Origin of the sequence: Mesorhizobium carmichaelinearum, assembly GCF_900199455.1 — a bacterium.
Taxonomy (GTDB): Bacteria; Pseudomonadota; Alphaproteobacteria; order Rhizobiales; family Rhizobiaceae; genus Mesorhizobium; species Mesorhizobium carmichaelinearum.
The window spans coordinates 576,437-633,703 of the sequence record NZ_FZQR01000001.1; the positions used below are offsets into that span (position 1 = coordinate 576,437).

At 63.7% G+C, this 57,267-nt stretch carries 49 protein-coding genes and 1 riboswitch (2 of these 50 only partly in view); of the genes, 17 read left to right on the forward strand and 32 right to left on the reverse strand.

Annotated features, from left to right (window positions below; translation table 11 throughout):
* Together mmsB and araD1 are read left to right on the forward strand one after the other, a co-directional pair.
* Positions 1-300: the end of a multiple monosaccharide ABC transporter permease gene (mmsB, locus tag CKW40_RS02395; RefSeq protein WP_095198311.1), read on the forward strand. It extends 993 nt beyond the left edge of the window; the window shows 300 of its 1,293 coding nt (coding positions 994-1,293); its start codon lies off the left edge, out of view; its stop codon occupies positions 298-300.
* A 290-nt stretch (positions 301-590) separates the two neighbouring features.
* On the forward strand, positions 591-1,583 hold the full coding sequence (gene araD1, locus CKW40_RS02400; protein ID WP_095198513.1) for an AraD1 family protein: 993 nt from the start codon (positions 591-593) through the stop codon (positions 1,581-1,583).
* 47 nt (positions 1,584-1,630) lie between these two features.
* Here the strand turns inward: araD1 and CKW40_RS02405 are convergent, their stop codons facing one another.
* Both CKW40_RS02405 and CKW40_RS02410 read right to left on the reverse strand, forming a co-directional pair.
* Complete coding sequence (locus CKW40_RS02405) at positions 1,631-2,404, reverse strand: ABC transporter substrate-binding protein (protein ID WP_095198312.1); 774 nt, start codon at positions 2,402-2,404, stop codon at positions 1,631-1,633.
* 99 nt (positions 2,405-2,503) lie between these two features.
* Positions 2,504-3,598, reverse strand: a complete 1,095-nt coding sequence (locus CKW40_RS02410) for a 2'-deoxycytidine 5'-triphosphate deaminase (RefSeq protein WP_095198313.1) — start codon at positions 3,596-3,598, stop codon at positions 2,504-2,506.
* Between the two features lie 78 nt (positions 3,599-3,676).
* A riboswitch (SAM riboswitch) is annotated at positions 3,677-3,754 on the forward strand.
* 56 nt (positions 3,755-3,810) lie between these two features.
* On the opposite strand from CKW40_RS02410, the gene CKW40_RS02415 reads away from it, so the two are divergent.
* Positions 3,811-5,001: an O-succinylhomoserine sulfhydrylase gene (locus CKW40_RS02415; protein WP_095198314.1), complete on the forward strand. Its 1,191-nt coding sequence runs from the start codon at positions 3,811-3,813 to the stop codon at positions 4,999-5,001.
* Between the two features lie 279 nt (positions 5,002-5,280).
* On the opposite strand, the gene CKW40_RS02425 is transcribed toward CKW40_RS02415, so the two are convergent.
* On the reverse strand, positions 5,281-6,432 hold the full coding sequence (locus CKW40_RS02425) for a ceramide glucosyltransferase (RefSeq protein ID WP_095198316.1): 1,152 nt from the start codon (positions 6,430-6,432) through the stop codon (positions 5,281-5,283).
* 299 nt (positions 6,433-6,731) lie between these two features.
* Between CKW40_RS02425 and apaG the strand changes: the two genes are divergently transcribed.
* Positions 6,732-7,124, forward strand: a complete 393-nt coding sequence (gene apaG, locus CKW40_RS02430; RefSeq protein ID WP_010913396.1) for a Co2+/Mg2+ efflux facilitator ApaG/CorD — start codon at positions 6,732-6,734, stop codon at positions 7,122-7,124.
* 87 nt (positions 7,125-7,211) lie between these two features.
* Here the strand turns inward: apaG and CKW40_RS02435 are convergent, their stop codons facing one another.
* The 3 genes from CKW40_RS02435 to CKW40_RS02445 all read right to left on the reverse strand — a co-directional run bounded on the left by CKW40_RS02435 (position 7,212) and on the right by CKW40_RS02445 (position 10,466).
* On the reverse strand, positions 7,212-8,243 hold the full coding sequence (locus tag CKW40_RS02435; protein WP_095198317.1) for an Hsp33 family molecular chaperone: 1,032 nt from the start codon (positions 8,241-8,243) through the stop codon (positions 7,212-7,214).
* 95 nt (positions 8,244-8,338) lie between these two features.
* A complete protein-coding gene (gene argF / locus CKW40_RS02440; RefSeq protein ID WP_095198318.1) occupies positions 8,339-9,250 on the reverse strand; it encodes an ornithine carbamoyltransferase in 912 nt (303 codons plus the stop codon).
* A gap of 16 nt (positions 9,251-9,266) precedes the next feature.
* Positions 9,267-10,466 (reverse strand): aspartate aminotransferase family protein, encoded by a 1,200-nt coding sequence (locus CKW40_RS02445; RefSeq protein ID WP_095198319.1) that lies wholly within the window; start codon positions 10,464-10,466, stop codon positions 9,267-9,269.
* Positions 10,467-10,823: 357 nt separating this feature from the next.
* Between CKW40_RS02445 and CKW40_RS02450 the strand changes: the two genes are divergently transcribed.
* Entirely contained in the window at positions 10,824-11,345 is a 522-nt protein-coding gene (locus CKW40_RS02450) for a GcrA family cell cycle regulator (protein WP_095198320.1), read from the forward strand.
* A gap of 73 nt (positions 11,346-11,418) precedes the next feature.
* Here CKW40_RS02450 and CKW40_RS02455 read toward each other — a convergent pair whose 3' ends face one another.
* From CKW40_RS02455 to CKW40_RS02465, 3 genes are all read right to left on the reverse strand, one after another.
* Positions 11,419-12,426: a magnesium and cobalt transport protein CorA gene (locus CKW40_RS02455; RefSeq protein WP_095198321.1), complete on the reverse strand. Its 1,008-nt coding sequence runs from the start codon at positions 12,424-12,426 to the stop codon at positions 11,419-11,421.
* Positions 12,427-12,520: 94 nt separating this feature from the next.
* On the reverse strand, positions 12,521-13,246 hold the full coding sequence (phoU, locus tag CKW40_RS02460; protein ID WP_095198322.1) for a phosphate signaling complex protein PhoU: 726 nt from the start codon (positions 13,244-13,246) through the stop codon (positions 12,521-12,523).
* A 114-nt stretch (positions 13,247-13,360) separates the two neighbouring features.
* Positions 13,361-14,626: an ATP-binding protein gene (locus CKW40_RS02465; RefSeq protein ID WP_179297801.1), complete on the reverse strand. Its 1,266-nt coding sequence runs from the start codon at positions 14,624-14,626 to the stop codon at positions 13,361-13,363.
* 119 nt (positions 14,627-14,745) lie between these two features.
* Here CKW40_RS02465 and ppk2 point away from each other — a divergent pair, with 119 nt between their 5' ends.
* Positions 14,746-15,654: a polyphosphate kinase 2 gene (gene ppk2 / locus CKW40_RS02470; RefSeq protein WP_095198324.1), complete on the forward strand. Its 909-nt coding sequence runs from the start codon at positions 14,746-14,748 to the stop codon at positions 15,652-15,654.
* 180 nt (positions 15,655-15,834) lie between these two features.
* On the opposite strand, the gene CKW40_RS02475 is transcribed toward ppk2, so the two are convergent.
* The 3 genes from CKW40_RS02475 to CKW40_RS02485 all read right to left on the reverse strand — a co-directional run bounded on the left by CKW40_RS02475 (position 15,835) and on the right by CKW40_RS02485 (position 18,063).
* On the reverse strand, positions 15,835-16,599 hold the full coding sequence (locus CKW40_RS02475) for an enoyl-CoA hydratase-related protein (protein WP_179297802.1): 765 nt from the start codon (positions 16,597-16,599) through the stop codon (positions 15,835-15,837).
* Positions 16,596-17,234 (reverse strand): acyl-homoserine-lactone synthase, encoded by a 639-nt coding sequence (locus CKW40_RS02480; protein ID WP_095198325.1) that lies wholly within the window; start codon positions 17,232-17,234, stop codon positions 16,596-16,598. Before CKW40_RS02480 ends, CKW40_RS02475 begins: the two co-directional genes overlap by 4 nt.
* A 97-nt stretch (positions 17,235-17,331) precedes the next feature.
* The gene (locus CKW40_RS02485; protein ID WP_095198326.1) at positions 17,332-18,063 is read right to left on the reverse strand and encodes a helix-turn-helix transcriptional regulator; all 732 of its coding nucleotides are present in this window, start codon (positions 18,061-18,063) and stop codon (positions 17,332-17,334) included.
* Between the two features lie 260 nt (positions 18,064-18,323).
* On the opposite strand from CKW40_RS02485, the gene CKW40_RS02490 reads away from it, so the two are divergent.
* Entirely contained in the window at positions 18,324-19,175 is an 852-nt protein-coding gene (locus tag CKW40_RS02490; RefSeq protein WP_095198327.1) for an ABC transporter substrate-binding protein, read from the forward strand.
* Positions 19,176-19,212: 37 nt separating this feature from the next.
* Here the strand turns inward: CKW40_RS02490 and CKW40_RS02495 are convergent, their stop codons facing one another.
* The gene (locus CKW40_RS02495) at positions 19,213-19,626 is read right to left on the reverse strand and encodes a tellurite resistance TerB family protein (RefSeq protein ID WP_095198328.1); all 414 of its coding nucleotides are present in this window, start codon (positions 19,624-19,626) and stop codon (positions 19,213-19,215) included.
* Between the two features lie 173 nt (positions 19,627-19,799).
* Between CKW40_RS02495 and CKW40_RS02500 the strand changes: the two genes are divergently transcribed.
* Entirely contained in the window at positions 19,800-21,446 is a 1,647-nt protein-coding gene (locus CKW40_RS02500; RefSeq protein WP_095198329.1) for a lysine--tRNA ligase, read from the forward strand.
* On the opposite strand, the gene CKW40_RS02505 is transcribed toward CKW40_RS02500, so the two are convergent.
* From CKW40_RS02505 to CKW40_RS02540, 8 genes are all read right to left on the reverse strand, one after another.
* A complete protein-coding gene (locus tag CKW40_RS02505) occupies positions 21,412-22,272 on the reverse strand; it encodes a thermonuclease family protein (RefSeq protein ID WP_369333053.1) in 861 nt (286 codons plus the stop codon). The two genes, CKW40_RS02500 and CKW40_RS02505, sit on opposite strands and share 35 nt — an antisense overlap.
* A gap of 9 nt (positions 22,273-22,281) precedes the next feature.
* Positions 22,282-22,920 carry a S24 family peptidase gene (locus CKW40_RS02510; RefSeq protein WP_095198330.1) on the reverse strand — a complete coding sequence of 213 codons (639 nt, stop codon included), beginning with the start codon at positions 22,918-22,920 and terminating at the stop codon, positions 22,282-22,284.
* A gap of 126 nt (positions 22,921-23,046) precedes the next feature.
* The gene (locus CKW40_RS02515) at positions 23,047-23,592 is read right to left on the reverse strand and encodes a thioesterase family protein (protein ID WP_095198331.1); all 546 of its coding nucleotides are present in this window, start codon (positions 23,590-23,592) and stop codon (positions 23,047-23,049) included.
* 9 nt (positions 23,593-23,601) lie between these two features.
* Positions 23,602-25,821 (reverse strand): 3-hydroxyacyl-CoA dehydrogenase NAD-binding domain-containing protein, encoded by a 2,220-nt coding sequence (locus CKW40_RS02520; protein WP_095198332.1) that lies wholly within the window; start codon positions 25,819-25,821, stop codon positions 23,602-23,604.
* A gap of 14 nt (positions 25,822-25,835) precedes the next feature.
* On the reverse strand, positions 25,836-27,044 hold the full coding sequence (locus CKW40_RS02525; RefSeq protein WP_095198333.1) for an acetyl-CoA C-acetyltransferase: 1,209 nt from the start codon (positions 27,042-27,044) through the stop codon (positions 25,836-25,838).
* Between the two features lie 33 nt (positions 27,045-27,077).
* On the reverse strand, positions 27,078-28,247 hold the full coding sequence (locus CKW40_RS02530) for an acyl-CoA dehydrogenase family protein (RefSeq protein ID WP_095198334.1): 1,170 nt from the start codon (positions 28,245-28,247) through the stop codon (positions 27,078-27,080).
* Between the two features lie 103 nt (positions 28,248-28,350).
* A complete protein-coding gene (locus CKW40_RS02535; protein ID WP_095198335.1) occupies positions 28,351-30,141 on the reverse strand; it encodes an acyl-CoA dehydrogenase in 1,791 nt (596 codons plus the stop codon).
* Positions 30,142-30,422: 281 nt separating this feature from the next.
* The gene (locus CKW40_RS02540; protein WP_095198515.1) at positions 30,423-30,881 is read right to left on the reverse strand and encodes a MerR family transcriptional regulator; all 459 of its coding nucleotides are present in this window, start codon (positions 30,879-30,881) and stop codon (positions 30,423-30,425) included.
* Positions 30,882-31,335: 454 nt separating this feature from the next.
* Here CKW40_RS02540 and CKW40_RS02545 point away from each other — a divergent pair, with 454 nt between their 5' ends.
* From CKW40_RS02545 to CKW40_RS02560, 4 genes are all read left to right on the forward strand, one after another.
* The gene (locus CKW40_RS02545; protein WP_095198336.1) at positions 31,336-35,424 is read left to right on the forward strand and encodes a peptidoglycan-binding protein; all 4,089 of its coding nucleotides are present in this window, start codon (positions 31,336-31,338) and stop codon (positions 35,422-35,424) included.
* A 193-nt stretch (positions 35,425-35,617) separates the two neighbouring features.
* Positions 35,618-36,541 carry a sulfite exporter TauE/SafE family protein gene (locus CKW40_RS02550; RefSeq protein ID WP_095198337.1) on the forward strand — a complete coding sequence of 308 codons (924 nt, stop codon included), beginning with the start codon at positions 35,618-35,620 and terminating at the stop codon, positions 36,539-36,541.
* On the forward strand, positions 36,541-37,332 hold the full coding sequence (locus tag CKW40_RS02555; RefSeq protein WP_095198338.1) for a TIGR02186 family protein: 792 nt from the start codon (positions 36,541-36,543) through the stop codon (positions 37,330-37,332). The genes CKW40_RS02550 and CKW40_RS02555 overlap by 1 nt, the downstream gene beginning before the upstream one ends.
* Before the next feature lie 173 nt (positions 37,333-37,505).
* A complete protein-coding gene (locus CKW40_RS02560) occupies positions 37,506-38,762 on the forward strand; it encodes an Hsp70 family protein (protein ID WP_095198339.1) in 1,257 nt (418 codons plus the stop codon).
* A gap of 137 nt (positions 38,763-38,899) precedes the next feature.
* On the opposite strand, the gene CKW40_RS02565 is transcribed toward CKW40_RS02560, so the two are convergent.
* Positions 38,900-39,793, reverse strand: a complete 894-nt coding sequence (locus CKW40_RS02565) for a LysR substrate-binding domain-containing protein (protein WP_095198340.1) — start codon at positions 39,791-39,793, stop codon at positions 38,900-38,902.
* Here CKW40_RS02565 and CKW40_RS43645 point away from each other — a divergent pair.
* From CKW40_RS43645 to CKW40_RS02580, 4 genes are read left to right on the forward strand one after another with little or no spacing between them, the layout of a single operon-like run.
* Entirely contained in the window at positions 39,743-40,075 is a 333-nt protein-coding gene (locus tag CKW40_RS43645; RefSeq protein WP_179297773.1) for a hypothetical protein, read from the forward strand. The two genes, CKW40_RS02565 and CKW40_RS43645, sit on opposite strands and share 51 nt — an antisense overlap.
* A complete protein-coding gene (locus CKW40_RS02570) occupies positions 40,072-42,999 on the forward strand; it encodes a molybdopterin oxidoreductase family protein (RefSeq protein ID WP_095198341.1) in 2,928 nt (975 codons plus the stop codon). Before CKW40_RS43645 ends, CKW40_RS02570 begins: the two co-directional genes overlap by 4 nt.
* Positions 42,996-43,730, forward strand: coding sequence for a 4Fe-4S dicluster domain-containing protein (locus CKW40_RS02575; protein ID WP_095198342.1), 735 nt, complete (start codon positions 42,996-42,998; stop codon positions 43,728-43,730). Before CKW40_RS02570 ends, CKW40_RS02575 begins: the two co-directional genes overlap by 4 nt.
* Before the next feature lie 3 nt (positions 43,731-43,733).
* Entirely contained in the window at positions 43,734-44,669 is a 936-nt protein-coding gene (locus CKW40_RS02580) for a dimethyl sulfoxide reductase anchor subunit family protein (RefSeq protein WP_095198343.1), read from the forward strand.
* A gap of 2 nt (positions 44,670-44,671) precedes the next feature.
* Here CKW40_RS02580 and pdeM read toward each other — a convergent pair whose 3' ends face one another.
* The 5 genes from pdeM to CKW40_RS02605 form a co-directional block, all read right to left on the reverse strand.
* Positions 44,672-45,388 (reverse strand): ligase-associated DNA damage response endonuclease PdeM, encoded by a 717-nt coding sequence (gene pdeM, locus CKW40_RS02585; protein ID WP_095198344.1) that lies wholly within the window; start codon positions 45,386-45,388, stop codon positions 44,672-44,674.
* A 16-nt stretch (positions 45,389-45,404) separates the two neighbouring features.
* Positions 45,405-47,924, reverse strand: coding sequence for a ligase-associated DNA damage response DEXH box helicase (locus CKW40_RS02590; RefSeq protein ID WP_095198345.1), 2,520 nt, complete (start codon positions 47,922-47,924; stop codon positions 45,405-45,407).
* A gap of 224 nt (positions 47,925-48,148) precedes the next feature.
* On the reverse strand, positions 48,149-49,009 hold the full coding sequence (locus tag CKW40_RS02595) for a C40 family peptidase (protein ID WP_244571063.1): 861 nt from the start codon (positions 49,007-49,009) through the stop codon (positions 48,149-48,151).
* Positions 49,010-49,040: 31 nt separating this feature from the next.
* Entirely contained in the window at positions 49,041-49,391 is a 351-nt protein-coding gene (locus tag CKW40_RS02600; RefSeq protein ID WP_010913361.1) for a MarR family winged helix-turn-helix transcriptional regulator, read from the reverse strand.
* A gap of 71 nt (positions 49,392-49,462) precedes the next feature.
* Positions 49,463-50,827: a leucyl aminopeptidase family protein gene (locus CKW40_RS02605; protein WP_095198347.1), complete on the reverse strand. Its 1,365-nt coding sequence runs from the start codon at positions 50,825-50,827 to the stop codon at positions 49,463-49,465.
* Between the two features lie 130 nt (positions 50,828-50,957).
* Here CKW40_RS02605 and CKW40_RS02610 point away from each other — a divergent pair, with 130 nt between their 5' ends.
* Positions 50,958-51,779 carry a tetratricopeptide repeat protein gene (locus CKW40_RS02610; RefSeq protein WP_095198516.1) on the forward strand — a complete coding sequence of 274 codons (822 nt, stop codon included), beginning with the start codon at positions 50,958-50,960 and terminating at the stop codon, positions 51,777-51,779.
* A gap of 144 nt (positions 51,780-51,923) precedes the next feature.
* Here the strand turns inward: CKW40_RS02610 and CKW40_RS02615 are convergent, their stop codons facing one another.
* The 5 genes in view from CKW40_RS02615 to CKW40_RS02635 are tightly spaced (at most 37 nt apart) and all read right to left on the reverse strand, a layout consistent with a single transcriptional unit that may run on beyond the window.
* The gene (locus CKW40_RS02615) at positions 51,924-52,949 is read right to left on the reverse strand and encodes a type II secretion system F family protein (protein ID WP_095198348.1); all 1,026 of its coding nucleotides are present in this window, start codon (positions 52,947-52,949) and stop codon (positions 51,924-51,926) included.
* 9 nt (positions 52,950-52,958) lie between these two features.
* The gene (locus tag CKW40_RS02620; RefSeq protein ID WP_095198349.1) at positions 52,959-53,972 is read right to left on the reverse strand and encodes a type II secretion system F family protein; all 1,014 of its coding nucleotides are present in this window, start codon (positions 53,970-53,972) and stop codon (positions 52,959-52,961) included.
* Between the two features lie 29 nt (positions 53,973-54,001).
* Positions 54,002-55,507: a TadA family conjugal transfer-associated ATPase gene (locus CKW40_RS02625; protein ID WP_095198350.1), complete on the reverse strand. Its 1,506-nt coding sequence runs from the start codon at positions 55,505-55,507 to the stop codon at positions 54,002-54,004.
* Between the two features lie 23 nt (positions 55,508-55,530).
* Entirely contained in the window at positions 55,531-56,820 is a 1,290-nt protein-coding gene (locus CKW40_RS02630; protein ID WP_095198351.1) for a CpaE/TadZ family protein, read from the reverse strand.
* Between the two features lie 37 nt (positions 56,821-56,857).
* Positions 56,858-57,267, reverse strand: partial view of a CpaD family pilus assembly protein gene (locus CKW40_RS02635; protein WP_095198352.1) — the 3' portion only. It continues 328 nt past the right edge of the window; 410 of the gene's 738 nt are visible here — the last part of the coding sequence; its start codon lies off the right edge, out of view — the gene reads right to left on this strand; its stop codon occupies positions 56,858-56,860.

Below are 57,267 nucleotides of genomic sequence, written 5' to 3' on the forward strand. Positions count from 1 at the left end.
AACATGGGCGTGCTTTCAGCGCTTGGCGGCCTGATCATTGCAGCGCGGCTCGGACAGGCCGTACCGGCGGCGGGCCTCGGCAGCGAGCTCGACGTCATCGCCGCCGTGTTCATCGGCGGCGCATCGGCCATGGGCGGCGTCGGCCAGGTGATCGGCGCAGTGGTCGGCGGCTTCATCATGGGCGTCATGAACAACGGCATGTCGATCATGGGCGTCAATGTCGACTGGCAGCAGGTCGTGAAGGGCCTGGTGCTGCTCGGCGCCGTGGTCTTCGACGTCTACAACAAGAACAAGGGCTGACAGGAGCAATTCCAGGAAAAGTGCATCGCGGTTTTCCCGCAGGAATTGCGTAGAAACAAAATACTGGGAGCGGGTCGAACCGCTCCGGCGAGGCAACAAGGAAGGCATACGGGTCACATCGCGGCGCTGCCGGCAACCGACCGGCACGAAGAAGTTCCCTCAAGGAACCAGGCCCCGCGAGCGCAATCCGAACGGAGAATTTCACCCGTGGCATGGGCGACGTCCCGGCCGCGCTTGGGAAGGTTTGCCGCGGCGGCAGCCATGCCAAGGCACATGAGAGAGGACTGATCATGCTGATCTCGCAGATTCTCGACGACGCCGAGACCATCCGTGTCGTTGCCCGCAATGGCGGCAAGACCCGGATCATCAACGGCGCTCGCAGCGTCTACTCTCTGGCGATGGAGGCTGCCCGCACCGGCGTCGGCCTCGCCACCCTGATCGAACGCAAGGGGCTCGGCGAGGCGATCGATCTCGATGCCGCCTACAAGAAGGGGCGGCTGTTGTCGCCGATCAATCACCCCGATCCTGCTCACCTGCACCTGACCGGTACCGGACTGACCCATCTCGGCTCGGCGGCGACGCGCGATTCCATGCACAAGAAGCTCAGCACCGATGGCGAGGAACAGCTCACCGATTCCATGAAGATGTTCCGTATGGGGCTGGAGGGCGGCAAACCCGCCAAAGGCCAGGTCGGCGTGCAGCCGGAATGGTTTTACAAGGGCAACGGCACGATGGCCGTGGCGCCGGGTGCCGCACTGCTGTCACCGGCCTTCGCCAAGGACGCCGGTGAGGAACCCGAAATCGCCGGCATCTATGTCATCGGCGATGACGGCGCCCCCTTCCGCGTCGGCTTCACGCTGTCGAACGAATTTTCCGACCATGTGACCGAGCGCGTGAACTATCTCTTCCTCGCCCATTCCAAGCTGCGCAACGCCTCGTTCGGGCCGGAGATCCTGATCGGCGACCTGCCCTCCGACATCCGCGGCACCTCGCGCATCGTGCGCGACGGCAACACGCTGTGGGAAAAGCCGTTCCTGTCGGGCGAAGCGAACATGTCGCACACCATCGCCAATCTCGAACACCATCACTTCAAATATTCGGCGTTCCGCCAGCCGGGCGACGTGCATGTGCATATGTTCGGCACCGCGACGCTGTCCTTCGCCGACGGCGTCAAGACCGAGGCCGGCGATGTGTTCGAGATCGAGGCCGGGGATTTCGGCCTGCCGCTGCGCAACCCGCTCGAGATCGAAAAGCCGGTGAAGGTGGCGGTGAAGGCGCTGTGAGAGCGTGATCTCCCCCCACGAGGAGGGAGATTGGCAGCTTCAACGTCTCAATAAATATCGAAGTCGAAATACTTGGCCTGGATCTTCTTGTAGGTGCCGTCGGCGACGATCGCGTCTATGGCCGCGTTGAGCTTGTCGCGCAGGGCAGTGTCGTCGAGGCGGACGGCGATGCCGGCTTGCGTCTCGGTGCCCTTTACGTCGCCGATCAGCTTGCAGCAGCCGTCGCTTGCCTTCTTCAGCCAGTCCACCAGCACGAACTTGTCCGAGATCACGGCATCAAGCCGGCCGTTGGTGAGGTCGGTGATCGCCTCTTCCTGGGTTGGGTAGAGTTTTGCCTCCGCACCTGCCTTGCCATAGGTGTTCTGGGCATAGTCGGCCTGCGTGGTCGAAGCCTGGGCGCCGACTGTCTTGCCGGCAAGGGCCGCCGGTTCGGTGGAGGTCAGCTCGCTGTCCTTCGGCGCCACCAGAGCGAGCGGCGTGGTGTAGTATTTGTTGGTGAAGGCGACCTGCTTCTTGCGCTCTTCAGTGATGCTCATCGAGGCGATGATGGCATCGAATTTCTTGGCCTGCAGGGCGGGAATGATGCCGTCCCAGTCCTGGGTGACGATCTCGCACTCGACCTTCATCTGCGCGCACAGCGCATTGGCGATGTCGATATCGAAACCGACAACCTTGCCGTCCGAGGTGATGGTGTTGAACGGCGGATAGGCGCCCTCGGTGCCGATTTTCAATTTCTCGGCGGCCTGCGCCGACAGAGAACCGGCGGCCATCGCCAACATGGCAGCGCCTGCCGCCGACAGGATCCATTTTGAAATCTGCATTTTCTCGTTCCCCTTGAGCGCCGCATCGCTGCGACCGACAAGTCAGCCAAGCATGATGTGCCGGCACAGGCAAGTATTTTGCCTGGCGGCAGTCGAGGCTTAGCGCGCGGCGCGGAAATGCTTGGAGAGCTTCAGGCCCTGCGCCTGGTAGTTGGAGCCGAGATCGGTGCCGTAGAGCGCCTGCGGCCGCTTCAGCATGTGCTCGTAGACCAGCCGGCCGACGATCTGGCCATGGTCGAGGATGAACGGCACTTCGTGGCTGCGTACTTCAAGCACCGCCCGGCTGCCGGTGCCGCCTGATGCCGAATGGCCGAAGCCCGGGTCGAAGAAGCCGGCATAGTGGACGCGGAATTCGCCGACCAGCGGATCGAAGGGCGTCATCTCGGCGGCATAGAGCGGCGGCACATGCACCGCTTCCTGGCTGACGAGGATGTAGAATTCATCGGGATCGAGCACCAGTTCGCCGGCGCCGCTCTTGCGGATCGGTTCCCAGAAATCGACGACATCCTGCGCCGCGCGCTTGTCGACATCGACGAGGCCGGTGTGATGTTTGCCGCGATAGCCGACCAGCCCGTCCTTGTCGCCATTGAGATCGATCGACAGCGCGATGCCGCCGCCCGAAATATTCGGCGGTTCGGTGGCGACCAGCATCTGCGCGCGATGCAAGTCGTGCAGTTCGGCTTCCGAGAGCAGCGCATTGCCGGTGCGGAAGCGGATCTGCGACAGCCGCGAACCGGTGCGCACGACGATCGGGAAGGTGCGCGGGCTGACTTCCAGATAGAGCGGACCGTTGTAGCCGGCGGCGATCTTGTCGAACTCATGGCCACGGTCGGTCATGACACGGGTGAAGATGTCGAGCCGTCCGGTCGAGCTCTTCGGATTGGCGGAAGCGGAAATCTCGACCGGCAATGCCAGGCTTTCGAGCAGCGGCACGATGTAGACGCAGCCGGTCTCCAGCACCGCGCCTTCGGCCAGATTGATCTCGTGCAGCTTCAGCCTGTCGAGCTTTTCCGAAACCTTGTGGTTGGGGCCCGGCAGGAAGGAGGCGCGCACCCGCCAGGCCTTGTCGCCGAGCCTGAGATCGAGGCTCGCCGGCTGGATCTGGTCGGCATCGAGCGCGCGCGGCGACTTCAGCGCGCCGGACTGGAACAGCGCCGCAATGTCCTGATCGGGAAGAATGCCTGTCTGCCGCAAGGCTCCGCTCCTTAGCCGCTGGTACAAACCTCTTAATGAAGCCGGCAATTGACGCAAGCGTGGTACGGGTCTAAAGGGTCGTTATCCCGTGGTGATTTGGCCGGTCGGCTTGCAGCCACGTTAAACAAGTCGCTAAAGGACCGTTGGCCGCGAGGCCGTATGGACCGGTTGCGACTTTCGCGGCCGGTTTTTTTGTGTCTGGAACAAAAGCGATGAGCAGCAAGAAGCGCAACTGGAAGCCTCAGACAGCCCTCGTGCACAGCGGAACCCTGCGTTCCGGCTTCGGCGAGACCTCCGAGGCGATGTACCTGACCCAGGGCTATGTCTATCAGACGGCCCAGGCCGCCGAAGCCCGTTTCAAGGGTGAGGAACCCGGCTTCATCTATTCGCGCTACGCCAATCCGACCGTCGACATGTTCGAAAAGCGCATGTGCGCGCTGGAAGGCGCCGAAGACGCACGCGCCACGGCATCGGGCATGGCGGCAGTGACGGCGGCGCTGCTGTGCAGCGTCAAGGCCGGTGATCACATCGTGGCGGCGCGCGCTTTGTTCGGCTCCTGCCGCTGGGTGGTCGAAACGCTGGCGCCTCGCTACGGCATCGAGGCGACGCTGGTCGACGGCACCGACATCACCAACTGGGAAAAGGCGGTCAGGCCAAACACAAAACTGTTCTTCCTGGAAAGCCCGACCAACCCGACGCTGGAAGTGGTCGACATCGCCGCTGTCGCTTCGCTGGCCAACTCGATCGGTGCGCGGCTTGTCGTCGACAATGTCTTCGCCACCCCTTTGCAGCAGAAGCCGTTGCAGCTTGGCGCGCATATCGTCGTCTATTCGGCGACCAAGCACATCGATGGCCAGGGCCGCTGTCTCGGCGGCGTCATCCTGTCGGACAAGAAGTGGATCGACGAGAATTTGCACGACTATTTCCGCCACACCGGCCCCAGCCTGTCGCCCTTCAACGCCTGGACTCTGCTGAAAGGCCTGGAGACGCTGCCGCTGCGCGTACGCCAGCAGACGGAGAGCGCCGGAAAGATCGCCGACTTCCTCGCCGAGCAGCCGCAGATCGCCCGCGTCATCTATCCCGGCCGCGCCGACCATCCGCAGGCCGAGATCGTCAAGAAGCAGATGTCGGGCGGCTCGACACTGATCTGCCTCGACGTCAAGGGCGGCAAGCAGGCGGCCTTCGCGCTGCAGAACGCGCTCGACATCGTGCTGATCTCGAACAACCTTGGCGATGCCAAGAGCCTGATCACCCATCCGGCGACGACCACGCACAAGAATTTGAGCGACGAGGCACGCGCCGAACTCGGCATCGGGCCAGGTACGCTCAGACTGTCGGTTGGTCTGGAGGACACCGACGATCTGCTGGAGGATATCGCGCAGGCGCTGAAGGCGGCTAAATAGCGGAAAGCGGCTAGCTGGAGTTACTTACAGCTGCCTTGCATAGCGCCGCTTCAATACGAGACTGTCCAGAGGCTGGGCATCCGGATCTGAAAGTGCGGCAGCGGTGATCGCTGCATCTTCTTCGTCGGTTATCGCGGCGAGCGTCTTTCTGGCGAGCGCCAATGCATCAGCGCGCGACCGCTTTGGCGGCGCGGCCTTGCAGCGCGCCGTCGTCCTGATGGTTTTCGACATGGTTCGTACTACGACAATTCGTCGTGGAATGAAACCGAGCCGCAGGCGTCACGCGCGCGACGGCGTCTCTTCCAGTTCGGCCGCTTTGGTGCCGATGGTCATTGCATTGCCGCGCCAGTCGACGGCGCCGCCGAGCCAGCCGCGTGCCCACATGGTAGGAAGCATCAAGTCCCGCGCAATCATCGCCGCGACCATGCGCGGCGACAGGTGCCATCCCTTGGACCAGGCCAGGGCACATTCCGGGAGATAGAAGGCCGCCATCACGGCGATGGCGGTCAGCGGCAGGCTGAAGCCGGCGCCTGCCGCCGCAACCAGCGCAAGCGCCAGCGGCACCACCGCGCCGGTCAGGATTTCAGGCGCGAAGAACAGCGGAAAGGTGACGCGGCGCAGGCGCGCCCAGCGGGCCTGACGCGACCAGATCTCGCCAAGCCTGCGCCGGCCGAGCGGCTGCTCGAAGGGCGCAGCGACGAGATTGACGCGCAGGCCGAGGCTGTTCACCAGCTTGGTCGCGGCCGCGTCCTCGGCGATTTCGGCGGCCAGCGCGCGGATGCCGCCATTGGCATCCAGCATCGGCTTGTTCCACAGCATGCTCTTGCCCTGGGCAAAGCCAAGGCCGAGCGCCTCGCCGGCATACTGCCAGCGGGCCTGCAGCGTGTTGAGGAAGGCGCATTCGACCTCCGCCCAGAAGCCGTCCGGCCGTGAGCCGATCGGCGTCGAGCAGACAAGGCCAGTATCCGTCCGCCACGCCGCCATCAGATGCTGGATGTAGTCCTTCGGCATCAGCACGTTGGAGTCAGCCAGGACGACCCAGTTGTGCCGCGCGGCTTCCCAGCCCTTGACGCAATTGTTGAGCTTGGGATTGGCGCTGACGCGGTCGTCACCGATCAACAGCCGGGCCGGCACTTTTGGAAAGCGGCCAATGGCGGCGCGGATCAACTTGACCACCGGATCGTCGGCATGGGCGACGCAGAAGATCAGCTCGTAGCGCGGCCAGTCGAGCGAGAAGGCGCGCTCCAGCGTCTCCTGCGTGAACGGTTCGACGCCGCGCGACGGCACGACAATCGACACCGGCGGCGATTTGCCGGCTGGCCGTGCGATCGTGGTGCGCCGTTTCAGCTGTGAAGCGGCGAGCAAAATGCTGGCAGAGTTTGAAAGGATAAGAGCAGTCGAAAGCGAGGCGGCTATAAGAGTGGGTTCCATCGAGATCCGGTCACTCCAGAAAAGACGGCCTGCGTATGGCCGTTTTCAACAGTTCGACAGAGCGCCGAGTCGCCCGGTTGGTGCACACCATCATTGTCATGTGTCACTTAAATGACATTCTTTGCCGGCACCTGCCTTTCAAGACCAGGCGCGACAAGACGCGCACGTTGACCTGCTCGCCGGGAGCGCCGAAAGGTTCTGTTTGTTGAGCATGATCTCTGGAAAAACGGAAACCCGTTTGTCCGAGAAAACCGGTCCCACTTTTCGGGATCATGCTTGAGATTGTTTTGGAGCCGCTTATGTACCGCGCCGTCACGCGCAACATCGAAGTGCAGGTCAGGCCGTTCTACCTCGAGGACCGCTCGGATCCTTCCGAGAACCGCTATGTCTGGGGCTATCAGATAACGATCGACAACCAATCGGACGAATTCGTGCAGCTTCTGTCGCGCTATTGGCACATCACCGACGGTGCCGGCCGGGTCGAGGAAGTGCGCGGCCCGGGCGTCGTCGGCGACCAGCCCGAGCTTAATCCCGGCGACAGCTATCAATATACGTCCGGCTGCCCGCTCTCGACCCCGTCGGGCATCATGGTCGGGCACTACACGATGCGCAACAAACGAGGCGAGACTTTTGATATCGCCATCCCGGCGTTTTCGCTGGATCTGCCGGGGACCAGGCGGACGGTGAACTGAGCGGGCAGTAGTCGCGGAAAGTTCGCGCTGCCCCTCATCCGCCCTTCGGGCACCTTCTCCCCGTAGAACGGGGAGAAGGAAGAGAGTCTACTGCGCCGCGAATTCCGCCGGGTCGAAGTCGTACTGCGTCGAGCAGAATTCGCAGGCGACGTGGATGCCGCCATCTTCGGTGCTGTCCTTGATCTCCTGCGCGGAAAAACCCTCGAGGATGCCGCGGATCTTGTCCTTGGAACATGAGCACTGGTCGGCGACGGGGGCGCCGCCGAAGACGCGCACGCCATGCTCGTGGAACAGGCGGTAGAGCAGCCGTTCGGCGCCGATAGTCGGGTCGATCAGTTCGGTCGGCTCGATGGTACCGAGCAGCGCCACCAGTTCCTGCCAGGAATTGTCGGCCGGTTCATGCGTCACGTCGCGCGGATCGCCGTCGCCGCCCGAAATGTCGGGCACGCGCATGCGCTCGGGTGACTGCGGCAGGAACTGCGCCAGAATGCCGCCCGCGCGCCACTGCTCACGCGCGCCGCCAACGCCGGGCGTCAAAAGCTTGGCCACAGAGAGCCTGATATCCGTCGGGATCTGTTCCGACTGGCGGAAATAGGTGCGCGCCGCGTCCTCCAGCGTTTCGCCGTCGAGTTGGACGATGCCCTGATAGCGCTGGGTATGGGCGCCCTGGTCGATGGTCAGCGCCAGCACGCCGCTGCCGAGCAGCGTCTGCTGGGACGTCTCGCCGGCAGCAACCAAAGCCTCGAGCCGATCGGCATCGAAGCGCGCATAGGCGCGCAGCGCCGACGGCGTGGTGAAATCCGCCACCAGCATGTCGACCGGCCCGTCGGTGCGGGTCTGCAGGATGAACTTGCCCTCGAATTTGAGCGAGGTGCCGAGCAGCACCGTCAGCACACAGGCTTCCGCCAGCAGGCGGGCGACCGGCTCGGGATAGTCGTGGCGGCCGAGGATGGCGTCGAGCATCGGCCCGAGCTGGACCGTGCGGCCGCGCACGTCGAGCGGGCCGACCTCGAACGGGACAACATGATCGTCGCCGGCATAGCCGAACTCGCCGAGTTTGGGGTGATGTTCAGTCACTTGATGCGTTTCCAACATGACAAAGCTCCAGGGCGCGGCCATGCCGCCCCCTGGGGTGCATGCGTCCAAACGCGCTTGATTTGCGTGATGCGGCGCAGATAGGCATCGCGCCCCCGCAGATCAAGCGCCCGGACACTTCAAGCCCCAAGACACCAGGCAAGCACCGCCTTCTGGGCATGGAGCCGGTTCTCGGCTTCGTCGAACACCACCGAATGCGGGCCGTCGATGACCTCGTCGGTCACTTCCTCGCCGCGATGCGCCGGCAGGCAATGCATGAACAGCGCGTCCGGCTTGGCATGCGCCATCAGCTTGGCATTGACCTGATAGGGCGAGAACACATTGTGGCCGCGGGCGCGATGCTCCTGGCCCATCGACACCCAGCAGTCGGTGACGACGCAGTCGGCCTGGTCGACGGCTTCCTCGGGCGAGCGGGTGAAATGCAGCTTGCCGCCATGCGCCTTGGACCAGTCGATGTGCTTCTGCGCCGGCTCGCTGCCTTCGGGCACGGCGACGTTGAGGTTGAAGCGGAACCGCGCAGAGGCTTCGAGCAGCGAATGCAGCACATTGTTGCCGTCGCCGGTCCAGGCGATGGTCTTGCCGGCCACCGGACCGCGATGCTCCTCGAAGGTCATGATGTCGGCCATCAGCTGGCACGGGTGGGTGTCGTCGGTCAGGCCGTTGATCACCGGCACCGTGGCATTCTCGGTCAGCTCCAGCAACCGCTCATGCGAGGTGGTGCGGATCATGATCGCGTCGACATAGCGCGACAGCACCTTGGCGGTGTCGGCAATGGTTTCCGAGCGGCCGAGCTGCATTTCGGTGCCGGTCAGCATGATGGTCTCGCCGCCGAGCTGGCGCATGCCGACGTCGAAGGAGACGCGTGTGCGCGTCGACGGCTTGTCGAAGATCATCGCCAGCACCTTGCCTTCGAGCGGCCTGGTGCGCTCACCGGCCTTGAGGCGCGCCTTTCGCACCACCGCGTCGTCCAGCATGAAGCGCAGGTCGCCCTCGGAAACAGTGGACAGATCGGTGAAATGGCGAACTGACATCAGCAATATTCCGGAATTACTTCGCGGCGGCCGCGGCGATGGCGTCCGCCAGGCCTTTGGCACCAGCGCGGATGCGGTTGAGCGCCTCGTGGATCTCGGCGTCGGTCACGGTGAGCGGCGGCAGCAGGCGGATGACATTGTCGCCGGCCGGAACCGCCAGCAAATGCTGGTCGCGCAGTGCCATGTTCACCTTGGTGTTGGGCATGGCGCATTTGAGGCCAAGCATCAGCCCGGTGCCCCTGATGTCTTCGACGACATCGGGAAACTCGTCGGCGATCGACGCCAGGCCTTGCTTCATCAGCAATGCCTTGCGCTGGACGTCTTCGAGGAAGCCGTCTTCCAGCACCACATCGAGCACGGCGTTGCCGACCGCCATGGCCAGCGGGTTGCCGCCGAAGGTGGTGCCGTGCACGCCCGACGTCATACCGACCACGGCCTCGTCGGTGGCCAGGCACGCGCCCATGGGGAAGCCACCACCAATGCCCTTGGCGATCGCCATGATGTCGGGCGTCACGCCTGACCATTCATGCGCGAACAGCTTGCCGGTGCGGCCGATACCGCACTGGACCTCGTCGTAGATCAACAACAGACCGTGCTGGTCGCAAAGCTGCCGCAGCCGCTTCAACGACTGCGTCGGGACCGGGCGGATACCGCCCTCGCCCTGCACCGGCTCGATCAGGATCGCGGCGGTTTCCGGCGTGATCGCCTTTTCGGCGGCATCGATGTCGTCGAAGCCGACCTGGTCGAAGCCTTCGACCTTGGGTCCGAAGCCTTCGAGGTATTTATACTGGCCGCCGGCCGCGATGGTGGCCAGCGTGCGGCCGTGGAAGGCGCCTTCGAAGGTGATGACGCGGAAGCGCTCGGGATGCCCCTTGACGAAATGGTAGCGCCGCGCCGTCTTGATCGCGCATTCGAGCGCCTCGGCGCCGGAATTGGTGAAGAACACCTTGTCGGCGAAGGTGGCATCGGCCAGGCGCTCGCCAAGCCGGCTCTGCCCCGGAATCTCGTAGAGATTGGAGACGTGCCAGAGTTTTCCCGCTTGCTCGGTAAGAGCCGCGACCAGATGCGGATGGCTGTGGCCGAGCGAATTGACCGCGATGCCGCCGGCAAAATCGAGATATCGCTCGCCTTTGTCGGTAACCAGCCAAGTTCCTTCCCCGTGGTCGAAAGCCAGGGGAGCGCGAGCAAAGGTCTCGTAAAGCGCCGAACCGCTCATTATATGCGTCTCCGGTACCGGAAAATCAAAAAAGCCGCCAAAGCGGCGGCCTTGTGCGGCTTATCGTGTTTTTCGGCCATGAAGTCAACGAAAACGTCGCGTAGTGGCACGCGATAAGCCCCCTAACTCGACGCCGGCTCATGAGCGACCGGGCAAGTTGGGGAAAACCGAAAAAACCGATTCGTGTTGCACTTGGGACTCTTGTCACCGAGTCAGCGCATAAGGTAATTGTAGTCGAGAAATAACTAGATTTCGTGCGGCGGACCTAATCACCAGATATATGTGGTGTCTGCCCCAGCAAGGTTGCTGGGTCGGGAAGGGATTCCGATTGCGCACGCTTAGCAGGAGCGCGGTCTCATGAACTGGACTGACGAGCGGGTCGAACTTCTCAGGAAACTGTGGTCGGAGGGTCTGAGCGCAAGCCAGATTGCTGCCCAGCTTGGAGGGGTGAGCCGCAATGCCGTCATCGGCAAGGTGCACCGGCTGAAGCTGTCGGGCCGTGGCCGCGCAACGGCGACGCCGGCACGCCAGAAGAAGACGGCTCAGGGGTCGACCGTTCAGAAATCGGTGGCGCGCGCCGCAAGCACGGCTCGCCACGTGACGACTTCGATCGGCGCGACGGCCCTTCAGACGCAGTTCGACGCCGAACCGGTGACACGCCATCATTACATCCGCCCGGTCGAGAACGTCGTGGTGCCGATTTCGAGGCATCTGCAGCTCGTCGAGCTGACCGAGCGGACCTGCAAATGGCCGAACGGCGATCCGCTGTCGGAAGATTTCAATTTCTGCGGCAACGAGGCCGCCGAAACCGGTCCGTATTGCAAGTATCACGCCCGCGTGGCCTTCCAGCCGGCGGCGGAGCGGCGCAGGAACCGGTGAGTAGTGAGTAGTGAGTAGCAAAATCTGGCGCCTAGGGCGCTGTTTCACTACTCACTAATTTCTACTGACTCTCTCACAGCCATCCGTTCTTGCGGAACCGCCAGTAGAGAAACGCGCAGATCGCCGCGATGGTGGCCAGCACGAGCGGGTAGCCATATTCCATCTTCAGTTCCGGCATGTCGGTGAAGTTCATGCCGTAGATGCCGGCGAATGCCGTCGGCACGGCCAGGATGGCGGCCCAGGAGGCGAGTTTCTTCGAGATCGCCGTTTCCTGGCTCTGACCGACCAGAAGGCTGGCCTCGAACGCGAACGCCAGCACCTCGCGCAGACTGTCGATCTTTTCCTGGACGGTGCGGATGTGGTCGGTCACATCGCGAAACAGCGGGTGCATGGCTGAGTGGATCTGCGGCAGCTCGGCGCTGGTCAGCCGGCGGCAGACTTCCACCAGCGGAAGCGCCGCATTGCGCAGGCGCAGGAGATCGCGGCGCAGCATGTAGAGCCGCTCGATGTCGGGACCGGTCATCGGCTTCAAAAGCACCCTGTCCTCGATCGCCTCGACCTCGTCCTCGATCTGCTCAAGCACGGGCATGTAATTGTCGACGATGAAATCGAGAATGGCATAGAGGACGAAATCCTCGCCCTTGGCCAGCGAATGCGGGCAGCTTTCCCAGTGCTGACGCACGGCGGCGTAGGACGTCGAGGGGCCATGCCTGACGCTGACGATGTAGCCCGAGCCGACGAACAGATGCGTCTCGCCGAAGGTGACGCGGCCCTCGATCAGTTGCGCGGTGCGGGCGACGATGAACAGCGCATCGCCATATTGCTCGATCTTCGGCCGCTGGTGCGGATGTTCGGCGTCCTCGATCGCCAGCTCATGCAGATGGAACTGCGCCTTGACGCGCAGCAAGAGGTCACGGTCAGGTTCCAGCAACCCGATCCAGACGACGTGACCCGATTTCTTGGCCCATTCGCCGGCTTCCTCGATCGGAATGTCGGCAATACGCTTGCCGGCCGTATAGACACTGGAGGCAATGATGCCTGATGTCGGCGCCGCGGGCTTGAACTCTCGAACATATTCCATCGCAGCCTCCTGAAAGCAGGACCTTTAAGGCCTGAGAAGCTTAACGCCGGGATAGTTTAGCGCAATATGATCTGGCGTTCGAGAGGACGAACGTTCATTTCGCCGGGGGCGTCGCCGACACGCTGATCTTGTCCGTCTTGTCGCCTTTCGGCCGTTCGGCCGGCATCTGGTCGCCGGTGACGATGTAATAGATGGTCTCGGCGATGTTGGTGGCATGATCGCCGATGCGCTCGATGTTCTTGGCGCAGAACAGCAGATGCGTGCAGGGCGTGATGTTGCGCGGATCTTCCATCATGTAGGTCAGCAATTCGCGAAACAGCGAGGTGTACATGGCATCGATCTGGTCGTCGCGGTCGCGCACGAAACCGATCTTGTCGACCGAGCGCGACGCATAGACGTCGAGCACTTCCTTAAGCTGGGTGAGCGCCAGATTGGCCAGGGCCTCCAGGCCACGAAACAGGCTGGTCGGCTGGCGGCCGTCGGTTACGGCGACCACGCGCTTGGCGACGTTCTTGCCGAGGTCGCCGACCCGTTCGAGGTCGGCGGAAATGCGGATGGCGCCGACGATCTCGCGCAGGTCCGTCGCCATTGGCTGGCGCTTGGCGATGATGATGATCGCCTTGTCGTCGATCTCGCGCTGCCCTTCGTCGAGCACAGCGTCGTCGCGGATGACCTTCTCTGCCAGTCCCGGATCGGCATTGACGAGCGCGGCGACCGCCTGCTCGACCATACGCTCGGCATGGCCGCCCATCGCGGCGATGCGCTTCGACAGATACTTCAGCTCCTCGTCAAAGGCGCTCATTATGTGCACGGACTGCATGGACGAAATGCCTTCCCACGGGTTCTTGATCTTGAGTCGTTTCCTCGAATCCCCGCTGATACGCTAGCCGGATGACAGAAAAAAGAAACGGTCCCGGGGAAAACTAGGGCGTTATCAGTGCGTCGGCAAATGAACCGAGAAGGCAGCACCCTTGCCGACCTCGGACCAGATCGTCAGCCTGGCATTGTGACGCGTCAGGATGTGCTTGACGATCGACAAGCCGAGGCCGGTACCCTTCTGGGTCCGGCTGGTCTCGACATCGATGCGATAGAAGCGCTCGGTGATGCGCGGAATGTGCTCTTCGGGAATGCCGGGGCCGAAATCCCTGATCGTCACGTCGATGCCGGGTTCGGAACCGTCGTCGCCGCGCGCGATCGACACCAGGACGCGGCCGCCCGACTGGCCGTATTTGCAGGCGTTTTCCAGCAGATTCTCGAAAACCTGGAACAGTTCATCGCGATCGCCCGGTACATTGAGAGGCCCCGTGGCGAAATCGCGCTCGATGGTAACGTTGTTTTCGCGTGCAAGCGGGGCCAGCGAGTCGATGACGCTGTCGACGGTCTGGCGCAAATCGACCTCGGTTCCGGGCTTCAGATAGGGCTTCATCTCCAGCCGAGACAGCGACAGCAGATCATCGATCAGCCGCGCCATGCGGCCGGTCTGGTTCTGCATGATCTGCAGGAATTGCTCGCGCGCCGCCGGATCGTTGCGGGCCGGTCCGCGCAGCGTTTCGATGAAACCGGCGATCGAAGCGAGCGGAGTGCGCAATTCGTGGCTGGCATTGGCGATGAAGTCGGCGCGCATGCGGTCGATGCGCCGCGCCTCGCTCTGGTCCTTGAACACCAGCACATAGAGGTCGGTGCCGTGCCCGACAGAGGACGCGCTGACCCGGTAGGCCCGTTCGACCGGCAGCTTCTCGGTATAGTCGACGACATCCGAGGCGATCGTTCCCGACAGCACGCTGTCGAGCAGCGTCTGCATCTCCGGCGCCCGGAATTTCAGCGGCAGCGACAGGCCCGGTGCGATGCCGCCGAAAGCGGCAAAGGCGGCGGCGTTGGCATGGACGATGGTGGCGGAGCGGTCGAAAATGATCAGCGGGTCGGCGACGGCCGCCGCCAGATATTCGCCCGACAGGCGCTGCAGGCCGATCGCCTCGATCGCGGCGGCACTCTCGGCGGACTGGCGCAGGCCGGCGGCGGGCAGCATTGCCGCCACAAGCAACAGGAGCAGTGCCGGTATCAGCACGTAGGCGGAAATACCCGCGAAGGCAAAGGCGATCAGCACCGCCACGACACCGGCCGCCAGCAGCCAGCGGCTGTTCCACAGCCGGGTGGCGACAAGTTGCGCCATGCCTTTCTGCTCTGCGTCCAGGTCAGTCATTCGCTTGCGCGCCCGCGTCCCATGCCTTCGCATCCGCCGCACGGCAACGGAAACTTCCGCTGGACCGGTCCGGAGGCTCCCAATAGCATGAGTCCGCAAGCTGAAAAGGGTTCGTCTCGATGAAAAAAGCCAAGGAAACTTCCGCCGAGCCGGCTCCGGGTCCGCTGAAGATCAAGATCGACGGCAAAGAGCGGGAGTTCGACATCGAGAATCCCGAGCTTCCCAGTTGGGTCGAGGACAACAAGCTGACCGCGGGCGGCTACCCCTATGACAAGAAGATGAAGAGCGACGAGTATGACGAGACGCTCGAGAAATTGCAGATCGAACTGGTCAAGGCGCAGGCGTGGCTGCAGGCCAGCGGCAAGCGGGTGATGGCACTATTCGAGGGCCGCGACGCCGCCGGCAAGGGCGGCACGATCTTCGTGCTGCGCCAGTACCTCAATCCGCGCACGGCGCGCAACGTGGCGCTGACCAAACCGACCCCCACCGAACTGGGCCAATGGTACTACCAGCGCTATGTCGACCATTTCCCGACATCGGGCGAGTTCGTCACCTTCGACCGTTCCTGGTACAACCGCGCCGGCGTCGAGCCGGTGATGGGCTTCTGCACACCCCAGCAGCATGAGAAATTTCTCGACGAGACGCCGCATTTCGAACGGATGATCGTCAATGACGACATCCACTTCTTCAAATTCTGGCTGAACATCGGCCGGGAGACGCAGCTCGAGCGCTTTCACGATCGCCGCTACAGCCCGCTGAAGAGCTGGAAGTTCTCGCCGATCGACGTCGCCGGCATCACCAAATGGGACGATTACACCAAGGTGCGCGACACCATGTTCGAGCGCACCCACAAGGAATTCGCGCCATGGATCATCGTGCGGGCCAATGACAAGCGCCGCGCGCGGCTGGCGGTGATGAGGCGGATCCTGTTGTCGCTGCCCTATGAGGGGCGCGATCTCGATATCGTCGGCAAGGAAGACAAGAAGATCATCGGCGAAGGGCCGTCATTCCTCGGGAAGGAAGTCTGACGCAAGATCGGTTCATCGTTTCACGGAAACGCCGACCGATCTATCTCTTTGTTTTGACGCAATTCCCAAGGGAAAGCGCTATGCGCTTTTCCCGGGAAAACCGTTTCATACTTTTCCTGGAATTGCTCTTACTGCGCCGCGCGGCCACCGGCCTGCGCGGCGCAGATTCTTTCGGATCGTTCAGGCTGCCAGCCTGGCAATCCGCTGCAATCGCCGCAGCGTGGTGTCGTCCTGCAACGCCTGCTGGAACAGCGATATCTCCTGGTCGATGCGGTCGCACAGCGCGCCGGTGTTTCCCTTGAGCAGGCCACGGGTCTGCAGCAAGGCGGCAACCGGCTTCTTGGCGAGCTGCCTGGCCCGGCCGAGCGTTGCCTCCTCCACGCCGTCATGCACGATCTCGGCGACGAGGCCGAGCGCCCTGGCGTCCTCGGCGTGAAGCGTGTCGCCGAGGCAGAAGAAGCGGAAGGCGCCGGCATAGCCGAGCTTCTGCGGTGCCAGGATGCTGGTCGCCGCGTCCGGCACAAGGCCGAAATCGACGAACGGCACCCGGAACGTGCTTTCATTCGAGGCGATCACCATGTCGCAGTGGAACAGGATGGTGCAGCCAACGCCGACGGCGTCACCATCGACACAGGCGAGGATAGGCTTGGGGAACGTCGCCAGCGTGCGGAACATGTCGGTGACGGCGGCAATCAGCTTCTGATGCTTGGTGGCGTCGAGGAATTCGGAAAAGTCGCCGCCAAGACAGAAACAGCCTGCCAGGCCACGCAGCACGACGACACGCACTTCGTCATTGTCGGCGGCTTCATGGAACGTCCTGGCAAGGCTTTCATAGGCCCTTCTGTCGAGCACCGGCCGGCCGTCATTCGACGACACGGTGACGATCAGCGTGTGGTTGCGCAGTTCTGGCTGCGGGTGCGGATTCACCGCGGTCTCCAACCTCATGACGCCCTCCTTTGGCCAAACATGTCGGGATATCCCCTGGCCAGAACCGGAGCATGATGATTGCGGCGCGAACGCACCACATCCAGCGTGTGCTCGTTGAAGGAGAGCAGCGTCGCCACGACCTGCTGATTGCCGTAGGTGCGTTGATAACCCAGCGGCGTCGCCAGGAAATGCAGTTGCAAGGCGCGCAACACCCACATTGGCTCGAACTCGATGATCACCTTGTCGACGCCGCGCTTCAGCCCCCACTCGACGAAGCCGGCGATCAACTCGGTGCCAACGGTCGAAACGCCGCGACGGCCATCGCGGAAACCGGCAGCCACCGCATAGCGGGTCAATTCCCAGATGTTAGGACCCGATGGCGGCGTTCCTTCGGAAAGGTCGGCCAAAACCTCGGTCAGCAGATGGGGCCGCGTGGTCGGCAACATCCTTTGATAGCCCGCGACTTCGTTGCCTCTGATGACGATCTGATGCACTGCCTCGTCATGGTCGAACTGGTCGACCTCGAATCCGTCCGGGCGCCGCAGGTCCTCCCACCCCATCTCCTCGACAAATATCTGGTAGCGCAGACGATGGACGGCCTCCCAAAGGTCGGGGCGTTCCATCAATTCTTGAGTTGTAAGACAAAAAAGCATGCCGTCGTCTCCTGGGTTTAAGAGGAAGATACGGCCGTGCTTCAACGAGAAAATTGCGTGATCGCGTAGGCAAGAATTCTAGATCGGCACGGCCGATCTAGCTAATGTAGCCGCGCCTTATCGCTTCTGCGACAGCCTGGACCCGGTTGACGGCACCGAGTTTGCTTTTGGCGTTAAGAAGATGTTTCTCCGACGTGTGTTCGGAGATGCCGAGGATTTGCGAAATCTCCCATTCCGACTTGCCGACGGCGGCCCATTGCAGGCATTCGCGCTCGCGCGGCGTCAGTTCGATATGGTCGATGGTCTTGCCGGCCATGGTGTGGAGTTGCATGGCGCGGCCAACGGCATAGGTCGAGACCAGCGACACCAGGCCGAATTCGGCCGCCGACAGTTCCACAGCCTCGCCACCCAGCGACACCATGACAATCTGGCCATCGAGCGTGATCAACGGGAACGCCAGCCCGTCGCGCAGCTTGAAAGCGCCGGCATCGCCCATCACTTCGCCGCTGCTCTTGTCGATGCGAATGCCCTGGGCGGCTTCGCGCCACTGGAACGGCGCCTGCAGCTGCTTCATGTGGCTGACCACCGGATCGTGGTCGACATAGTTGCGCGCCACGTAGCGCTCCAGCCATTCGACAGGCCAGTCGCAAAGCAGCACATGCTGCTTTTGCTGCCCGGTCGGCGTGCCCGGCTGCGGAACGGTTCCAGCCATCAGCGCCGTCAGACCGAAATCCGACGTTATGCCCAACAGCTTCTCGCAGACCGCGGCCGCCGTTCCGGCGTGTTGCAGTTGGTCTATGTATTCCAGCGTGCGATCGAACTGACCCATCGCAACATCAACCCCATGTTGCCTTATGCATTGAGATCAATGGTCCATGCATTGTTCGCACTTTGCCACCGACCGCGGATTGCAACGCGCTCATCTCCGGTTGTGGTTCTCGACCCTGGTCCCCCAACCAGAGCAGCCACCGCTGTTTGCAAACGCGCTAAAGCATACCCTGAAATCGGCGCGTTGAAATCAAAAACCATTGTGCATGTACCATTTTCGTACCAAAACCTGTGCGAACACGAGTGCGGCGGAGTTCTATCGTGGCGTTCCAATGGAGGTCCCTGGTGCTGGCGTCGCTGCTGATCGCGGCACTGCCATTGGCTCCTGGGGCGCGCGCGGCGGAGCCGCAGGTGCCGGTGTTGTGGGATGCCAAGGAACGGTTGCCGAAGCCCGACCTTTCGGCACTGCCACGGCTGCGATTCCTGACGACCACGGATTTTCCGCCCTTCAATTTCCTCGATGGCGCGGGAAAGCTGTCCGGTTTCCATATCGACCTGGCACGCGCCATCTGCGCCGAACTCGGCATTGTCGACAAATGCCAGATCCAGGCATTGCCGTGGGGCGAGCTCGAAGGGGCGCTCGAGAAAGGCGAAGGCGAAGCCGTCATCGCCGGCATCGCCGCGACGCCGCAATCGCGGCAGACATACGCCTTCTCGCGCTCGTATCTGCAGTTCCCGGCGCGCTTCATCATGCCGAAGACCAAGGCGTTTGCGGAGCCGATTTTCGACAAGCTGCGCAGCAAGCGCGTCGGCGTGCTCGCCGGCTCGGCGCATGAGCGCATGCTGCGCGACTATTTCAACACGGTCCAAATCGTCTCCTTCGACGGGCCGGAAGCCCTCTACCGCGATCTCAAGGCGGGCAAGATCGATGCGGCCTTCGGCGACGGCATGCGCTTCGCCTTCTGGCTGGGCGGCTCGGATGCGGCCGGCTGCTGCCGCTTTGCCGGCGGCCCCTATCTGGCGCCGGAATATCTCGGCACCGGCATGGCTATCGCCACACGGGCGGACAACCCGGCGCTTGCCGCCGCGATCGACTACGCGCTGCAGGAGATTTCGATGAAAGGCACCTTCGCCGAATTCTACCTGCGCTACTTCCCGGTCAGCTTTTTCTGATCCGGTCCCGGTCAGTTTTTTCTAGGGCTGTCGATATTCAGGTCAGCGTGCGCAGGCGCGCCTTGGCCGCGCGGCCGATGGCGGCGACGGTCAGCGTGTCGAGATCGAGCTGGCGGCGGATCAACTGCAGCACCCGCACTTCCTCCATGCGCATTTCAAGATCGACGGCGGCGACTTCGAACGCGGCGGCATAGGCAGTGTCGCGCAGACGCTCCGGCAGGGCTTCGGCAATTTGGGCCAGGACACCCTCGAGACCATCCTTCTCATGCAACTGCTTCTGACAGGCCTGAGCGACGGAAACCAGCCGGTCCTGCTTGAAATCCTCGAACACCGGCCATGAGCGGACAACGTCGCCGATCCTGGCCAGTTCGACATCGGTCATGTCGCGATCGGAGGCCGAGGTGATGACCATCAGGTAGATCAGGGCTTCATGCGGGGTCGGCGACGGCATTCTTTACTCCTTGAACGGGCTTCGAAGGTAGGTAGGCGCCAGCAGCGTCGCAAGGAAAAAGCGCCCCACGCGTTGACGCTCCGGCCATGCGCGCCTAGAGGACCGGTTGAAAATCGACACTGCGGCCATACCAGCGAACAATCTGGCCGGCGAATAATTTGGAAAACAGGACCATGGCGGGATCAAACATCATCGATCTCAACCCCGAACTGCTGGCGGCCGCGACCGAGAGCAAAGCGTGGCCGTTCGAGGAAGCCAAAAAGATCATCGAGCGCTACAAGGGCAGCGACTTTCCCGAAACGATCCTGTTCGAGACCGGCTATGGCCCGTCCGGCCTGCCGCATATCGGCACGTTCGGCGAGGTGGCGCGCACCTCGATGGTGCGCCATGCGTTCCGCGTGCTGACGCAAGACAAGGTCGCGACCAAGCTCTTGTGCTTTTCCGACGATATGGACGGCATGCGCAAGATACCCGACAATGTGCCGGATCGCGCCGCGCTCGAGCCGCATCTGCACAAGCCGCTGTCTTCGGTGCCCAATCCATTCGGCGGCGACTATGCGAGCTTTGCCGACCACAACAACGCGATGCTCTGCCGCTTCCTCGACACGTTCGGCTTCGACTACGAATTCGCCAGCGCAACGCAGTACTACAAGTCAGGCCGTTTCGACGCGATGCTGCTCACCGCCGCCGAGCGCTACGACAAGATCATGGCGGTCATGCTGCCGACGCTCGGGCCGGAGCGGCAGGCGACCTACAGCCCGTTCCTGCCGATTTCGCCGAAGAGCGGCCGCGTGCTTTACGTGCCGATGAAGCATGTCGACGCCAAGGCCGGCACCATCACCTTCGACGACGAGGGCACCGAGACCACGCTTTCGATCACCGGAGGCCGGGTGAAGCTGCAGTGGAAGCCGGATTTCGGCATGCGCTGGGCGGCGCTCGGCGTCGATTTCGAGATGTTCGGCAAAGACCACCAGACCAATGCCGTGGTCTACGATCGCATCTGCAACATATTGGGCGGGCGGGCGCCCGAGCATTTCGTCTACGAGCTGTTCCTCGACGAGAACGGCCAGAAGATCTCGAAGTCGAAGGGCAACGGCCTGACCATCGACGAATGGCTGACCTACGCGCCAACGGAGAGCCTTGGGCTCTACATGTACCAGCGGCCGCGGCAGGCCAAGAAGCTCTATTTCGACGTCATTCCGAGGGCGGTGGACGAATATTACACCTTCCTGGCCGCCTACCCCAGGCAGGACTGGAAGGAGCGGCTGGGCAATCCGGTCTGGCACATGCATGACGGCAATCCGCCGGCCATCGACATGCCGGTGCCGTTCTCGCTGCTGCTCAACCTGGTCAGCGCCTCCAATGCGCAGAACAAGGATGTGCTGTGGGGCTTCATCTCGCGCCACGCCACCGATGTGACGCCGAAGACGCACCCGGAGCTTGACCAGCTGGTCGGCCATGCGATCCGCTATTTCGACGATTTCGTGCGGCCGACGAAAACCTTTCGCCCGGCCGACGAGGTCGAGCGCGAAGCGCTGCAGGCCCTTGATGCAGCGCTTGGCACGCTGCCGGCGGATGCCAGCGGCGAGGCGATTCAGAACGCATCGCTCAATGTGGCGCGCAAGATCGAACGCTATCAGGACCATTCCAAGCAGAGCCCGGAAGGCGGCCCGGGCGTGTCGGGCGCCTTCTTCCAGATGATCTACCAGGTGCTCATCGGCCAGGAACGCGGCCCGCGCTTCGGCTCGTTCGCCGCGCTCTACGGCGTCGCCGAGACCCGCACGCTCATTCAGCAGGCGCTGGCTGGTCAGCTGGTTTGAGGGCGCCGTCGACCTCTTCCAGGATCGAGCCCGGCGCCTGAGGCGCCTGGGCCGGTGCGTCCGGCACCGCTGAGATGCCGGCAAGGTTCGGCGCCGATCCGAAAACGCCTTTCTTCGCGCGTTGTGCCTTTTCGCCGGCCTCGACATAGGGGCCGCCTTTGGCGGCGCGTGCCCAGCCATTGTCGACCAGCCACTGACCGACATCCTGCTTGCCGATCCGGCACTCCGCCGCGATGCGGTCGCGGCCGCCTTCGGGCGGCACGGTGCAGACCACCGCGCGGCCGCGCAGGAAGGCGCGGAACGCCGTGCGCGCACGAATGCCGCACGGCCAGGACTTGCCATCCGTGGTGCAGGTCTCGTCCTGTGGGACGACATCAATGCCGGAAATCGCGACCGAATAGCCTTTCGCCTCGATCAGGCCGGCGGCCGTCGCGACCGGCTGGAACAGCTTCGTGCCGTTCCAGTCGTCGGGCATCTTCGGCTTGGGCGGCACGGCCAGCGCCAGCTTGCTCAGTGGTTCGCGCGGCTCGACCCGCTCGAGCTCGCCTGCGGGCAGTTCCGGCGGCGCGACGACATCCGGATCGATCGCCCGCGAATGCACCGCAGGCTTTGGCGTCGGCGGAGCGGTAGGCGCAGGAATGGCTGAGGTGGCCGGCTCTTCAGGCCCGGCATCGGTGCCTGCTTGCGAGATCGTGTCAGCGCCAGGATCGATCTGATCCACGGCAACGGTGCTCTCGCTTCCTTTCAGCGTGCGGCCGCCGGCGACGACCAGGGCGGCCATCACCGGGACCATCACAACCGCAAGGACAAGATAGGGGAGCCGCACCAGCCCGGCCTACTGGCTTGCCCAGACAATCCGGGCCACCCATTCGACATCGCGCATGGGGATGTCGCGGTCGGGATGATCGGGATTGAGCGAGACCAGCGCGATCGACTTCACGGTCTGGCGCTCGAGCACCTTGGCCATCACCTCGCCTGACGTGGTCTTGACGACGACGCGATCGCCCTTGCGGGTGACCGCGCCCGGCTCGACGATGAGGACGTCGCCATTGCGATAGAGCGGCAGCATGGAATCGCCCTGCACCTGCAGCGCATAGGAGCTTTCGGTCGATTGCGCCGGCAGTTCGACCAGATCCCAGCCTTGCCCCGCCGGAAAGCCGGCATCGTCGAAGAAGCCGCCAGCACCGGCCTGGGCAAAGCCAAGCAAAGGCACGGCTCGTCTGGGAGCGGGCGATGCGCCCATGCGGCCTTCGATCAGCCCGGTGAATTCGTCGAGTGACGCCCCCGTCGCCTCGATGATCTTGGCCAGCGATTCGGTCGAAGGCCAGCGCGGCCGACCGTCGGAAGACAAGCGTTTCGACTTGTTGAAGGCGGTCGAATCGAGCCCCGCGCGCCTTGCCAGGCCTGACGCCGAAAGCGAATAACGCTCGGCGAGAGCATCGATGGCAGCCCAGACGCGGTCGTGCGAGAGCATGTCGTGCTCTCCTTCGAGACAGGAAAAAATGCCTTTTCCTTCTAGTCTCTGCATCCCGGTTTGTCCACCGGACACGCTCTAACGGCATACCTTCGTGAAGGCTGCGGAAATGATGATTTCCGCTGGTCAGCCGGCCCCCTTGGTCAAGCCGCGCAGCCCCTGGTGCGACGTCATGAATATCCGTTCCGCCTCTGTCGGCGAACGCGGGTTCACCGAGCGGCCAAGCGCGGCGACGACCTCGTCAATATCGAGGAAGCGGCGGGCCTTGCGGTCGTAGACTCCGGCCGTCGTCAGGATCAAGGCGGCCGTCTCGCCATTGTCGAAGACGAAACGGTGCTTGCCGATGACCTGGCTGCCTTCCCAGGTTTCGATCGAGGAGACCACTTCGAAGCGGCGCCACAGCCTGATCTCGCGCGCATAGACCGCCTGCAGCCCACCCATCATCGGCGCCCAGCCATTCTTGCGCGCCAGCGTGATCAGGCCGGCGCGGACGAACAGGTCGATGCGGCCGAGGTCGGCCAGCATCATGTAGCGGGCATTGTTGAGATGGATGTTGAAATCGATGTCGGTCGGCAGGCAGCGAAAGGCCAGCCGGCTTTCACCGCCCATCATATAGGGGCCACGGCTGCGCGCCGTGGCCAGCATGCGCGCCATGCGCGCCCAGACATACATGACCTGCCGTCAGGCGGCCTGCTTCACGTCGCCCTTGGCGTAAGGGTCGAAGCGTTCGTAGAAGGTCTCACCCTTCTCGGCCATGTCGAGCAGCAGCTTGGGCGCCTTGAACTCGGCGCCATATTTCTTCTGCAGTCCCTTGGCGATCTTGACGAAGCGCTTGGCGCCGATGCCGTCGATATAGGAGAGCGCGCCGCCGGTATAGGGCGCGAAACCGAAGGCCAGGATCGAGCCGACATCGGCCTCGCGCGGGTCGGTGACGATGCCTTCCTCCATCACGCGGGCCGCTTCCAGGGCGATGGTGATCAGCAGGCGCTGCTGCAGTTCCCCGTAATCGACCTCCTCGGCCGCTAGCTGCGGATAGAGGTCCTTCAATCCCGGCCACAGCTTCTTCTTGGCGGGCTTCGCTGGATAATCGTAAAAACCCTTGCCGTTCTTGCGGCCGAAGCGGCCATGGTCGTCGACCATGGTGTTGATCAGCGCCATCTGCTTGGGGTCGACGGCCTTGTCGCCGAGATCCCTGATGGTCTGCTTCATGATCTTCTGGGCAAGGTCGATCGCCGTCTCGTCGGTCAGCGCCAGCGGACCGACCGGCATGCCGGCGGCCTTCGCCGCATTCTCGATCATCGGCGCGGGCACGCCCTCGATCAGCATCTTGTAGGCTTCCGACATGTAGCGCAGCACGCAGCGGTTGACATAGAAGCCGCGCGTGTCGTTGACGACGATCGGCGTCTTCTTGATGGCGCGGACGAAATCGATCGCGGTCGCCAGCGCCTTGTCGCCGGTCTTCTTGCCCAGAATGATCTCGACCAGCATCATCTTGTCGACTGGCGAGAAGAAGTGGATGCCGACAAAATTCTTCGGCCGCGCCGAATTCTTCGCCAGCGAGGTGATCGGGATGGTCGAGGTGTTGGACGCGAAGATCGCCGACGACTTCAGCACGGCCTCCGCCTGTTCGGTGGCAGCCTTCTTGACGGCCGAATCCTCGAACACCGCCTCGACGACGAGGTCGCAGCCGGCGAGATCGGCATAGTCGGCTGTCGGCGTGATCAGCGACAGGAGCTTCTCCCGCTCCTCGGGCTTGGCGCGGCCCTTCTTGACCTGATCCGAGACCAGGCTGTCGGAATGCGCCTTACCCTTGGTGGCGGACTCGATATCGCGGTCGAGCAGAACCACCGGAATACCGGCCTTGGCCGTGACATAGGCGATGCCGGCGCCCATGAAGCCGGCGCCGAGAATGCCGATCTTCTTGAATTTGGTTTCCGGCACACCGGCCGGACGGCGGGCACCCTTGTTCAGTTCCTGCAGCGAGACGAACAGCGAGCGGATCATCGCCGCCGCTTCCCTGGTCTGCATGATCTCGGTGAAATAGCGCTGCTCGATCCTGAGCGCGGTGTCGAACGGCACCAGCAGGCCTTCATAGACACATTTCAGGATCGCGGCGGCGGCCGGATAATTGCCATAGGTCTCGCGACGCAGGATGGCGATTGCCGGCGGCCACAGATTGAAGCCGGCGGGCGAATAGATCTGGCCACCGGGCAGCTTGAAGCCCTTCTCGTCCCAGGGCTGGACGGCCTTCAGGCCGTTCCTGATCATGGCCTTTGCGGTCTCGATCAGCTTGGCCGGCTCGGCGATCTCGTGGATCAGCCCCATGGCCTTCGCCTTCTGCGGCGACAGATTCTGGCCCGAGGTCAGCATCTGCAGCGCCTGCTGCTGATCGGTCAGCCGCGGCACACGCTGGGTGCCGCCGGCGCCGGGGAAGATGCCGACCTTGACTTCCGGCAAGGCCATCTTGACCTTGTCTGAATCAGCAGCGACACGGCCATGGCAGGCCAACGACAATTCGAAGGCGCCGCCCATGCAGGTGCCGTTGATCGCCGATACCCAGGGTTTGCCCGATGTTTCGAGCTTGCGCCACAGGCCGCCCATGCGGCCGGCATTGTCGAAAAGCAGCTTTGCCGCCTTCTCCGGATCCTTGCCTTTCTCCTTGGCAAAGACCGCCAGCATCTTCTGCAGCATGGTGAGATCGGCGCCGCCGGAAAAGCTGTCCTTGCCCGAGGTGATCACCGCGCCCTTGATGCCGGCGTCGGCCACCACCTGGTCGATGATCTTGTCGAGTTCGCTCATCACCTCCTCGGTGAAGACGTTCATAGAGCGGTCTGGGCTGTTCCAGGTGACCAGCGTGATGCCGTCCGCGTCGGTGTCGAGGGTGAAATTGGTGTAGCTCATCGGTTCTCTCCCCGTCAGACGCGTTCGATGATCGTTGCGGTGCCCATGCCGGCGCCGATGCAGAGCGTCACCAGCGCGGTGTTGAGGTCGCGGCGTTCGAGTTCGTCCAGCACAGTGCCGAAGATCATCGCGCCGGTGGCGCCGAGCGGATGGCCCATGGCAATGGCGCCGCCATTGACGTTGATCTTGTCGTGATCGATGTCGAAAGCCTGCATGTAGCGCAACACCACCGAGGCAAAGGCCTCGTTGAGCTCGAACAGGTCGATGTCCGACAGCTTCATCTTGGCGCGCTTCAACAGCTTCTCGGTGACGTCGACCGGGCCGGTCAGCATCAGCACCGGCTCGGAGCCGATATTGGCGAAGGTGCGGATGCGCGCGCGGGGCTTGAGGCCCATCGCCTTACCTGCCTTCTTGGAGCCGAGCAGCACGGCAGCGGCGCCATCGACAATGCCGGACGAATTGCCGGCGTGATGGACGTGGTTGACCTCTTCCACCTCGGGGTGCTTCTGCACCGCGACCGCGTCGAAGCCGCCCATTTCGCCCGGCATGACAAAGGACGGGTTGAGCGACGCCAGCGATTGCATGTCGGTCGACGGGCGCATGTGCTCGTCATGGTCGAGAATGGTCAGGCCATTCTGATCCTTGATCGGAATGACGGAGTTCTTGAAGCGGCCGTCGGCCCAGGATTTGGCGGCGCGCTTCTGGCTCTCGACCGCATAGGCGTCGACGTCGTCACGGGAAAAACCGTATTTGGTGGCGATCAGGTCGGCCGAAATGCCTTGCGGCACGAACCAGCCGGGCAGGCCGACCGAAGGGTCCATGAACCAGGCGCCGCCGGAGGCGCCCATGCCGACGCGCGACATGGATTCGACGCCACCGGCGATGACGATCTCGTCGGCGCCCTGCGCGATCTTGGCGGCACCGAAATTGATGGCATCGAGACCCGAGGCGCAGAAGCGCGAGATCTGCATGCCGGGCGCCTTGGTGTCGTAGCCGGCCTCGAAAGCGGCGGCGCGCGGAATGACCGAACCCGCCTCGCCGACCGGATCGACGCAGCCGAAGATGATGTCGTCGACAGTGCCGGTGTCGAGCCCATTGCGGTCGCGCAGCGCTTCCAGCGTCTTGGCGGCAAGCCGCACTGCCGGAACCTCATGCAGCGATCCGTCTTTCTTGCCCTTGCCGCGCGGTGTGCGCACGGCGTCGTAGACATAAGCGTCAGCCATTTTCGTGCTCCTTGGGTTTGCCGATCGCCGCTCTCAGAGCGAGCGTCCGATCAGCAATTTCATGATCTCGTTGGTGCCGCCGTAGATGCGCTGGACGCGGGCGTCGCGGAACATGCGGGCGATCGGATATTCATTCATGTAGCCATAGCCGCCATGCAATTGAAGGCATTCGTCGACGACTTTGCCCTGCAGGTCGCTCAACCAGTACTTGGCCATCGAGGCCGTGACCGGATCGAGGCCGCCATTGATGTGGCGAGTGACGCAATCATTGTAGAAGACGCGGCCGATCGTCGCCTCGGTCTTCAGCTCGGCCAGCTTAAACTGGGTATTCTGGAAATCGATGATCGCCTTGCCGAAGGCCTTGCGCTCCTTGACGTAGTCGATGGTCAGCGCCAGCGCCCGCTCGATCATGGCGATGGCGCCGGTGCCGATCTGCAGCCGCTCCTGCGGCAGCTGCTGCATCAGCTGGATGAAACCCTGGCCCTCCTCGTGGCCGAGCAGATTGGAGGTCGGCACGCGCACGTCGTTGAAGAACAGTTCCGACGTGTCGTTGGCCTTGAGCCCAATCTTGTCGAGGTTGCGGCCGCGCTCAAAACCTTCGACCTCGTCGGTCTCGACGACGATCAGCGAAGTGCCCTTGGCGCCCTTTTCCGGATCAGTCTTGGTGACGACGATGATGAGATTGGCCAGCTGGCCGTTGGTAATGAAGGTCTTGGAGCCGTTGATCTTGTACTGGTTGCCATCCTTCTCGGCGCGCGTCTTGACGCCTTGCAGGTCGGAGCCGGCGCCCGGTTCGGTCATGGCAATCGCGCCGATCAATTCGCCGGTGGCGAGCTTCGGCAGCCACTTCTTCTTCTGCTCTTCGGAGCCGTAATGGAGGATGTAGGGCGCGACGATCGAATTGTGCAGGCCGATGCCAAAGCCGTCGACACCGACATGGCCGATCGCCTCGATGATGGCGCTCTCATGCGCGAAGGTGCCGCCGGAACCGCCATATTCCTCCGGCATCGAGGCGCAGAGCAGGCCGGCGGCACCGGCCTTCAGCCAGCTCTCACGGTCGACCATTTCGTTCTTCTCGAACTCGTCGTAGCGCGGCGCGATCTCCTCCGACATGAAGCGGGTTGCCATGTCGTAGAGCATGCTGACCTCGTCCGCTGCCCAGGCGGGCTTGGGAAGGCCAAGTATTTCGGCGGGGCTGGTCATGTGGATATGATACTCCTCCCAGAGCGCGTCGTCAGAGTTGAGGCCGGCGCACGTCACGCGGGCCTCAACCGACCCTCCCCTCGAGGGAGAGGGGCAACCATCTTTAGAACGCTTCCGCGGGCAGGGCCATCAGCGTGTCCGAGCCACTCGAAATACGGGCGAGATGCGCCGAGGTCTCCGGCATGATCCGCTCCATGAAGAAGCGCGCCGTCACCACCTTGTTGTCGTAGAAGGGCTGGGAGCCGTTGGCGCCGGTCTTGCCCTGCGCTGCCTTGGCCATCTGCGCCCACATGTAACCCAGCGCCACGAGGCCGAAGAGATGCATGTAGTCGGTCGAGGCCGCACCGGCATTGTCGGGCTTGGTCATGCCGTTCTGCACCAGCCACATGGTCGCCGCCTGCAGATCGTTGAGGCCCTTCTTCAGCGCCTTGGTAAAGGGGGCCATCTTCTCGTCGGCGCGGTTTTCCTCGCAGAATTCGCCGACTTCCTTGAAGAAGGCCTGGATGGCGCGGCCGCCATTCAGGCCGAGCTTGCGGCCGACGAGGTCGAGCGCCTGGATGCCATTGGCGCCTTCATAGATCATGGCGATGCGGGCATCGCGCACGAACTGGCTCATGCCGTGCTCTTCGATATAGCCGTGGCCGCCGAACACCTGCTGGGCCATGACGGCGTGGTCGAAGCCCTTGTCGGTGAACACGCCCTTGACCACCGGGGTCATCAGGCCTGTGTAGTCCTCGGCGGCCTGTCGGTCCTTGTCGTCGGGGGAACGATGCGCGATGTCGGACTTGATCGCCGTCCACAACGCCAGCGCGCGGCCGGCCTCGTTGAACGCCTTCATGGTCATCAGCGAGCGGCGGATGTCGGGATGAACGATGATCGGGTCAGCCTTCTTGTCCGGTGCCTTCGGCCCCGACAGCGAACGGCCCTGCAAGCGGTCCTTGGCGTAGGAAACGGCATTCTGGTACGCAATTTCGGAGATCGACAGCCCCTGCAAGGCGACACCGAGCCTCGCCTCGTTCATCATCGTGAACATTGCCTTCAGGCCGCCATTCTCCTCGCCGAGCAGCGTGCCTTCGGCCTCGTCATAGTTCATGACGCAGGTCGAATTGCCATGGATGCCCATCTTCTCCTCGATCGAGCCGCAGGAGAGCGTGTTGCGCTCGCCGGGATTGCCCGACGCATCGAGCTTGAGCTTCGGCACGATGAATAGCGAAATGCCCTTGACGCCTTCCGGCGCGCCCTCGATTCGGGCCAGCACCAGATGCACGATGTTGTCCGACATGTCGTGCTCGCCGGCCGAGATGAAGATCTTCTGACCTGAGATTTTGTAGGTGCCATTGCCGTTCGGCACCGCCTTGGTGCGCAGCAGGCCGAGATCGGTGCCGCAATGCGGCTCGGTCAGGTTCATGGTGCCGGTCCAGGCGCCTTCGACCAGCTTCGGAAGCCAGGTCGCCTTCTGCTCGTCGGTGCCGTGGGTGATGATCGCCGCGATCGCACCCTGGGTCAGGCCCGGATACATCATCAGCGCCATGTTGGCCGAGACCATGTATTCGGAGACCGCCTGGTGCACCATGTAGGGCAGCCCCTGGCCGCCGAACTCGACCGGCGCCGCGAGCCCCATCCAGCCGCCCTCGCGATACTGGTCGAAGGCCTCCTTGAAGCCTTTCGGCGTCGTCACCGAGCCGTCGCCGTGACGCACGCAGCCTTCCATGTCGCCGACGCGGTTGAGCGGATGCATGACGTTCTCGGCGAGCTTGGCGCCCTCGGCGAGGATCGCCTCCAGCACATCGGGCGTAGCGTCGGCAAATCCGGGAAGATTGGAATAGCGCTGATAGCCCAGCACCTCGTTGAGGACGAACAGCGTATCCTGGACCGGAGCCCTGTATGTCGGCATGCTTTTTCTCCACCCTGCGGACCTGGTCCGAAAGCCCCCGAATTCATGTCAGGGCGGCATGCGGACCCGTATTTGAAGCCGGGATAGCAAAAATTGACGTTTGCGTAAACGTCAATTTTTTCGATGCGACAAGATTTTCGCGCCGCCCATGGCTGGTGAGCCTAGCGACGTGGCGTGGTCCAGGCCAGCGCCGGGGACCAAAGAGGGGCAGATGCAGACAACGAAAAAGCCGCGCGGCCATGGCCACGCGGCTTTGATCGTTACAAATTCAGCAGACTTGTTTAGCTCGCGACGCTCGCCTGCGCCGTGCGCTCGGCCAACATCTGGCGCACCGCCGACATCGAGCCGGAGAGCTCGTTGATGGCGTCGTCGATCAGCGCCCGCTGCTTCTGCAGGCGGGCAAGCTGCTTCTCCGACTTGTCCAGCGCCAGCCGCAGCTGCTTGGTGTTGGAACCGGTCGGATCGTAGAGATCCATCATCTGCTTGACGTCGCGCAGCGAGAACCCGACCTTGCGGCCGAGCAGGATCAACTTCAGCCTGGCCTTGTCGCGGCGCGTGTAGAGACGGGTCGAACCGTCACGCTGCGGATTGAGCAGGCCCTTGTCTTCGTAGAAACGCAGCGTGCGCAGCGTCACACCGTACTTCTTGGCCATTTCACCGATGCGAGCGAGATCCTCACCGGCTTCGACAGATACATTATTGGTATTGGCCGCGGTCTCGCCGGCCGAGATAAGCTTCATGGTCACTGGCTTTCCCCGTCTGGTGGCGTCGCGGTCCTGGACCAAGCGTCGCCTGACTGGAAGCGGGGGCGTGCTTCCGGCCGTGGTTTCGACAAACAAAATCGCAAACAGCACACTCAAATGCGCCTTTTACGTTTACGTCAATTCTATACCGATAGCCGCCTCATGACGCAAGGGGCGTTCTGAGAAGGTGCTTTATGCCGCACCGCGGACGGCGACAGCCAACTTCCTTCTAACTTCTTAAGCTTGGTTAACGCGTTGTTTACCACGTTGGGGGAAATGTGGGCGCGTCGGCTACCCGTGTTTATCCTGTATCGAATTTTTCACGGTTTTTCGGAGCGCGGGGGAACCCCCGGGAAGCTTGCCTTCCACCGTGGCAGCGCGGTCGCCTTCGTTCCGGCAGGGACTTGGGGAGCTGGTCGCAAGCCGGCCAATCTGAAAGACGGACGCACCGATGAACAGCAAGCGGTCCTATCTCGATACACTCAATGCCGGCAGGCAGCGCAGGCCGCAGACCACGCTCGAGCAACTGAACCGCTCGCTGGAGACGCTGGAACAGCGGCTGGGGCAGACACGCGAGGAGGTGACGGCACGTCCGGCTCCGCGCCAATACGGCGCCGACCCGCGCTATCCCGCAGCCGACCCACGCTACCCTGCCACCGATCCGCGCTCTCCCGCCGCCCAGCCGACCGGGCAGCAGCGCTGGTATGAGGATCCGCAGCCGGCACCGCGCCCGCAGAACCCGGCTCCGGCCCCCAGCTTCGACCAGAACTACCAAGCCATCGCCCGCGATATCGACCGTGTGCGCGGCCAGGAAGACAGCGTCGCCATGGTCGGCAAGATCGCCGGCGAATTGCGCGGCATGCGCGAGGAACTGCGCCATCAGATGACGGCTGGCCTGCAGCGCGAATTCGATGCGCTGCGCAAGGATATCGACCGCGCCTTCCAGGCGAACGCCAAGCCGGGCGCGGCAGGTAAGGGCAGCGCCGAACTCGGCGTCGAATTCGAACGGCTTTCCGGCGCCATCAAAACGCTGTCGGAGAAGAGCGACGACAGAAGCGTCAATCTGCTGCGGCTGGAGCTCGAGCAGGTCAAGGCCGCGCTCGACACGCTGGCGCGCGAGGAGAGCGTGCAGAAGGTCGACCGTCGTTGGGACGACTTCGACCGCCGCTGGACGGCTTTCGAGGACCGCGTCGACGCCGACCAGCGCAAACGTTCCGACGATCCCGCCCTTGCGGCCCTGACCGACCGGCTGGAGCAGATCAGCAACGCCGTCAACAATCTGCCGGAATCGCTGTCGCTGCGCTCGCTGGAAGAAAAGGTCCGTACGCTCGCCGGTGCCGTCGAACACTTCGCGGGCCAGCAGGACAATCGCGGCAGCGACACGCTTGCCATGATCGACGAGCGGCTGGACGAGATTTCCCGTGCCATCGTTGCCTCGACCGTCGCGGCACAGGCCAACTCGGTCGACCACGAAGCCTTTGAACGCATCGAGAAGCGGATCGATTCGCTCGCCCGGCAGATCGAGGAGGTGGCGCAGGACCACCCCGGCAATGCGGTCATGGATCGCCTGGGCACGCTGTCTAGCCGGGTCGATGAACTCGCCGGCCGCGCCAATCTGCCCGAACAGGCGATGGAACGGCTGGCCAAGCAGATCACCCTCATCGCCGACAAGATCGACCAGGCGCCGGCCATGCCCGATGCCGACTATATCTTCCAGGGCCTCGAGCAACGCTTCGACGTGCTGTCCGGTATGATGGAACGCCGCCAGGGCGACGCCATCGAACAGGGCAATATGCTGTTCCGCGATCTCGAGCGCCGTCTGGACGAGGTTGCCGACCGGCTCGACCAGCGCATGACGCCGCAGATCGACAGCGCCAGCATCATGGAAGCCATCGACGCCCGCTTCACCGCACTCGCCACGCGCATGGAGACGCGCGCTCCCGATCCCGCCGGCGAAGCGGCGATCCGTGGACTGGAGAGCCGGCTCGAGGACATTTCCAGCCGGCTCGATGCATCGGCGGCCCAAGTGGCCGGCATCGATCCGGCGCTGATCCGCAGCCTGGAAGCGCAGGTCGCCGGCCTGTCCGCCCATCTTTCCAGGCCGAGCACCCCGCTGCCGGAATTCGAGGACATCAGCCCGCGCCTCAACGAAATCGAGAAGACGCTGGCCGGCACCCGCGATTCGATCCTCGGCGCGGCACGCGAAGCCGCCGAGAACGCGGTGCGTTCGCTGGCCGGGTCGAACGCCAACGCGACGGCCGTTTCCGGCCTCGCCCAGGACCTGAAGACGCTGGAAACGCTGACGCGGCGTTCCGACGAGCGCAATTCGAGAACGTTTGAAGCCATCCACGACACGCTGCTCAAGATCGTCGACAGACTGGGTTCGCTGGAGACCAGCGAACCGTCCGAGGCGGTAAGCGAGCTGCTGGATACGCGCCAGGACGAGGCGGTCGGCAAGCGCCGCACACGGACCGCCAAGATGGCTGTCGAGGCACCTTCCCTGGATATCGACGAGCCGATGCCGCTGACCGGGGACATGGCCGATCTCGACGGCCGCGCCGCTGCCATATTGGGCAACGAGCCGGGGCCGCGTGGCGATTTCGGTACGCGCAGCGACCCGCGTGGTGATTTAAGCACTCGCTCGCCGGCGGAAGCCGCCGCCGCCGCCGCCATGGCCGCCCTCGGGTCCGACACGATCGCCGAGAAAGACCAGCCGGCAGGCCGCAAGTCGATGTTCGGCGGGCTGGCGCGCGCCTTCAAGGGCAAGAAGGCGGCGGACGTTCCGCCGCTGGCCGGCTCGGCGCCGAGCAGCGACATCCCTAGTGTCGATCTCGACGAGCCGCTCGACCCGAAAGTGGCCAACCGCCCGCTCGAGCCCGGCTCCGGCGCGCCCGACCTCAATGCCATCATGAAGCGGGTGCGCGACGAGCGCGGGCAGCCGGCAAAGCCTAGCGAAAGCGACGCCGCGAAATCGGATTTCATCGCAGCCGCGCGGCGTGCGGCACAGGCCGCCGCCGCGGAGGCCGACGCCTTGAAGCGCCAGTCGACGGTGAAAGGCCCGGTGAAGGCGCTCAGGATCGGCGATCTGCTCAAAGCGCGGCGCAAGCCGATCCTGATGGCGGCGGCGGCGATCATGCTGGCGCTTGCCGGACTGCAGCTCGGCAAGGCATTTCTCTCGGATCCCGCCCAGGTGGCAAACAACGACGCGGCGCCGATCGTCGCCGCGCAGCCGGTGCAAACGGCATCCGTCGACACGGCGAGCCAGCCGAAGGCGGAAGCCCAGCCGGCAGCGACCGACAACGCGCCGGCCCGGCCCGTCAGGCAGGCCGAACCATCCGTGCCCGCAAGCAAGGACGACATGGTGGCGCAGACCGCCCTGGCGATGCCGTCGGACACGGACGCGATGGCGAATACGGCGCCGGTCGCGGAGCCCGCGCCTACGGCGTCAGCCGCCTCTTCCGGTCCGATGGCTTCGGCCGCTCCGGCGCCAGCCGCGCCCATTGCCACGACCCCGATGGATACGACGGCTTCAGAGCCGGCCGCTGTCACCGGCGGTGCGCAGGCTACGGATACCGATGCCCAGCCGGTCGCGGCTGCGCCGTCGGCGGCCAACGAAGCCACCGCCAAGGACACCACCGGTGCGGTCGCGCCGGCGGATGCCCCCGCGGCAGCAGCCACGGCCAAGTTCGACATTCCGGCCGATGCCGGCCCGGCCGCGCTGCGCGATGCCGCCGCCGGTGGCGACGCCAAGGCGCTGTTCGAGATCGGCTCGCGCTACGCCGAGTCGCGCGGCGTCAAGGAAGACATGGCGGCAGCCGCCAAATGGTACGAGAAATCGGCGGAACTCGGCTTCGCGCCGGCCGAATATCGCATCGGCAATTTCTATGAGAAGGGCATCGGCGTCGCCCGCGACATCAAGAAGTCGAAGACCTGGTACCAGCTCGCCGCCGAGCAGGGCAACGCCAGCGCCATGCACAATCTTGCCGTGCTGTTCGCCATGGCCGCCGATGGCGTGACCGACAATGAATCGGCCGCACACTGGTTCCAGGAGGCCGCCGATCTCGGCGTCAAGGACAGCCAGTTCAATCTCGGCATCCTCGCCGCCAAGGGTGTCGGCATGAAGCAGAACCTCGAGGAATCCTACAAATGGTTCGCGCTCGTCGCCAAGACCGGCGACAAGGATGCGGCCGCCAAGCGCGACGAGATCGCCAATGCGCTGCGGCCCGAGCAGCTCGAGCGGGCGCGCGCCGCGACCGAATTGTGGAAGGCGAAGCCGCTCAATGCGGCGACCAATTCGGCCGACATTCCCGAATCCTGGCAGGAAGGCACACCGCAGACGACCGCCGGCATCGACATGAAGAAGGCGGTCAAGAACATCCAGCTCATCCTCAACAAGAACGGCTATGATGCCGGCGGCGCCGACGGCGTCATGGGTGAGAAGACCAAGAACGCGATCATCGCTTTCCAGACCGACAACAAGCTGCCGGCGACCGGCGCCGTCGATGAAAAACTGGTCCGGGCGCTGCTGGCGCGCAAATAACAAGAAGAAGCGTCGTTTCCACGACGCTCCTGCCACACATTTGCCTGTTAACTGATTGAGATATTTTTTGTTTCGGCGCGGCGACGGGGTTTGACCCCGCCGCCGCGTCGGCGCAAGGAAAAATTGGCTTTTCGGTGCGAGACTGCCGATAACGGCCGTATTCGCCGACAGGCAAACTGATCGAGACTGACGGGTGGGCATCTATCTCCCGATTGCGGAAATTTCCGTCAACGTCTTCGTGCTGCTGGCCATGGGTGCGGCGGTGGGCTTCCTGTCGGGCATGTTCGGCGTCGGCGGCGGCTTCCTCATCACACCGCTCCTGATCTTCTACAACATCCCCCCAGCGATCGCGGTCGCCACCGGCGCCAACCAGGTCATCGCCTCTTCCGTCTCCGGCGTGCTTTCGCACATGAAGCGAGGTACGCTCGACTTCAAGCTCGGCGGCGTGCTTCTGGCCGGCGGCATCATCGGCTCCACCGCCGGCATCTACGTCTTTGCCTTCCTGCGCCGGCTCGGCCAGCTCGACCTGTTCATCTCGCTGCTTTATGTCGTGCTGCTCGGCACGGTCGGCGGGCTGATGCTGGTCGAAAGCATCAACGCACTGCGTGCCACACGCAGTGGTGCCGCCCCGGTGCTGAAGAAATCCGGCCAGCACAACTGGATCCACCGGCTGCCGCTGAAGATGCGGTTCAGGGCGTCAAAACTGTTCGTCAGCGTCATCCCGGTGCTTGGCCTTGGCGCCGGCATCGGCTTCCTGTCGTCGATCATGGGTGTCGGCGGCGGCTTCATCATGGTGCCGGCGCTGATCTATCTGCTCAAGGTGCCGACCAATGTCGTTATCGGCACCTCGCTGTTCCAGATCATCTTCACGTCCGCCTACACCACGCTGGTCCACGCCACCACCAACCAGACAGTCGATGTCGTGCTGGCCTTCATCCTGATGGCGGGTGGCGTGGCCGGCGCGCAATATGGCGCCAAGGCCGGCCAAAGACTGCGCGGCGAGCAGCTCAGGGCGTTGCTGGCCTTGCTGGTGCTGGCCGTGGCGATCCGGCTCGCCATCGATCTTTTCGTCACCCCGCCCAATCTCTATTCGCTGTCTGCCTTGGGCCTCAACTGATGATGGCCCCGAAAGCGTTCGCAGCCGCCATCCTCCTGTCACTGCTTGCGGCCGCCGCGCCGGCGAAGGCACAGACGCCGCTGACGGAAGGGATCCAGATCGGTCTCTCCACCGACAATGTCTCGATCACCGCTGGCTTTTCCGGCGCCGACCTGACCATCTTCGGCTCGCTGGAAAATCCCGACCCGCTGGTCGCCCGCCAGGGGCGCTACGACGTCATCGTCGTGCTCGAGGGGCCACCCAAGCCGGTGGTGGTGCGTCGCAAGGACCGGGTGCTCGGCGTGTGGGTCAATCTGGACTCCGAAACCTTCGAGAATGTGCCGATGTCCTATTCGGTGGCGACGACGCGGCCGCTGCAGGACATCACCGAACCGAACAGCTACAAGCAGCTATCGCTCGGTGCCTCCAATCTCTACATGCAGCCCGCCGACGCCGGCGACAGCCCGGCGACGATCGAAGAATTCACCACGGCCTTGCGCGAACGCAAGGCGGCGACCGGCCTCTACAGCGAGAATGTCGGCGGCGTGCAGTTCCTGTCCCAGAACCTGTTCCGCGCCACCGTGCGGTTGGCGCCGAATGTTCCCGTCGGCACTCACAAGGCACGTGCCTTCCTGTTCAAAAGCGGCCTGTTCATCAAGGAGAGTTCGGCCCAGCTCGAAATCCGCAAGTCCGGCTTCGAACAGTCGATCTTCCGTGTCGCCCACAACTACTCCTTCCTCTATGGCGTCTTCGCCATATCGCTGGCCATGCTGACGGGCTGGCTCGGCAGGCTGGTCTTCCGCAAGGATTGAGCGTCCAAAAGGGGTTTCCCTTTTCCGCGTCATGCTATAGACCGCACCTCCCCGCCCAACGGGCAAGCACGCACAATTCAATTCGGCAGAGCGGTCCGGTCGCCCGGAACCACAGCGCACGCTTCGCCCGCGAGCGCCGATCCGCTGCCTGCCGCCAATGACAGGAGGCTGCTTTGCGACCAGCATTCGCCGGTATCGACTTCGGCACTTCGAACTCCACTGTCGGCGTGGTCCGCAACGGGCAGCCCCACCTCGTCGCGCTCGAAGACAACCAGGTCACGCTGCCCAGCGCTGTGTTCTTCAATTTCGAGGATGGCCGCATCTGTTTTGGCCGCCAGGCCATCGCCAACTATACGGACAGCGTTGAAGGTCGGCTGATGCGCTCGCTGAAGAGCGTGCTCGGCAGCTCGCTGGCGCATGAAAAGACGCGCATCAAGGCGCGTTCGATCGGCTTCATGGAAATCATCGGCCTGTTCCTCGGGCATCTCAGGAAGAAGCTGGAGGAGGACGGCGGCGACCTGGTCGAGACCGTGGTGCTCGGCCGCCCGGTGCAATTCGTCGACGACGATGCGCAGGCCGACGCCAATGCCCAGAGCGACCTGGAAAAGGCGGCGCACGCCCAGGGCTTCAAGCACATCGCCTTCCAGTTCGAGCCGATCGCCGCGGCGCTCGACTACGAGCAGAGGGTGACGCGCGAGGAGCTGGCGCTGATCATCGACATGGGCGGCGGCACGTCTGACTTTTCGGTCGTGCGCGTCTCGCCGGAGCGTGCCCGATCCCTTGACCGCAAGGACGACATCCTGGCCAGCCGGGGTGTGCATATTGGCGGTACGGATTTCGACCGGCTGCTCAGCATCGCCCATGTCATGCCGCAGCTCGGCTATTTGACACCTACCAAGGACGGCAAGCGCAATCTGCCGGCCAGCTACTTCATCGATCTCGCGACATGGCAGCGCATCAACATGGCCTACACCGCCAAGGCGATGACGCATCTGCGCCAGATCCGCTACGAGGCCGCGCGCGCCGACCTTGTCGACCGCTTCATCCACATCGTCGAGCACCGTTATGGACACGCGCTGGCGGCATTGGTTGAAAAGGCCAAGATCGAGCTGACCGACCTATCATCGGCCGAAGTCGCGGTGAGGCTGTCCGACGTGAAGTTCGCCGCCGAGATCACGCGCGACGGGCTGGACGCCACCATCAACAGGGACATAGAGCGGGTCACCGCAACGGTGGCTGAGACCATGCGCGACGCTGGGGTCAAGCCGTCCGACATCACCGCGGTGTTCCTGACCGGCGGCTCGACCGCTATACCGCTGGCAAGACGGGAAATCCTGTCGCTGGTGCCGCAGGCTTCCGTCATCGACGGCGACATGTTCGGCTCGGTCGGGCTTGGCCTGGCGCTCGATGCCCAGCGCAAGTTCGGCTGACCGGTCCGTTGATATTCAGGTGATGCCGGCCTGCAAATGACCTGCGCTTCCGGTACCCGCGTACCCGAACGTACGCTCCGTTCCGGTTCTCGGAACCAACCATTTTCGGCACGGCCTGACCTGAATCTCAGCGAACCTCACCCGTGGTCTGCAGACGTACCCAGATGCGCCTTGAGCGCCATCTGGGCCAGGCTTGCCTGGCGATCGCGGTGCGTGATCATGGCGAAGTCGCGTTTCGGCAGTTCGAGTGGCACGGACCGCAAGCTGCCTTCAGCGACGGCGCGTCCGACAACCAGTTCCGAAATGATGGTGGCGCCGGCACCCGCCTCGACCGCCTGGCGAACCGCCTCGTTGCTGGGCAGCACCAGGAATATTTGCAGATCGGCAAGCGAAATCCCCTCACGCCGCGCCAGATCCTCCAGGACCTCGCGCGTGCCCGAACCGCCCTCGCGGATGATCCAGCGCAGGCCCTTGATATCTGGCCGGCCCGGCGCGGTTTCGACGATCTCGGGATGTGACGCGGCAACAACCAGCATCAACCGGTCGGTATCGACCTTGGCGCGGCGCAATATGTCGGATTCGGTGCGCCCCTCGACCAGGCCGAGATCGGCGGTCCCATCCAGCACGCTGGCCTCGACCTGCCTTGTGTTGCCGATGCTGACGCTCAGCCGTACCGCGGGGTAGGCCTCGTGGAAGGACGCCAGCCGGCGCGGCAGCCAGTAGCTGGCGATGGTCAGGCTGGCGGCAATCGAAAGACTGCCGGCGACGGTCTGCGAGACATGTTCCAGCACATTGCGGGCGGCGGCGGCCCGCTCCAGCACGGCCTTGGCCTCCGGCAGGAACCGGTGGCCCGTCTGGGCAAGTTCGATGTTGCGGCCGACGCGGTTGAACAAATGGACGCCGTGTTGTTCTTCAAGCGCGCGGATGGCGGCTGATGCAGCCGATTGCGAAATGCCCAAAAGCTCCGCCGCCTTGGTCATGTGGCCGCGCTCGGCGACGGCGACGAAAATGCGCAACTGGTCAAGGGTCATGCGCGCATTAAGAACCAATATCGATCGAATTTACAAGAACAACTGATTAGACGGATCGATGTCTTTATTCTACTTTTTCAGGCGAAGTTAGAAAAAATTGGCCATCAGGTCGCAGCGCATAAAATGATCGGGCGGTTCAGATCCCTGCTTGCCCATTGGGCCCGTGGCATAAAGCGGCGGCTGGCCGGCGATCGCTATCACCCGGAAGAGCACTATATGCGCGGCCCCGGGCCGAAGACACGCGCCAAGTCTGCCGGCCGCGCCGGCACCACCGGCTCATGATCCACCCTCCGCGCGGCGCGAATTCGGCACCATCGCAACGCCCGCTTGCCGACACGCGCGCGCCCGATGAAGGTGACGGCGTCGACACCTCGCCAAGCGTTTCGGACAGCATCGCCAAGACGACCTGCTACATGTGCGCCTGCCGCTGCGGCATCGACGTGCACATCAAGGACGGCAAGGTCCGCTACATCAACGGCAACAAGGACCATCCGGTCAATCGCGGCGTGATCTGCGGCAAGGGCAGTTCCGGCATCATGCAGCACTACAGCCCGGCCCGGCTGAAGAAGCCACTGCTGCGCACCGGCCCGCGCGGCTCGGGAGAATTCCGCGAGATCGAGTGGGAGGAGGCTTTTTCGATCGCGACGGAGCGGCTCTCGACCATCCGCAGGACCGATCCGAAAAAGCTCGCCTTCTTCACCGGCCGCGACCAGTCGCAATCCTTGACCGGCTGGTGGGCGAGCCAGTTCGGCACGCCGAACTTCGCCGCCCATGGCGGCTTCTGTTCGGTCAATATGGCGGCCGGGGGCCTCTACACAATCGGCGGCTCGTTCTGGGAGTTCGGCGAGCCGGACTGGGACAACACAAGATACTTCATGCTGTTCGGCGTTGCCGAGGACCATGATTCCAACCCGATCAAGATCGGCCTCGGCAAGCTCAAGGCGCGCGGCGCCAAGGTGGTGTCGATCAATCCGTGCCGCACCGGCTACAATGCGATTGCCGACGACTGGATCGGCATCCGGCCAGGCACCGACGGCCTGTTCGTCTTCGCGCTCATCCACGAATTGCTGAAAGCCGGCCGCGTCGATCTCGACTATCTGCTGCGCTACACCAACGCCCATGTCCTCGTCGTGCAGGAGCCTGGCGCCTCCGACGACGGGCTGTTCGTCCGTGACGCCGACGGCAATCCGCTGGCCTGGGACAGGGTGGCGAAGACCTCCGTCAACGCAGCCGATCCGAAGGCGAAGCCGGCGCTGACCGGCAGCTTCGCAGTCGGCGGCCGCCGCTGCACGCCGGTGTTCCAGATGATCGCCGACCGCTACCTCGATGACAGCTACGCGCCGGATGCGGTCGCCGAGCGCTGCGGCATTGCCGCCGATACGATCCGCCGGATCGCCGCTGAACTCGCCCATGTCGCCTTCGAACAGACGATCGAACTGCCTATCGCATGGACCGATTGGGCCGGGCGCCGGCACGAGACGATCAAGGGCCGGCCGGTTTCGATGCATGCCATGCGCGGCATCTCCGCCCACTCGAACGGTTTTCACACTTGCCGCGCCATCCATCTGCTGCAGGTGTTGTTGGGCACGGTGGATGTTCCCGGCGGTTTTCGTTTCAAGCCGCCCTACCCCCGGTCGGCGCCGCCGGGTCCGAAACCCGCCGGCAAGAGCGTCAGGCCGATGACGCCGCTCGACGGCATGCCGCTCGGTTTTGTCTGCGGGCCGGACGATTTGCTGGTCGATGAGGCCGGCAGGCCGACCCGCATCGACAAAGCCTATTCCTGGGACGCGCCGCTGGCCGCGCACGGCCTGATGCACACCGTCATCCGCAATGCCTGGGCCGGCGACCCGTACCCGATCGACACGTTGATGATGTACATGTCGAACATGGCCTGGAATTCCTCGATGAACACTGTCGAGACCATAGCCATGCTGACCGACAGCGATGAGGCGGGCAATTACAAGATCCCCTTCATCATCTATTCCGACGCCTATTATTCCGAGACCGTGCCGTTCGCCGATCTGGTCCTGCCCGACACCACCTATCTGGAGCGCCATGATTGCATCAGCCTGCTCGACCGGCCGATCAGCCATGCCGACGGGCCGGGCGATGCCATCCGCCATCCCGTCGTCGAGCCGGACCGCGACGTCAGGCCGTTCCAGTCGGTGCTGATCGAACTGGGTGCACGGCTTGGCCTGCCCGGTTTCGTCGATGAGAACGGATCGGCCAAATATGCCGACTATGCCGACTATATCGTCAACCACGAGCGCACACCGGGCATCGGACCGCTGGCTGGCTGGCGCGGCAAGGACGGGACGTCGATCGGCAACGGCGAGGCCAATCCGGACCAGTTGCAGCGCTACATCGACAATGGCGGCTTCTGGCATCACGACTTCGCTCAGGACCAGCGCTACTACAAGATGGCCAACCGCTCCTATCTCGATTTCGCCGTGCAGATGGGTTTTATCCCGAAGGCCGAGCCGATCGTCTTCCAGCTCTACTCCGAGCCGTTGCAGCGCTTTCGCCTGGCCGCGCGCGGCCATGGTCGCGTCTTGCCGCCCGAGGGCGAGCGCCAGCGCATCGAGACCTACATGGATCCGCTGCCGTTCTGGTACATGCCCTTCGAGGAGGCGGTGGTCGACCTCGAAAAATACCCGCTGCACGCGCTGACGCAGCGGCCGATGCACATGTATCATTCCTGGGGTTCGCAGAATGCGTGGCTGCGGCAGATCACCAGCCAGAACCGGCTGTTCGTGCATCACCGCGCCGGCGCCGGTCTCGGTCTCGTCGACGACGACTGGGTGTGGATCGAGAGCATCAACGGCAGGGTGAAGGGGCAGATCAAGCTGGTCGACGGGGTGAACGAAAGCACGGTCTGGACCTGGAACGCGATCGGCAAGCGTCGCGGCAGCTGGGGCTTGAAGGACGACGCCGCCGAAAGCAATCGCGGCTTCCTGCTCAACCACATCATCGGTGACCAGACATCGGCCGACGCGCAGGGCAAACGCTATTCGAACTCCGATCCGGTCACGGGACAAGCGGCATGGTTCGATTTGCGGGTGCGCGTCGTCAAATGCAGGGCCGAGGAAGCCGGCTTCACCGAGCCGCAATTCGAGCGTTTTCAGCAACCGCCGCATTTCGAGCCTTCGCCCGACATCCTTCGCTTCGGTGCTGAATTCCGCATGAACAGGGAAGCCGCCGAATGACCTGCCTTCCCGCCCACCCCGACAAGAAACTCGGCCTCGTCATCGATCTCGACACCTGCGTCGGTTGCCAGGCCTGCGTCACCGCCTGCAAGGAATGGAACACCGGCGGCCACATGGCACCGCTGACGGACATCGACCCCTATGGCGGCCATGTCGATGGCGTCTGGTTCAATCGCGTGCACAGCTATGAGCACACCACCGAGATGGGCGGACGCACGGTCAACTTCCCGCGCTCCTGCCTGCATTGCGAGACGCCGGCCTGCGTCACCGTTTGCCCGACTGGCGCTTCCTACAAGCGCGCCTCGGACGGCATCGTGCTGGTCGACGAGGACAAATGCATCGGCTGCAAATTGTGCAGCTGGGCCTGTCCCTATGGGGCGCGCGAATTCGACAGCGATGTCGGCGTCATGAAGAAATGCACGCTGTGCGTCGACCGCATCTACAATGACAATCTGGCCGAAGAGGACCGCGTGCCGGCCTGCGTTGCCGCCTGCCCGACCAGTGCCCGGCATTTCGGTGACCTCGGCGATCCCCAGTCGGCCGTCTCGCAACTGGTGGCGGAGCGCGGCGGCGTCGACCTGATGCCGGAACTCGGCTATCACCCGACCAACAAATACCTGCCGCCGCGCGCCCACACGCAACGCGCCGCATCGGTGCCTGCGAAGGCGCTGGAGCCGGTGCGGGCCGAAGGCGGCTTCCTCGGCTGGGTCGACCGCATGCTTTCGAACTAGCCCATGCATCCCGCCTTCTCCGTCGTCTTCTTCACCACCGCGACGGGCGCCGGCTACGGCCTGCTGGCGCTGCTTGGCATTTTCGGTGGTTTCCAGATCATCCCCGCCGACTTCTGGCTGGGTATCGTCGGCCTGGGGCTGGCGCTCGGTTTGATCGCAGCGGGATTGTTGTCCTCGACCGGCCATCTCGGCAGGCCGGAGCGCGCCTGGCGGGCGTTCTCGCAGTGGCGCAGCTCGTGGCTGTCGCGTGAAGGCGTGGCCTCGGTCATCACCTTCATCCCGGCGGGACTGTTCGGCATCGGCTGGCTGTTCTTTGGCCGCACTGGCGGCTGGGTGGCCATTGCCGGATTTCTGGCCGCCATCGGTGCGGTCGTCACCGTCTGCACCACAGGGATGATCTATGCGTCGCTAAAGCCGATCGCCCAGTGGCACAGCCGCTATACTTTGCCGGCTTATCTGATCTTCGCGACCATGACCGGCAGCGTCCTGTTGAACGCGCTGCTGCAGAGCTTCGGTGTCGCCTCGATAGCCGTGCTGGCGCTCTCGCTGCTTATCACGCTTCTCGGCTGGGGCTGGAAGCTCGCGACCTGGCGGCACAATGACCGGCTCGAGATCCCGACCACCGCCAACACCGCGACGGGGCTGGCCGGCGGCACGGTGCGGTCGCTGGAATGGCCGCATACCGAGGAAAACTATCTGCTCAAGGAAATGGGCTTTCGCATCGCGCGCAAGCACAGCGCCAAGCTGCGCCGGATCACGCAGGCGCTGGCGTTCTGGTTGCCGATGTTGTTGCTGGTTGCCGTCTTCAGCGTGCCATATCCATTCGCAGCGGTGCTTTCAGCGCTCGCCGCCATCGCCCAGTTCGCCGGCATGCTGGTCGAACGCTGGCTGTTCTTTGCCGAGGCGAAGCACACGGTTACGCTGTACTACGGACGTTGAGGTCAGCCGGGCCGCAGCATCGAGCGGGAGATGGCGAAGATGCGGTCGCTGCCAAGCATATAGGCCATCAGCGTCTCCAGGCGGAACAGCCCGGCATAGGCGCGATCGAGGACATTGAGCGAACCGGTATAGGCGCCGAAGGCCGGCATGATCATGCGGCCACCATCGCCGGCGAAGCACCGCCGCCGCACCGAACGGCCGCGCTGGACGATGCGCGCGCAGGGATGCAGATGGCCAGCAATCTCGCCCTCGACACGCACTTTCGACGGCTCATGCCGGAACAGCAGCGAGCCGATAGCCAACTCGCGCACGGTTTCGCCGGGCAGATCGGCCGGCGCTTCCGGATCATGGTTGCCGGCGACCCAGAACCAGTCGCGGCCTGCCATCAGCGCTTCCAGCCGCTCGCGAAAGCTCGCATGCATGCGCTCAGCGCCGCCGCCATCGTGGAAGCTGTCGCCCAGGCTGATGACGATCGATGGCTGATAATCCGATGTCACCGCTTGCAGCCGCAGCAAGGTGGCGCCGGTGTCGTAGGGCGGGATCAGCGCGCCGCGCCTGGCCAGCGACGAGCCTTTTTCCAGATGCAGGTCGGACACCGCCAGAAGCCGGAGCTCCGGAAAAAAGAGCACGCCGCGCGGATCGCAGACCGCACGTTCGCCAGCGATGCCAACAAGGTCGGCCTCGGCAATCAGCGATGTGCGTGTCAGCGAGAAATTCATCCTCTACCTTCGTTCCTCAACTTCGGCCCATGGCCTCTTCGACCAGGTCGGCGGCTTCCATGAGCAGGGATTCGTTGGCGCCGCCATTCACCGATTCCTTGCCGATCTCCAGCATCACCGGCACGGCCAGCGGCGAAATCTGCTTGAGGTGCTTATGCATGATTCGACCGCGGACACGCGAGAGCATGTCGGCAAGTCTGCTGACATCGAGCAATCCCGCCGATGCGTCGGTGCGCGTCGCCTGCAACAATATGTGGTCAGGTTCGTGGCTGCGCAGCACATCATAGATCAGGTCGGCCGAGACGGTCACCTGCCTGCCGCTCTTCTCCTGGCCCGGAAAGCGCTTCTCGATCAGCCCGGCAATGACGGCGCAGGTGCGGAAGGTGCGCTTCAGCATCCAGCTGTCGTTCAGCCAGGCTTCGAGATCGTCGCCCAGCATGTCCTCGTCGAACAGGGCGGCCAGCGACGGCTTCCTGGCCTTGAACAAAGCGGCCATGTCGTCCAGCGCCCAGACAGCCAGCGAATAGTCGGTGGCGACGAAGCCGAGCGGCCGGGCGTTCGCCCGCTCCAGCCGCCGCGTTAGGAGCATGCCGAGCGTCTGGTGCGCCAGCCTGCCTTCGAAGGGATAGGCGACCATGTAGTGGCGGTTGCCGCGCGGAAAAGTCTCGACCAGAAGGTCGCCGCGCTTTGGCAGCACCGACTTTTCCTTCTGCAGCCGCAGCCAGTCGGCGACCTGTTCGGGCAGCGCCTGCCAGCGGTCGCTGTCGGCCAGCATGCCGCGTACCTGGTCGGCCAGATAGGTCGAGAGCGGAAACTTGCCGCCGGCATAGGACGGCACGATGATGTTGGCGCCGGCGCCGTTGGAGACGACGCATTCGTTCTCGCGGATGCCTTCGAAACGCAGCACCTTGCCGGCGAAGAGGAAATTGTCGCCCGGCCGCAGCGTCTCAGCGAAATACTCCTCGATCTTGCCCAGCACCGGCCCGCCGCGTCCGGCCATGCCACGGCCCTGCCTGACGTAGCGGACATTGAGCTCCGGCATCTCGACGATGGTGCCGACATTCAGACGGTATTGCTGGGCGACGCGCGGATGCGAGACGCGCCACAGCCCATCCTTGGTCTTGCGGATACGCGCGTAGCGCTCGTAGTTCTTCAGCGCATAGCCACCGGTGGCGACGAAATCAACGACGCGATCGAACGTCTCGCGCGTCAGCCCGGCATAGGGGGCGGCGCTGCGTACCTCCTCGAACAAATGGTCGGCGTCGAAAGGCGCGCCGCAGGCGACGCCCAGCACATGCTGCGACAGCACGTCGAGCGCGCCGTTGATCAATGGCGGCGTATCCTGCGCGCCGAGATAGTTGGCGTCGAGCGCTGCCCGGCATTCCAGCACTTCGAAACGGTTGGCCGGGATGAGGATCGCCTTGGATGGCTCGTCCATGCGGTGATTGGCCCGGCCGATGCGCTGCGCCAGCCGGCTCGCGCCCTTGGGCGCGCCGACATGCACGACCAGGTCGACATCGCCCCAGTCGATGCCGAGATCGAGCGTCGAGGTCGCGACAATGGCGCGCAGCGCATTCTCACCCATCGCCTTTTCGACCCGCCGGCGCTGTCCGACATCGAGCGAGCCATGATGCAAGGCGATCGGCAGCGAGTCCTCGTTGGCCCGCCACAATTCCTGGAACAGCAGTTCGGCCTGGCTGCGGGTGTTGACGAACAGAAGCGTGGTGCGATGGCGCTTGATCGCTTCATATATCTCGGGAATGGCGTAGCGAGCGGAATGGCCGGACCACGGGACGCGTTCGCGCGAATCGAGGATCGAAATGTCCGGTTTCGCCCCGCCCGCCACAGTGATCAGCCCAGCCATTCCGCCTGCCGGATTCTGGCTGACCAGCCAGCGCCGCAACTCGTCCGGCTCGGCCACTGTCGCCGACAGGCCGATCGTCTGCAGGCCGGGCACATAGTTGCGCAGCCGCGCCAGGCCGAGCGCCAAGAGATGGCCGCGCTTCGACGTCACCAGCGAATGCAACTCGTCGAGCACGACATAGCGCAGATCCTCGAAGAAGCGCCTGGCGTCGGGGGCGGCGATCAGCAGCGCCAGTTGCTCAGGCGTGGTGAGCAGGATGTCGGGCGGAACCAGTTTCTGCCGCTGGCGCTTGTGGGAAGGCGTGTCGCCGGTGCGCGTCTCGATGGTCACGGGCAGTCCGATCTCCTCCACCGGCTTGCCGAGATTGCGCTCGATGTCGACGGCCAGCGCCTTCAGCGGCGAAATATAAAGCGTGTGGATGCCGCGATGCGCCTGACCCGGCTTTCGCCTTGGCCTGACGGCGAGTTCAGTCAGCGAGGGCAGGAAGCCGGCCAGCGTCTTGCCGGCACCGGTCGGCGCGATCAAAAGCACCGATTGCCCGCTTTGAGCCTTCGCCAGCAATTCGATCTGATGGGCGCGCGGCGACCAGCCCTTTTCCCCGAACCATCTGAGGAATGGCTCGGGCAGGGCAATGGCGGCATTCTGCTCGGCAAGGCGCGGCTCAACTGTCACCCGCCAGAGGTAGCGCGGCCACGGGCAATCGCCAAGGAAAATCGGAACAAAAGGGGATCGTGGCATTCCTCGCCCCGTTTACGGGGAGAGGATGCCGGCAGGCAGGTGAGGGGCAGCGCCAGCGATCATAAATTGGCTGTTGGCGCGATCACTCGCAGGCTCGCGCTGCCCCTCATCCGCCCTTCGGGCACCTTTTCCCCGTGAAACGGGGAGAAGGAAGAAGCTTACGGCCGCCGAAACCCCGTCGGGCCGCCATAGAGATAGCCGATGCGGGCGATGGCGTCCTTCAGCCCTTCGCGCGAGACCAGCATGGTGTGACCATTGGCGTGGATCATGGTCTCGGCGTCGGTCATGACAGCGACATGGCCCTTCCAGAAGACGAGGTCGCCCCGTCGCAATCCGGCATAGTCCACGCCGGGATCGAGCGGTTCGCCGATGCTTGCCGCCTGCATGTCGGAATCACGCAGCACGTTTTTGCCGGCCATGCGCATCGCCAGTTGCACCAGGCCCGAGCAATCGATGCCGAAGCCGGACGCGCCGCCCCACAGATAAGGTGTCCCAAGAAACGTCTCGGCAACCGCGACATAGTCAGCGGCAACGTCTGCGACTGGCCGCAAATGGCCCGCGATGATCGCTTCGCCGGACGGCAAGACAGCATAATGCGTGCCGCGCGTCTCGGCGGCACCCGTCACCGTCACCGTCGACCCCATCGACAGCTGCCCCGCGATCGGAAAGCGCAGGTCGGGTCCTGGATAGAGGAAGGTGCGGGGCACCGACACGATATGGGTGGGCGCATCGTCGCGTCCGCCCAGCTCAGTTGCGGCGACATAGCCAACATAGCTGTCGCGTTCAGCCTGGATCCAGGCCCAGCCCTCGGCATCCTCGAAAACCAGCACATCATCGCCGAACAGGAGCTGCGTGTTGACACCGGCATCAGGCCGCGGCGCCTTGCGAACATCGGCGACCGACGCGGTGATCCGTGCCGAACGGCCGCTGACAAAGCGGTCGGCGGTAACCTCCCCTTTCAATCTTGCATCGGCAAGGTCGGAACGGAAAGCGTGCAGGCGTGCATCGTGAGCAGTCAAGATCGGCAACCCTGTTGTATCGGCAGAACGGTCAGATGGGCAGTTCATGGGCCCTGGCGATGATACCATCGCCGAAGCGCTCGACAAAGAGCGCGCCCTCGACCGTGCGCTTGATCAGCACATTGCGCTTGTCGAGTTCGTCGCGATGGCGCGACACCAGTTTCAGCGCGCCCATCGTGTCGAGCGCGCGGGTGATGACCGGCTTGGTGACGTTGAGGCGGGCGGCAAGCCCGCGCACCGTGTGTGGCGGCGGATCGAGATAGATGGTGAACAGGATCGCCGTCTGGCGCATGGTCAGGTCGGGCGCGTCGTCGCGCACCTGTGACAGCATCACTTGCTGCCACAGTCGCAAGGCCTGGCTCGGGCGCATCGCAATCGACATCGCGCCAGGATGACGGCAAATTGTTTCGGTTCCGTTTCAGTTTCAGCAATTTGCCGGCTCTGTTGACCGGTTCAGCCGAAACGCCTGGAAATGATCCGTTCCAGGGCCCGAATGCCTTGCGCCTCGCCGCCAGCGGGGCCATGCGGACGATCGGCAGGGTTCCAGGCGAAGATGTCGAGATGCGCCCAGCTCGTCGTCTTCTCGACAAAACGCCTGAGGAACAGCGCCGCCGTGATCGAACCGGCAAACCCGTCCGTGGTGACATTGTTGATGTCGGCGATCTTCGACGACAGCTTCGCATCGTAAGGCCGCCACAGCGGCATGCGCCACAGCGGATCCTCGACCGCCAGCGATGCCGCCGCCAGCTCCGCGGCCAGCGCCTCGTCACCGGTGTAGAAGGGCGGCAGATCGGGGCCAAGCGCGACACGGGCGGCTCCGGTCAGCGTCGCCATATCGACCAGCAGCTGCGGCTCCTCGTCGTCGGCCAGCGCCAGCGCATCGCCGAGCACGAGCCTGCCTTCGGCGTCCGTGTTGCCGATCTCGACAGTGATGCCCTTGCGGCTTGCCAGCACGTCACCAGGCCGAAAAGCGTTGCCGGCGATCGAATTCTCGACCGCGGGGATCAGCACGCGCAACCGCACGTTCAGCCCGGCGGCCATGATCATCGAGGCCAGGCCAAGCACGTTGGCCGCGCCGCCCATGTCCTTCTTCATCAAGAGCATGCCGGATGACGGCTTGATGTCGAGACCGCCGGTGTCGAAGCAGACGCCCTTGCCGACCAGCGTCACCTTCGGTGCGCCCTCTCGCCCCCAAATCATATCGATCAGCCGCGGCGCGCCGACAGATGCCCGGCCGACGGCATGGATCATCGGGAAATTCCGCGTGAGCAGCTCGTCGCCCTTGATGACGGAGACTTCGGCCCTGTGAGCCGCGGCCAGGGTGCGCACCGCCTTCTCCAGATCGTCCGGTCCCATGTCGCTGGTCGGTGTGTTGACCAGATCACGGGCCAGGAAGACGCCCTCGGCGATGCGGCGAACGCGCGCCGCGTCGACACCGGCCGGCAGGTCGAAACGCAGTGCCTTGCCCGGCTTCTTGCCGTAACGGGTAAAGACATAGCCGCCGAGCGCAAGCGCGATTGCCGCGAGTTCCGGCTCGGCCGGAGCCGAGGCGAAATGCCAGTCGCCTTCCGGCAGGGTTTTCGACAGCGCGCCGAGCGCGAGCGCGCCCTCACCGTCACCAAGACCGAACAGCGCGCCGGCAAGCGCGCCGCTTTCGCCGGGCACGGCCAGCGTCCTGCCTGCCTCGCCGGAAAACCCGTTGGCCTTGGCCCATGCGATGGTCGATGGCGCAAGGCCGGCGGCCTCCAGTCCGTCACGGGCCACCAGATGCACCGGCAGCGCGCCTTGCAATTTCGTCTCGACGAGTTCGACAGGCATTCGACGTTCTCCTGCCGACCCGAGCCCCGAGTCGGCGTTTCTTAACTCTCCGTTAGGGTTAACAGAATATTTCTGCGGGAGGGAAGATGGCCACGCAATGGCCGCGCGTATGAATGGAGGCTTAGGTGTCATGCCGACCAACCGCACAGTGAACGCCAGGGGAAAACGGCTCGTCACCACGGCCCTCATGCTGGCGCTCGCGGCAGGCGTCGCCGGGTGCGGGACCAGCAGGATGACCACGGGCTCGATCGGCCGCAGCGGCGGCAAGCCGCTGGAGACAATGTCGGCGGGAGAAGTGCACAATGCCACCGCCGCCCTTGGCCAGTCCTACGCCAAGAACCCGAACGACAAGCGTATAGCAACCAACTTCGCGGCCGCGTTGCAGATGGACGGCGATGCCGACCAGTCGCTTGCCGTGATGCGCAAGCTGGCGATCACCTACCCCAAGGACCGCGACGTGCTCGCCGCCTATGGCAAGGCGTTGGCCGCCAATGGCCAGTTCGAGGCCGCGCTCGACGCCGTACGCCGCGCCCAGACACCGGAATATCCCGACTGGAAGCTGGTGTCGGCGGAAGCCGCCATCCTTGATCAGATCGGCCAGAAGAACGACGCGCGCCAGCTCTACCGCAAGGCCCTCGAACTCAAGCCGAATGAACCTTCGGTTCTCTCCAATCTCGGCATGTCCTATGTGCTGGAAGGGGATCTGCGCACCGCCGAAACCTATATGCGTTCGGCCGCGCAGCAGCCCGGCGCCGACAGCCGTGTGCGCCAGAACCTGGCGCTTGTCGTTGGCCTGCAGGGCCGCTTCGATGAGGCCGAGAAGATCGCCTCGCAGGAACTCTCGCCCGAACAGGCGCAGGCCAATGTCGCCTATCTCAGGCAGATGCTGGCCCAGCAGAATGCCTGGAGCCAGCTCAAGGATCAGGACAAGTCGAAGCCGGCAACCAACTGACGCAGCGATTTCGCCAACAGAGCAATTCCAGGAAAACTGTGTAACGGTTTTCCGTCCGGAATTGCGCCAAGACAAAAACCCAGACGTTGAAAGCCGCGCTGCACGCAGCGCGGCTTTCGTATTTGCGCAAGGACTGCCGTGCCTTTACTGGGTGGCTGACGCTGCCGCCCCGGAATGATCGCCAAAGATGCCGCGCTGGCTGACCTGGATGCCGGCGGGACCGAGGATGATGGCGAAAAGCACCGGCAGGAAGAACAGGATCATCGGCACGGTGAGCTTGGGCGGCAAGGCGGCGGCCTTCTTCTCGGCAGCGTTCATGCGCATGTCGCGGCTTTCGGCGGCAAGCACACGCAGCGCGTGCGCCACTGGCGTGCCGTAGCGTTCGGCCTGGACGAGCGCCTGCGACACCGATTTGACCGATTCCAGGCCGGTACGGCTTGCAAGATTCTCATAGGCCTGCTTGCGCTCCTGCAGATAGGAGAGCTCGGCATTGGTCAGGATGAATTCTTCCGCCAGAGCCACCGACTGCGCGCCGATCTCGTCGGCGACCTTGCGCAGCGCCGCCTCCACCGACATGCCCGATTCCACGCAGATCAGCATCAGGTCGAGCGCATCAGGCCAAGCCATCTGGATCGACTGCTTGCGCTTGGTGGCGCGGTTGTTGACATAGAGGACCGGCGCGTAGAAGCCGCCATAGGCAACGAGGACGCAGACGAACAGCCGGACGACCAGTGGTTTGTCCGGCAATCCTCCGAGCACGAACATGTAGACCAGAGCCAGCGCGAAGCCGACAAAAGGCAGCACGAGGCGGAAGAAGAGAAAACGCGTCAGCGGGTTCTGTCCCCGGAAGCCGGCGACCTTGAGCTTCTGCAAGGTGTTCTCGTCGGCCAGCGCGCGCCTCAGGTCGAGCCGGTCGACGATGTTGCGCATACCTTCCGACTGTTGCTCGCGCAGGCCCTTGCGGCGGCGATCGGCCTCGCTGGCCAGCCGCGCGCGCTGTTTGGCGCGAAGCTCATCGCGCTCCAGCGCGACCGACTTCATGCGCGCCTTGAGCTGGTTACCGCCAAGCGCCGGCAGCAGCGTAAAGACGGTTGCGAACACGGCGATGGCGACCAGCAGTGCGATCAGGAGGCTGGGATCCGTCAGTGACTTGATGACTTGTTCGCTCATGCCGCAGCCCTAGACTTCAAAGTTCATCATCTTGCGCATCACGAAGATGCCAATCGACATCCAGATGGCGGAAACACCGAGGATCAGGTTGCCGACACTGGTGTTGAACAGCGGCATTAGGTAGAGCGGGCTCGAAAGGTAGACCAGGAAGGCGACGATGAAGGGTAGCGCGCCGATGATGGCGGCCGACGCCTTCGCCTCCATGGACAGCGCCTGAACTTTGGCCTTCATCTTCTTACGGTCACGAAGCACGCGCGAAAGATTGCCCAGCGCCTCGGACAGATTGCCGCCGGCCTGCGACTGGATCTGGATGACGATGCCGAAGAAACTTGCCTCGGTGCATGGCATGGTTTCGGGCATGCGCAAGGTCGCATCGGGGATCGACAGGCCCATCTGCTGCGAATCGACGATGCGTCGGAACTCGGCCTTCACCGGCTCGGGGGATTCGTTGGCAATCAGGCGTATGGCGTCGTTCAGCGGCAGGCCGGACTTGACCGCGCGCACGATAATGTCGAGGGCGTTTGGAAATTCGTTGAGGAATGCCTTGACCCGGCGCGCGCGGCGAAACGAGACGAACCAGCGCGGCAGGCCGAGTGCACCGGCCAACAGCACGCCGGGCAAAACAAGCATCGGCGCGCCGGCCATGAACGCGACCACCACCAGCGCGAGGCCGCATATGGCCGAGTAGATGTAGAAACGTTCGACCGAAACCTTCATGCCGGCCTGGCGAAGCTGGGCCTTCAGCGGCGGCTTCTTGACGGCGCTGTCCTTGGTTTTCTGCTTCTCGTCGAGTTCCTTCAGCGAATCCTGCACCGACTTCCGGCGCTTGGCCGCGTCAGCCGCGCGGTCGCGCGTGGCCTTGACGATGGAACGGTCCGTCTCGGCGGCCTTGATCGTTTCAAGCCGCTTGCCGGCCTGTTTCTCATTGCTGATCTGGTTGGCCAAGAATGCATAGGCGACCGCGCCCGCGCTGAAACCGGCGAGCACGACAAACGCCAATACGGTGCCGTCAATTCCAAACATCGACCACAACCTTCACGCCTGCGGATACCTCAGTCAGCACGTTTCTCCATCGCCTCGAGCGCGGTGGCGAGGCGCTGTTCCTCGCCGTAGTAACGAGCCCGGTCCCAGAAATGCGGGCGGCCGATGCCGGTCGAGACGTGCTCGCCCAGCAGCCTCCCGTTGGCGTCCTCGCCCTTGATGTTGTAGAGGACGATATCCTGGGTGATGATGACGTCGCCTTCCATCCCGATGACCTCGGTGATGTGGGTGATGCGGCGCGATCCGTCGCGCAGACGCGCCGCCTGGATGATCACGTCGATGGAGCCGACGACGATTTCGCGCACGGTTTTCTGTGGCAGCGAATAACCACCCATGGCGATCATGGATTCGATACGGTTCAGGCATTCGCGCGGACTGTTCGAGTGGATCGTTCCCATCGAGCCGTCATGGCCGGTGTTCATCGCCTGCAGAAGATCGAACACTTCGGGTCCGCGCACTTCGCCGACGATGATGCGCTCGGGCCGCATGCGCAGGCAGTTCTTGACCAGGTCGCGCATCGTCACTTCGCCTTCGCCTTCGAGGTTGGGCGGGCGGGTTTCCAGGCGCACGACATGCGGCTGCTGCAGTTGCAGTTCGGCCGAGTCCTCGCAGGTGATGACCCGCTCATCGCGGTCGATGTAGTTGGTCAGGCAGTTGAGCAGTGTCGTCTTGCCCGAGCCAGTGCCGCCCGAAATGACGATGTTGCAGCGGACACGGCCGATGATCTTGAGAACTTCGGCGCCCTGGGGCGAGATGGCCCCGAACTTGACCAGTTGATCGAGCGTCAGCTTGTCCTTCTTGAATTTGCGGATCGTGAGCGCGGTGCCGTCGATGGCGAGCGGCGGTGCGATGACGTTGACGCGGGAGCCGTCGGGAAGGCGGGCGTCGCAGATCGGGCTGGATTCATCGACACGGCGGCCGACCTGGCTGACGATGCGCTGGCAGATGTTGAGCAACTGCTGGTTGTCACGAAAGCGGATGCCGGTCTGCTCGACCTTGCCGTTGACTTCGATGTAGACGTTCTTGGAGCCGTTGACCATGATGTCGGCGATGTCGTCACGGGCGAGCAATGGCTCGAGCGGTCCGTAGCCAAGCACGTCGTTGCAGATATCCTCGAGCAGTTCCTCCTGCTCGGCGATGGACATCGCGAAATTCTTGATCGCGATGATGTCGTTGACGATGTCGCGGATTTCCTCGCGCGCGGTCTCGGGGTCGAGCTTGGCGAGCTGCGACAGGTCTATCGTGTCGATGAGCGCGGAGAAAACCTGGCTCTTGGTGTCATAGTAGGTTTCGCTCTTTTCGCGGCCCCGCTTCGCCTCCGGCGCAATTGGCGGCGCCTCGACCGCGCGGCGGGCCGGCGGCGCGACGGGTGCGCTTGGCGGTGGCGGTGCCGCGGGCCGGGCAAGAACCGTCGTATCCGCCGAACCCGCGGGCGGCGGGGCGGCCGGCGCCGGTGCTGGCTGGCGGAATTCCGGCGTGAACCGGTTGCCGTCGTCGTTGCCTCTTTTACCGAACATGATCGACTACCGGTTCCAAAGCGTCACTTCTTGTTGCGCGAGAGCTTGCCGAGCAGGCTGCCCAGGCCAGCCTTCTTTTTCGTCCGGATTTCGCTTCGCCCGGTCAGTACATGAGCAATCTCATTGATCATGGCCACAACCGGGTTCTTGGCATCCATCTCGCCGAGCATACGCCCATTGTTGGCGGCATTGCCGAACAGCAACGGATCAAAGCCAATGACCGACATCGGCGTCAGGCCGAGCGGCTCGGCGAAATCGGACGGCGAAATTTCCGGCCGCTTGGGGACGCCGGCCTGGTTGATGATCAGCTTCGGCGGCGGGTCGTTAGGACGAAGCCGCTTGAACATGTCGACCAGGTTCTTTGTGTTGCGCAGATTGGCCAGTTCCGGCGTCGCCGTGATGACGATCTCGTCGGCCTTGACCAGCGTGTTCTTGGCCCAGCCCGTCCAGACATGGGGAACGTCCAGCACCAGAAGCGGCACGCTGCGCTGCGCGGTATCGACAAGTTGCGCAAAGGCTTCGGGATCGAAGTCGTAGACGCGCTCCAGCGTCGAGGGCGCCGCGAGCAACGACAGGTGCTCGGCGCACTGGGTCAGCAACCGGTCGAGATAGACTTCGTCGACGCGTTCAGGCGAGAACACCGCTTCAGCGATACCCTGTGCCGGATCCTGGTCGAAATTGATGTTGGCCGTGCCGAAGGCGAGGTCGAGGTCGGCAACAACGACCTCGGACTTGAACAGGGAGGACATTGCCCAGGCGACATTGTGGGCGATGGTGGAAGAGCCGACGCCGCCCTTGGCGCCGATAAAGGCGACCGAACGGCCGAGCGGTTCGGCCTCCGGATCGACGAAAATCGACGACACGACACTGACGATGTCGGCCATCGACACCGGCGCGATGACATATTCCGAGATGCCGGAGCGGATGAGTTCGCGGTAGAGACCGACGTCATTATAGTGGCCGATCACCACCACTTTCGAGGATGGATCGCAGTACTCCGAGAGCTGAGCGAGCTGCTCCAGCAATTGCTTGGGTTCGCTGCGCGACTCCAGCAGGATCAGGTTCGGCGTCGGCGCCGACTGATAGAACTCGATTGCCGTGGGAACGCCGCCCATGTGGACCTTGAGATGCGCCTTGGTCATGCGGCGGTCCTCGCCGGCGCGCTCGACCGGATTGGCGACGCCCTCGGTCTCGCAGAACGCCTGGATCGAGATGCGCGGAACCGGGCGCAACGCCTGCATCGCGGCGATGTCCTGCGGCGATGTATCACCGCCGTCCACGGTGGCGTCATAGGCAAGGTTGCTCATGGTCATGCTCTTTCCGTGGCTTCTCTTTCCTCGAGGGCTCGGCTCAGTACGTCACTTCCGAATTGCCGAGGAATTCACCCGAAATACCCCGGCTGCGGTAGATATCGATCACCGCACCACGATTTTCCGCATCGATGGTGGTCTGCTTGCGCGGCCCGAGCAGATCGGACGGGTTCGCAACCTGGGCGGCGAGATTGTTCTGATAGGAGCAGCCGAAGTCGGCATAGTGCTTGTTCTCCGACGTATCGACCAGATCGTCGGGCCAGCGGCCGCATTTGTCGGTCTGGGCTCTCACCGCGATAAAGGAGACGCGAACCGGCGCGGATGTCTCGCTCGATCCAGCCTGATAGGAGACCACGACGATGCGGTTGCGCTTGATGCCGCTGGCGACCGCGAGCCTGGCGAAATCACGGCCGGCCGCCGACGCCGCGACCTCATTGGCCGATCCGCTCG

What these genes read in the sequence shown, in the direction of transcription:
- araD1 (WP_095198513.1), top strand. Translation starts at nt 591, where the DNA reads ATGCTGATCTCGCAGATTCTCGACGACGCCGAGACCATCCGTGTCGTT.
- CKW40_RS02405 (WP_095198312.1), bottom strand. Translation starts at nt 2,404, where the DNA reads ATGCAGATTTCAAAATGGATCCTGTCGGCGGCAGGCGCTGCCATGTTG.
- CKW40_RS02415 (WP_095198314.1), top strand. Translation starts at nt 3,811, where the DNA reads ATGAGCAGCAAGAAGCGCAACTGGAAGCCTCAGACAGCCCTCGTGCAC.
- CKW40_RS02425 (WP_095198316.1), bottom strand. Translation starts at nt 6,432, where the DNA reads ATGGAACCCACTCTTATAGCCGCCTCGCTTTCGACTGCTCTTATCCTT.
- apaG (WP_010913396.1), top strand. Translation starts at nt 6,732, where the DNA reads ATGTACCGCGCCGTCACGCGCAACATCGAAGTGCAGGTCAGGCCGTTC.
- CKW40_RS02435 (WP_095198317.1), bottom strand. Translation starts at nt 8,243, where the DNA reads ATGGCCGCGCCCTGGAGCTTTGTCATGTTGGAAACGCATCAAGTGACT.
- argF (WP_095198318.1), bottom strand. Translation starts at nt 9,250, where the DNA reads ATGTCAGTTCGCCATTTCACCGATCTGTCCACTGTTTCCGAGGGCGAC.
- CKW40_RS02445 (WP_095198319.1), bottom strand. Translation starts at nt 10,466, where the DNA reads ATGAGCGGTTCGGCGCTTTACGAGACCTTTGCTCGCGCTCCCCTGGCT.
- CKW40_RS02450 (WP_095198320.1), top strand. Translation starts at nt 10,824, where the DNA reads ATGAACTGGACTGACGAGCGGGTCGAACTTCTCAGGAAACTGTGGTCG.
- CKW40_RS02455 (WP_095198321.1), bottom strand. Translation starts at nt 12,426, where the DNA reads ATGGAATATGTTCGAGAGTTCAAGCCCGCGGCGCCGACATCAGGCATC.
- phoU (WP_095198322.1), bottom strand. Translation starts at nt 13,246, where the DNA reads ATGCAGTCCGTGCACATAATGAGCGCCTTTGACGAGGAGCTGAAGTAT.
- CKW40_RS02465 (WP_179297801.1), bottom strand. Translation starts at nt 14,626, where the DNA reads ATGACTGACCTGGACGCAGAGCAGAAAGGCATGGCGCAACTTGTCGCC.
- ppk2 (WP_095198324.1), top strand. Translation starts at nt 14,746, where the DNA reads ATGAAAAAAGCCAAGGAAACTTCCGCCGAGCCGGCTCCGGGTCCGCTG.
- CKW40_RS02475 (WP_179297802.1), bottom strand. Translation starts at nt 16,599, where the DNA reads ATGAGGTTGGAGACCGCGGTGAATCCGCACCCGCAGCCAGAACTGCGC.
- CKW40_RS02480 (WP_095198325.1), bottom strand. Translation starts at nt 17,234, where the DNA reads ATGCTTTTTTGTCTTACAACTCAAGAATTGATGGAACGCCCCGACCTT.
- CKW40_RS02485 (WP_095198326.1), bottom strand. Translation starts at nt 18,063, where the DNA reads ATGGGTCAGTTCGATCGCACGCTGGAATACATAGACCAACTGCAACAC.
- CKW40_RS02495 (WP_095198328.1), bottom strand. Translation starts at nt 19,626, where the DNA reads ATGCCGTCGCCGACCCCGCATGAAGCCCTGATCTACCTGATGGTCATC.
- CKW40_RS02500 (WP_095198329.1), top strand. Translation starts at nt 19,800, where the DNA reads ATGGCGGGATCAAACATCATCGATCTCAACCCCGAACTGCTGGCGGCC.
- CKW40_RS02510 (WP_095198330.1), bottom strand. Translation starts at nt 22,920, where the DNA reads ATGCTCTCGCACGACCGCGTCTGGGCTGCCATCGATGCTCTCGCCGAG.
- CKW40_RS02515 (WP_095198331.1), bottom strand. Translation starts at nt 23,592, where the DNA reads ATGTATGTCTGGGCGCGCATGGCGCGCATGCTGGCCACGGCGCGCAGC.
- CKW40_RS02520 (WP_095198332.1), bottom strand. Translation starts at nt 25,821, where the DNA reads ATGAGCTACACCAATTTCACCCTCGACACCGACGCGGACGGCATCACG.
- CKW40_RS02525 (WP_095198333.1), bottom strand. Translation starts at nt 27,044, where the DNA reads ATGGCTGACGCTTATGTCTACGACGCCGTGCGCACACCGCGCGGCAAG.
- CKW40_RS02530 (WP_095198334.1), bottom strand. Translation starts at nt 28,247, where the DNA reads ATGACCAGCCCCGCCGAAATACTTGGCCTTCCCAAGCCCGCCTGGGCA.
- CKW40_RS02535 (WP_095198335.1), bottom strand. Translation starts at nt 30,141, where the DNA reads ATGCCGACATACAGGGCTCCGGTCCAGGATACGCTGTTCGTCCTCAAC.
- CKW40_RS02540 (WP_095198515.1), bottom strand. Translation starts at nt 30,881, where the DNA reads ATGAAGCTTATCTCGGCCGGCGAGACCGCGGCCAATACCAATAATGTA.
- CKW40_RS02545 (WP_095198336.1), top strand. Translation starts at nt 31,336, where the DNA reads ATGAACAGCAAGCGGTCCTATCTCGATACACTCAATGCCGGCAGGCAG.
- CKW40_RS02555 (WP_095198338.1), top strand. Translation starts at nt 36,541, where the DNA reads ATGATGGCCCCGAAAGCGTTCGCAGCCGCCATCCTCCTGTCACTGCTT.
- CKW40_RS02565 (WP_095198340.1), bottom strand. Translation starts at nt 39,793, where the DNA reads ATGACCCTTGACCAGTTGCGCATTTTCGTCGCCGTCGCCGAGCGCGGC.
- CKW40_RS02570 (WP_095198341.1), top strand. Translation starts at nt 40,072, where the DNA reads ATGATCCACCCTCCGCGCGGCGCGAATTCGGCACCATCGCAACGCCCG.
- CKW40_RS02575 (WP_095198342.1), top strand. Translation starts at nt 42,996, where the DNA reads ATGACCTGCCTTCCCGCCCACCCCGACAAGAAACTCGGCCTCGTCATC.
- CKW40_RS02580 (WP_095198343.1), top strand. Translation starts at nt 43,734, where the DNA reads ATGCATCCCGCCTTCTCCGTCGTCTTCTTCACCACCGCGACGGGCGCC.
- pdeM (WP_095198344.1), bottom strand. Translation starts at nt 45,388, where the DNA reads ATGAATTTCTCGCTGACACGCACATCGCTGATTGCCGAGGCCGACCTT.
- CKW40_RS02600 (WP_010913361.1), bottom strand. Translation starts at nt 49,391, where the DNA reads ATGTCGATTGCGATGCGCCCGAGCCAGGCCTTGCGACTGTGGCAGCAA.
- CKW40_RS02605 (WP_095198347.1), bottom strand. Translation starts at nt 50,827, where the DNA reads ATGCCTGTCGAACTCGTCGAGACGAAATTGCAAGGCGCGCTGCCGGTG.
- CKW40_RS02610 (WP_095198516.1), top strand. Translation starts at nt 50,958, where the DNA reads ATGCCGACCAACCGCACAGTGAACGCCAGGGGAAAACGGCTCGTCACC.
- CKW40_RS02615 (WP_095198348.1), bottom strand. Translation starts at nt 52,949, where the DNA reads ATGAGCGAACAAGTCATCAAGTCACTGACGGATCCCAGCCTCCTGATC.
- CKW40_RS02620 (WP_095198349.1), bottom strand. Translation starts at nt 53,972, where the DNA reads ATGTTTGGAATTGACGGCACCGTATTGGCGTTTGTCGTGCTCGCCGGT.
- CKW40_RS02625 (WP_095198350.1), bottom strand. Translation starts at nt 55,507, where the DNA reads ATGTTCGGTAAAAGAGGCAACGACGACGGCAACCGGTTCACGCCGGAA.
- CKW40_RS02630 (WP_095198351.1), bottom strand. Translation starts at nt 56,820, where the DNA reads ATGACCATGAGCAACCTTGCCTATGACGCCACCGTGGACGGCGGTGAT.